At 68.2% G+C, this 40,595-nt stretch carries 38 protein-coding genes and 1 pseudogene; 20 read left to right on the forward strand and 19 right to left on the reverse strand.

Annotated elements, in window-relative coordinates; genetic code table 11:
- Positions 1–4: 4 nt before the first annotated feature.
- The 6 genes from rnd (at position 5) to Q8Q77_RS10795 (ending at position 7,375) form a co-directional block, all read left to right on the forward strand.
- Positions 5–1,177, forward strand: a complete 1,173-nt coding sequence (gene rnd, locus Q8Q77_RS10770; RefSeq protein ID WP_305583610.1) for a ribonuclease D — start codon at positions 5–7, stop codon at positions 1,175–1,177.
- A 118-nt stretch (positions 1,178–1,295) separates the two neighbouring features.
- Complete coding sequence (locus tag Q8Q77_RS10775; RefSeq protein ID WP_305583574.1) at positions 1,296–2,972, forward strand: bifunctional diguanylate cyclase/phosphodiesterase; 1,677 nt, start codon at positions 1,296–1,298, stop codon at positions 2,970–2,972.
- The gene (locus tag Q8Q77_RS10780) at positions 2,969–3,676 is read left to right on the forward strand and encodes a LysM domain-containing protein (RefSeq protein WP_305583575.1); all 708 of its coding nucleotides are present in this window, start codon (positions 2,969–2,971) and stop codon (positions 3,674–3,676) included. Before Q8Q77_RS10775 ends, Q8Q77_RS10780 begins: the two co-directional genes overlap by 4 nt.
- Before the next feature lie 101 nt (positions 3,677–3,777).
- Positions 3,778–5,559: a protein kinase gene (locus Q8Q77_RS10785; RefSeq protein WP_305583576.1), complete on the forward strand. Its 1,782-nt coding sequence runs from the start codon at positions 3,778–3,780 to the stop codon at positions 5,557–5,559.
- On the forward strand, positions 5,556–6,632 hold the full coding sequence (gene tagH, locus Q8Q77_RS10790; RefSeq protein ID WP_305583577.1) for a type VI secretion system-associated FHA domain protein TagH: 1,077 nt from the start codon (positions 5,556–5,558) through the stop codon (positions 6,630–6,632). The genes Q8Q77_RS10785 and tagH overlap by 4 nt, the downstream gene beginning before the upstream one ends.
- On the forward strand, positions 6,629–7,375 hold the full coding sequence (locus tag Q8Q77_RS10795; RefSeq protein WP_305583578.1) for a PP2C family serine/threonine-protein phosphatase: 747 nt from the start codon (positions 6,629–6,631) through the stop codon (positions 7,373–7,375). The genes tagH and Q8Q77_RS10795 overlap by 4 nt, the downstream gene beginning before the upstream one ends.
- A 387-nt stretch (positions 7,376–7,762) precedes the next feature.
- Here Q8Q77_RS10795 and Q8Q77_RS10800 read toward each other — a convergent pair whose 3' ends face one another.
- From Q8Q77_RS10800 to Q8Q77_RS10830, 8 genes and pseudogenes are all read right to left on the reverse strand, one after another.
- On the reverse strand, positions 7,763–8,416 hold the full coding sequence (locus Q8Q77_RS10800) for an MIP/aquaporin family protein (protein ID WP_305583579.1): 654 nt from the start codon (positions 8,414–8,416) through the stop codon (positions 7,763–7,765).
- Positions 8,413–8,916, reverse strand: coding sequence for an arsenate reductase ArsC (locus Q8Q77_RS10805; protein ID WP_305583580.1), 504 nt, complete (start codon positions 8,914–8,916; stop codon positions 8,413–8,415). Before Q8Q77_RS10805 ends, Q8Q77_RS10800 begins: the two co-directional genes overlap by 4 nt.
- Before the next feature lie 8 nt (positions 8,917–8,924).
- On the reverse strand, positions 8,925–9,272 hold the full coding sequence (locus tag Q8Q77_RS10810; RefSeq protein ID WP_305583581.1) for a helix-turn-helix transcriptional regulator: 348 nt from the start codon (positions 9,270–9,272) through the stop codon (positions 8,925–8,927).
- 53 nt (positions 9,273–9,325) lie between these two features.
- On the reverse strand, positions 9,326–9,790 hold the full coding sequence (locus Q8Q77_RS10815; RefSeq protein ID WP_305583582.1) for an ArsI/CadI family heavy metal resistance metalloenzyme: 465 nt from the start codon (positions 9,788–9,790) through the stop codon (positions 9,326–9,328).
- A gap of 81 nt (positions 9,791–9,871) precedes the next feature.
- Positions 9,872–11,533 (reverse strand): glycosyltransferase family 4 protein, encoded by a 1,662-nt coding sequence (locus Q8Q77_RS10820; protein WP_305583583.1) that lies wholly within the window; start codon positions 11,531–11,533, stop codon positions 9,872–9,874.
- 224 nt (positions 11,534–11,757) lie between these two features.
- Positions 11,758–12,000: an alkaline phosphatase gene (locus Q8Q77_RS20715; RefSeq protein WP_371130445.1), complete on the reverse strand. Its 243-nt coding sequence runs from the start codon at positions 11,998–12,000 to the stop codon at positions 11,758–11,760.
- A 70-nt stretch (positions 12,001–12,070) separates the two neighbouring features.
- A pseudogene (locus Q8Q77_RS10825) lies at positions 12,071–13,237 on the reverse strand (alkaline phosphatase); the annotation flags it as partial.
- A gap of 197 nt (positions 13,238–13,434) precedes the next feature.
- Positions 13,435–14,673, reverse strand: coding sequence for an LLM class flavin-dependent oxidoreductase (locus tag Q8Q77_RS10830; protein ID WP_305583585.1), 1,239 nt, complete (start codon positions 14,671–14,673; stop codon positions 13,435–13,437).
- A 206-nt stretch (positions 14,674–14,879) separates the two neighbouring features.
- Between Q8Q77_RS10830 and Q8Q77_RS10835 the strand changes: the two genes are divergently transcribed.
- Positions 14,880–15,917: a calcium-binding protein gene (locus Q8Q77_RS10835; RefSeq protein WP_305583586.1), complete on the forward strand. Its 1,038-nt coding sequence runs from the start codon at positions 14,880–14,882 to the stop codon at positions 15,915–15,917.
- A 113-nt stretch (positions 15,918–16,030) separates the two neighbouring features.
- On the opposite strand, the gene Q8Q77_RS10840 is transcribed toward Q8Q77_RS10835, so the two are convergent.
- The 6 genes from Q8Q77_RS10840 to Q8Q77_RS10865 all read right to left on the reverse strand — a co-directional run bounded on the left by Q8Q77_RS10840 (position 16,031) and on the right by Q8Q77_RS10865 (position 23,651).
- Positions 16,031–17,533 carry a Ppx/GppA phosphatase family protein gene (locus Q8Q77_RS10840; protein WP_305583587.1) on the reverse strand — a complete coding sequence of 501 codons (1,503 nt, stop codon included), beginning with the start codon at positions 17,531–17,533 and terminating at the stop codon, positions 16,031–16,033.
- Between the two features lie 19 nt (positions 17,534–17,552).
- Complete coding sequence (locus Q8Q77_RS10845) at positions 17,553–19,748, reverse strand: RNA degradosome polyphosphate kinase (protein ID WP_305583588.1); 2,196 nt, start codon at positions 19,746–19,748, stop codon at positions 17,553–17,555.
- Positions 19,749–19,805: 57 nt separating this feature from the next.
- Positions 19,806–20,480, reverse strand: a complete 675-nt coding sequence (locus Q8Q77_RS10850; protein WP_305583589.1) for a DnaA ATPase domain-containing protein — start codon at positions 20,478–20,480, stop codon at positions 19,806–19,808.
- Positions 20,481–20,605: 125 nt separating this feature from the next.
- Complete coding sequence (locus Q8Q77_RS10855; protein ID WP_305583590.1) at positions 20,606–21,802, reverse strand: acyl-CoA dehydrogenase family protein; 1,197 nt, start codon at positions 21,800–21,802, stop codon at positions 20,606–20,608.
- Positions 21,803–21,885: 83 nt separating this feature from the next.
- Entirely contained in the window at positions 21,886–22,650 is a 765-nt protein-coding gene (locus Q8Q77_RS10860) for an arginyltransferase (RefSeq protein ID WP_305583591.1), read from the reverse strand.
- A 95-nt stretch (positions 22,651–22,745) separates the two neighbouring features.
- Positions 22,746–23,651, reverse strand: coding sequence for a flagellar motor protein MotB (locus Q8Q77_RS10865; protein WP_305583592.1), 906 nt, complete (start codon positions 23,649–23,651; stop codon positions 22,746–22,748).
- Between the two features lie 85 nt (positions 23,652–23,736).
- Between Q8Q77_RS10865 and Q8Q77_RS10870 the strand changes: the two genes are divergently transcribed.
- Positions 23,737–24,594: an NAD(P)-dependent oxidoreductase gene (locus Q8Q77_RS10870; RefSeq protein ID WP_305583593.1), complete on the forward strand. Its 858-nt coding sequence runs from the start codon at positions 23,737–23,739 to the stop codon at positions 24,592–24,594.
- Here Q8Q77_RS10870 and Q8Q77_RS10875 read toward each other — a convergent pair.
- A complete protein-coding gene (locus Q8Q77_RS10875; protein ID WP_305583594.1) occupies positions 24,572–24,982 on the reverse strand; it encodes an NUDIX domain-containing protein in 411 nt (136 codons plus the stop codon). The two genes, Q8Q77_RS10870 and Q8Q77_RS10875, sit on opposite strands and share 23 nt — an antisense overlap.
- Positions 24,982–25,998 (reverse strand): porphobilinogen synthase, encoded by a 1,017-nt coding sequence (gene hemB, locus Q8Q77_RS10880; RefSeq protein WP_305583595.1) that lies wholly within the window; start codon positions 25,996–25,998, stop codon positions 24,982–24,984. The genes Q8Q77_RS10875 and hemB overlap by 1 nt, the downstream gene beginning before the upstream one ends.
- Positions 25,999–26,125: 127 nt before the next feature.
- Here hemB and Q8Q77_RS10885 point away from each other — a divergent pair, with 127 nt between their 5' ends.
- From Q8Q77_RS10885 to hemA, 3 genes are all read left to right on the forward strand, one after another.
- Complete coding sequence (locus tag Q8Q77_RS10885) at positions 26,126–27,172, forward strand: enoyl-CoA hydratase/isomerase family protein (RefSeq protein WP_305583596.1); 1,047 nt, start codon at positions 26,126–26,128, stop codon at positions 27,170–27,172.
- A gap of 41 nt (positions 27,173–27,213) precedes the next feature.
- Positions 27,214–27,933 carry a class I SAM-dependent methyltransferase gene (locus Q8Q77_RS10890; RefSeq protein ID WP_305583597.1) on the forward strand — a complete coding sequence of 240 codons (720 nt, stop codon included), beginning with the start codon at positions 27,214–27,216 and terminating at the stop codon, positions 27,931–27,933.
- 204 nt (positions 27,934–28,137) lie between these two features.
- On the forward strand, positions 28,138–29,367 hold the full coding sequence (gene hemA, locus Q8Q77_RS10895; RefSeq protein ID WP_305583598.1) for a 5-aminolevulinate synthase: 1,230 nt from the start codon (positions 28,138–28,140) through the stop codon (positions 29,365–29,367).
- A 244-nt stretch (positions 29,368–29,611) separates the two neighbouring features.
- Here hemA and Q8Q77_RS10900 read toward each other — a convergent pair whose 3' ends face one another.
- Positions 29,612–30,043: a MucR family transcriptional regulator gene (locus Q8Q77_RS10900; protein ID WP_305583599.1), complete on the reverse strand. Its 432-nt coding sequence runs from the start codon at positions 30,041–30,043 to the stop codon at positions 29,612–29,614.
- Positions 30,044–30,219: 176 nt separating this feature from the next.
- Between Q8Q77_RS10900 and glyA the strand changes: the two genes are divergently transcribed.
- The 7 genes from glyA to thiL are packed head-to-tail and all read left to right on the forward strand — an operon-like array spanning position 30,220 to position 35,141.
- Positions 30,220–31,509 carry a serine hydroxymethyltransferase gene (glyA, locus tag Q8Q77_RS10905; protein ID WP_305583600.1) on the forward strand — a complete coding sequence of 430 codons (1,290 nt, stop codon included), beginning with the start codon at positions 30,220–30,222 and terminating at the stop codon, positions 31,507–31,509.
- A 42-nt stretch (positions 31,510–31,551) separates the two neighbouring features.
- On the forward strand, positions 31,552–32,025 hold the full coding sequence (gene nrdR / locus Q8Q77_RS10910) for a transcriptional regulator NrdR (RefSeq protein ID WP_305583601.1): 474 nt from the start codon (positions 31,552–31,554) through the stop codon (positions 32,023–32,025).
- Positions 32,015–32,665, forward strand: coding sequence for a RibD family protein (locus Q8Q77_RS10915; protein ID WP_305583602.1), 651 nt, complete (start codon positions 32,015–32,017; stop codon positions 32,663–32,665). The genes nrdR and Q8Q77_RS10915 overlap by 11 nt, the downstream gene beginning before the upstream one ends.
- Positions 32,666–33,256, forward strand: coding sequence for a riboflavin synthase (locus Q8Q77_RS10920; RefSeq protein WP_305583603.1), 591 nt, complete (start codon positions 32,666–32,668; stop codon positions 33,254–33,256).
- Positions 33,257–33,281: 25 nt separating this feature from the next.
- Positions 33,282–33,749 carry a 6,7-dimethyl-8-ribityllumazine synthase gene (gene ribH, locus Q8Q77_RS10925; protein WP_305583604.1) on the forward strand — a complete coding sequence of 156 codons (468 nt, stop codon included), beginning with the start codon at positions 33,282–33,284 and terminating at the stop codon, positions 33,747–33,749.
- On the forward strand, positions 33,746–34,216 hold the full coding sequence (gene nusB, locus Q8Q77_RS10930) for a transcription antitermination factor NusB (protein WP_305583605.1): 471 nt from the start codon (positions 33,746–33,748) through the stop codon (positions 34,214–34,216). Before ribH ends, nusB begins: the two co-directional genes overlap by 4 nt.
- Positions 34,200–35,141 carry a thiamine-phosphate kinase gene (thiL, locus tag Q8Q77_RS10935; RefSeq protein WP_305583606.1) on the forward strand — a complete coding sequence of 314 codons (942 nt, stop codon included), beginning with the start codon at positions 34,200–34,202 and terminating at the stop codon, positions 35,139–35,141. The genes nusB and thiL overlap by 17 nt, the downstream gene beginning before the upstream one ends.
- Here thiL and Q8Q77_RS10940 read toward each other — a convergent pair.
- Complete coding sequence (locus tag Q8Q77_RS10940) at positions 35,138–35,647, reverse strand: GNAT family N-acetyltransferase (RefSeq protein WP_305583607.1); 510 nt, start codon at positions 35,645–35,647, stop codon at positions 35,138–35,140. The genes thiL and Q8Q77_RS10940 overlap by 4 nt on opposite strands.
- A 68-nt stretch (positions 35,648–35,715) precedes the next feature.
- A complete protein-coding gene (locus Q8Q77_RS10945; RefSeq protein ID WP_305583608.1) occupies positions 35,716–37,383 on the reverse strand; it encodes a serine hydrolase in 1,668 nt (555 codons plus the stop codon).
- A gap of 101 nt (positions 37,384–37,484) precedes the next feature.
- On the opposite strand from Q8Q77_RS10945, the gene Q8Q77_RS10950 reads away from it, so the two are divergent.
- Complete coding sequence (locus Q8Q77_RS10950; RefSeq protein ID WP_305583609.1) at positions 37,485–37,940, forward strand: hypothetical protein; 456 nt, start codon at positions 37,485–37,487, stop codon at positions 37,938–37,940.
- A gap of 213 nt (positions 37,941–38,153) precedes the next feature.
- Positions 38,154–40,268, forward strand: a complete 2,115-nt coding sequence (locus tag Q8Q77_RS10955) for a sodium-translocating pyrophosphatase (RefSeq protein ID WP_305583611.1) — start codon at positions 38,154–38,156, stop codon at positions 40,266–40,268.
- Positions 40,269–40,595: the final 327 nt, after the last annotated feature.

The raw sequence follows: 40,595 nt of genomic DNA on the forward strand, positions 1-40,595 counted from the left end.
GCCGATTACAACCACCGCCGAGCTCCAGGCGTTCTGCGACAAAATCAAAGGCCAGCCCTTCGTCGCAGTAGACACCGAGTTCATGCGCGAAACCACCTACTGGCCCAAGCTCTGCCTGATCCAGGCCGCCGCGCCCTCCGCTGAAGCGGTGATCGATCCGTTGGCCGACGGGATCGATCTCGAGCCGTTCCTGGAGATTCTGCGCGACGAGAGCATCGAGAAGGTGTTCCACGCCGCACGCCAGGACGTCGAGATCTTCAACAACCTGAACGCCATGCCTAGGCCGCTGTTCGATACGCAGGTGGCCGGTATGGCCGCCGGGTTCGGCGAGCAGATCGCCTATGACGCCCTGGTCCGCCAGATGCTGAAGCTGGAGATCGACAAATCGTCGCGCTTCACCGATTGGGCGCGGCGGCCTCTGACCGACGCCCAGTTGGTTTACGCGCTGGGCGACGTGACCCACCTGGCCGAGCTCTATCCCATGCTGCGCGCGCGGCTGGAGAAGGACGGCCGCCTGGGATGGGTGTTCGACGAGATGCAGGGCCTCTGCGATCCGGCCATGTACGACGTCGAGCCGGAAAACGCCTGGAAGCGGCTGAAGCCGCGCCGGCACACCGCCAAGTACCTGGCGATCTTCAAGTCCGTGGCCGCCTGGCGCGAACGCACCGCCCAGCAGCGCGACCAGCCCCGTGGCCGGATCCTGAAGGACGACGCCATCGATGAGGTGGCCACTCAGGCGCCGACCGACGCCGACGCCCTGGATCGCCTGCGCTCGGTGCCCAAGGGCTTCTCGGGCTCTCGGTTCGGACCCGACCTGCTGACCGCCGTCCGCGAGGCGCTGAAGGACCCCGAGGGCTACGCCCCGGTGATCGAACGCAACAAGGTCCAGCCGTCGCCGGCCGCCGGCGCGGTGGTCGAGCTGCTGAAGGTGCTGCTCAAGGCCCGAGCCGAGGACGCCGGCGTGGCCTCCAAGCTGATCGCCACGGTTTCGGACCTCGAGCAGATCGCCAACGACGACAACGCCAAGACCCAGGCGCTCACCGGCTGGCGCCGGGAGGCGTTCGGCGAGGACGCCCTGCGCCTGAAGCGTGGCGAACTGGCCCTGGTGCTGGACGGCACGCGGGTCCGCGTCGTCGAAGTGCGGCGTGCGCCCAAGGCCACCGCCGCGGCGGAATAGGCTCGGCGGGACCGCGTTTGGTCACCATCTGTAAAGGACAAGTTTTCACCAAGCGGTAGAAGACCCGGGCGCATACATCGGGCGAGGTCTTCGTGGGGATGACCGCCGTGGTGCGAATTTGAAGCTCTGGACCTATGGGACGCTCGGGCGGCTGCCGTTGATCGGCTTCCGCGGCAAGGTCTTGGCCCTCGCGGCCATCGCCGTGGCGTTTCCGTTGATCGGATGGCTGATTCCGGGCGAGGGCGCGGCCCGCACCGCGACCCTGGCCGTCGCCATCGCGGGCGCCGCCACGGCCCTGACCCTGCTGACCCTGATGCTGCGGCCGCTTGGCCTGTTGGGACGGGCCTTGGAGGCCTGCGCCAACGGCGAGGAGGCGCCAGCCCTGCCGCAGGGCTTCACCGACGGGGTCGGGCGCATGATGCGCGACGTGACCAAGATCGCCGGCCGGCTGGACAGCCAGCGCCATCGCCTGTCCAACCGCCATCCGATCACCGACCTTCCGACCCGCGAGCCGTTCCTGGCCTCGCTGGACGCCGACATTAAGGATCTGACCCATACGGTCGTGCTGGGCGTGGTGCGGTTCGCCGACTACGACCGGCTGGCGGCCTTCGATCAGGGCGCGGCCGAACGCGCGCTCGCCGCCTTCGCCCAACGCCTGTCCAGCGCCCTGCAGCCCAACCGCGTCGTGGCCCAGGTGGACCGCGACTGCTTCGCCATCTGGTTCGCCCAGGTCGAGGCGCCGCACGTGGCGGCCAACGAACTCCAGGCGCTCAGCTACGTCCTGGGTCAGGAACTGCCTGACATTCGGCTTTCCCCCGACGTCGATCTTGGCGCGGCGATCTTCCCGCACGACGGCGAGGATCCGGCCACCCTGCTGACGCGCGCCTTCGCGGCCCTGCCCAAGGCGGGCGAGACCTCCAACGGCAAGCTCGCCTTCTTCTCGGCCCAGTCGTCGGACACGGCCAAGGAGCGGTTCTCGCTGGAGCAGGACCTGCGCTACGCCATCGCGCGCGAGCAGTTCGCGCTGCACTTCCAGCCGGTGGTCAATCTCGAGACCGGCCGGGTGGTTGGGGCGGAGGCCCTGTTACGCTGGAAGCATCCCGACCTCGGCATGGTCTCACCGGCCGAGTTCATTCCGATCCTGGAGCAGTCGGGCCTGATCGACGAGGTCGGCCTGTGGGTGCTGAACGCCGCCTGCCGTGAGGCGCGCGCCTGGCAGGACCTCGGCCTCAACGGACTGAAGATGGCGGTCAACCTATCGGCGCGACAGTTCGCCGATCCGTCGCTCAACACCACCATCGTGCGCACCCTGGAACGACACCGCCTGTCGCCGTCGGCGCTGGAGGTCGAGCTCACCGAGACCGCGGCCATGGAAGACGCCGCGCGCACCCGCCGGTTGGTCGAGGAGTTGCGTGCGCTCGGCGTGAGCGTCGCCATCGACGACTTCGGGGCCGGCTATTCCAGCCTGTCCTATCTGAAGAACCTGCCGTTCTCGAAGCTGAAGATCGACCGCGAGTTCGTCACGAAGATCGACGAACGCCGCGACAGCCAGGCCATATGTCGGGCGCTGGTGGAGCTGTCGCGCGGTCTCGACATCCAGGTCCTGGCCGAGGGCGCCGAGACCCGCGAAGAGGTCGAGACCCTGCGCAGCCTGGGATGCTTCCTGATCCAGGGATTTTACTTCGCCAGGCCGATGAGCGGCGAGGACTTCGTGCGCACCGTGCGCGACCCCGCGTGGCTGGCTAGGCTGGCTCCGCCGCCGCGGCCGCCCGCCAAGCGGAGGGCCGTGGCTTGAAAGCGCCCATCGCCCTGGCTGTCCTGTTGACCTTGACCCTGGCCGCCTGCGCCCAGACACCCAAGGCCGGGCTGTCTCCAGGCGCCGCGCCGAGCGTCGGCGGCAAGGCCCCACCGCCAGCGCCCAGCGCGACGCCGGGACTGAGCCTCCGCGATCGACAGAATCGAGCCGTGGAGTTGCTGGGGACGGGGCAGGGCGTCCTGGCCCGCGCCGAACTTCTGGCCGTGCTGGCCGAGCAGCCGGCCAACGCCGTCGCCCGCAAGTTGCTGGACCAGATCGACCGCGACCCGCGCGAGCTGCTGGGCGAGAAACACTATGCCTACAAGGTGCGGCCGGGCGACACGATGTCGACCCTGGCCGATCGGCTGATGGGCGATGGCCTGCTATTCTATGGCCTGGCGCGATACAACAACATCACCGACCCCTCGCAGATGACCGTCGGCCGGACCCTGCAGATCCCCGGCGTCCCGCGGAAGGCCGCGGCGGCCAAGCCGGCCGCGCCCAGCCCCACGCCGGTCGCCCAGCGAAATCCCACCCGTGCGGTGCAGCTGCGCGGACAGGCCCTGGAGCAGATGAACCGCGGGGCGATCGACCGCGCCGTGGCTCTGTTGCGCCAGGCCCTGGCCCTCGATCCAGGCAGCGCGGCCATCCAGCGCGACCTCGACCGCGCGGCGCGAATACAGGCCAATGTGCGCAGCCGGTGAAGCCAGCCGCGAAATAATTCCCCAAAACACATTCGCCGCGAATTCTCCTTTAACCGTAGCCGGTTAGCCTTCCGAAAGGATCGCGGTCCGGGGATGTCTGCATGTTGAAACTGGTGGGGCGCTACGAGGTTCAGGCGCGTATCGGCGAAGGCGCGATGGCCGACGTCTACCGGGCCTATGATCCGGGCATCAATCGGGTGCTGGCGATCAAGGTCCTGAAGGCCGAGTTCCGTCAGAACCGGCACTATGTCGCCCGCTTCCTGCGCGAGGCGAAGGCCGCCGGCGCCCTGTCGCACCCCAATATCGTCACGATCTATGACGTTGGCGAGGTCGATGGTTATCCCTACATCGCCATGGAGCTGCTGGACGGCGAACCGCTGGACAAAGCCGCCGCGCGCATCGGCCGCCTGCCGGTCGACGACGTGCTGGCCATCGGCGCCCAGTTGGGCGAGGCCCTGCGCTACGCCCACGAGGTCGGCGTCGTCCACCGCGACATCAAGCCCAGCAACATCTTGCTCGCGCCCGACGGCCGCGGCGTGAAGATCCTCGACTTCGGCATCGCCCGCGTGGCCGAGGCCGACACCGAGGCCGAGATGCTGAAGACCCAGGTCGGCCAGGTTCTGGGCACCCCGCGCTATATGAGTCCCGAACAGGCCCTGGGCGGGCATATCGACGGGCGCTCCGACCTCTTTTCCGTCGGCGTGGTGCTCTACGAGCTCATCACCGGCCAGCGGGCCTTCGCCGGGACCAGCGCGGCGACCCTCGCCCTGCAGATCACCCAGCACGACCCGCGACCCATCGCCGAGCTCGCACCCGACTGCCCGCGCGGACTGCAGTTCATCGTCGGCAAGCTGTTGGCCAAAAAGCCCGAGCGCCGGTTCGCCGACGGCGGCCAGCTCGCTGAGGCCATGCGTCGCGAGCAGCGCGCCCTGGAGGCGCTTGCCGAGGAACAGGAGGGCGTGCGTCGCTACCTGCCGCTGCAGGCCCGCCTCACCCTGATCATGGCCGGGATCACCGCGGTGGTCCTGCTGGTCTGCGTCGGCCTGGTGCTGAACCGCCAGGACAAGGCCATGGAGCGCATGACGCTCTCGTCGGGCGCGGCCATCGCCTCGTTCGTGGCCTCCAACGCCGCGCTGACCGCCGCCGACAACGCCACCCTGCCGCAGGACCAGCGCGACTGGGCGCCCGTGTCGGCCTTCGTCCGCGCCGCCTCGGCCGATCCCAATATCCGTCAGATCACCGTGGTCGACGCCGACGGCCTGATCCGCGGCGCCACCGACGCCACTCAGGTGGGTCAGATCTACGAGACCCCGCGGGGCGAAACCCTGGTCCAAAAGGGTTCCAACGCCGTCGTCACCTCGATCAAGCCCGAGAAAGGCGTCGGCGGCTTCCGTTTCGTGCGCCCAATCCTCTATGCCGGCCGCTCCTTCGGCACGGTGGACGTGGCGGTGAGCACCGCCGACCTCGAGGCCGCCGCATCCCTGTCGCACTGGCTGCTGGCCGCGCTCAGCGCCGTGACGTTGGGCGTGGTGGTGGCGGTGAGCTACGCCGCGGCCCGGCAGGTGGCCGGACCCATCCGCCGGTTGCGCGCGGCCTTGGCCGACGCGGTGCGCGGCGACCTCGACTTCCGCATCTCCCACAATCGCAAGGACGAGTTCGGCGAGCTGTTCGACGGCTTCAACCGCTTCGCCGCCTCCGTTCAGGATCGGCTGGAGACCGAGGCCCTTGTCCACGAAGACCCGACGCCTGGCGAACCCTCGGCCATGACGGAACTGCGCATCGCTGCGGCGGCCGCAGAGCGCGCCGTGCAGGCGCTCGATCGCACGCGCCTGGTCATGGAAGAAGACGAGACCGACCGGACCATTATCGGAGGCCGCTCTTGAGCGTCCAGACCGCCACGATGACCGCCGCCCTGGCCCAGCCGAAGATCGCCAAGGCGGTCCTGCGCCTGTTCAGCCACAGCGACCCCTTCCAGCTCCTGGAGTCCCGCGAACTGACCGAGGGCGAGCTGGTGATCGGCCGCGATCCGGCCGCCGGCTGGACGATCGCCGACCCCGAACGCTCGATCTCCCGCAGCCATTGCGTGATCGCGCTGCAAGGCCGGCGTCTGACCCTGCGCGACACGAGCTCCAACGGCGTCTTCGTCGGCGCGCGCCGCGACCGCCTGCCGCCCGGTGATCCGGCCCCCATCGAGGCCGGCGACACCCTGCGTCTGGGCGGATACCTGATCGTCATCGAGGCGGCTGAGGCCGAGGGCGACGCCTTCGATGCGCCGTTCAGCGGCCCGATGCTAAAACCCGTGCCGATCACCGAGGCGACCCTGGCCGCGCCCAGCGCCTGGGCCGGGCCCGACGGCGACATCCCCAGCGACGGCTCGCTGCTCGACGCCTTCTGCGCCGGCGCGCGCCTTGACGCCTCAGCCTTTTCCGGCGAGGACCCGGTCGAGGTGATGCGCCGGTTGGGCGCGGTCTACCAGCAGATGGTGCTGGGTCTCGGCGACCTGATGAGCGAGCGGACCTCGGTCAAGACCGAGTACCGCATGACCCGCACCACGGTCCGCGCCGAGGGCAACAATCCCTTCAAATGGGCGCCCGCCCAACGGGTCGCCATCGACCTGCTAAGGCCGCGCGGGGAAGGGTTCCTGTCGGGGCCGGCCGCCGTGAAGGCCTCGTTCCAGGACATGAAGAAGCATCTGCTGTGCATGATGGCGGGCCTGCGCGCGGCTGTGGGCTCAACCCTGGACGCACTCTCGCCGGAAGAAGCCGAGGCGCGGCTGAAGGGCCAGTCGCTGATGCTGAAGAACCGCGACGCCGTGGCGTTCGCCGAATACGTCAAGCTTCACGCCGAATTCCGGCTGCGGGCCGACGGGGACCGTGACAGTCCGGTGAACCAGGCCTTCAAGGCCGCCTATGAGCGCCAACTCAACGAGCTCGATTCCATGAGCACCCAGGCATGAGCCGAGCCTCGGCCCCGCCCCGCGTCCGCGTTTTCCAGACCGCCAGCCGCACCCATGTCGGACTGTCCCGCAGCCTGAACGAGGACCGCTTCCTCGCGCGTCCGGAGATCGGGCTCTGGGCCGTGGCGGACGGCATGGGCGGCCACCAGGCCGGCGACCTGGCAAGTCTGCGGGTGGTCGAGGCCCTGGTGGGCCTGGGCCGCTTCGGTTCAGGTTACGCCTATCTGAACGCCGTCCGCGATCGCCTGGCCGACGCCAACGCCGACCTCATGGCCCATGCGGCCACGCTGTCGCCGGGCGCGGTGATCGGCTCCACAGTCGTCGTCCTGCTGGCTCACGAGGACCACTATGCCTGCGTCTGGGCCGGCGACAGCCGCGTCTATCTGCGGCGCGGCGGGGCTCTGATGCGGATCACTCATGACCACAGCCTGATGCAGGAGTTGATCGACTCCGGCGCCCTGGACGAACAGGAGGCGCGCAAGCGGCGGATCTCCAACGTCATCACGCGCGCGGTCGGGGCGACCGACACCCTGGAGCTGTCAGAGACCCACGGCGACATCAGGCCGGGCGATGTCTTCCTGCTGTGCTCCGATGGCCTGACCGGCCTGGTCGAGGATCACGAGTTGGGCGCGGTGCTGGCCCTGGACGACCTCGAGGCCGCGGCCGACCGGCTGCTGTCCCTGACGCTGAAACGGGGGGCCAAGGACAACGTCACCCTCATGCTGGTCCGCGCGGGCCGCTGACGCCCGAAACCGGTGGATAATCGCCAGGCCTTCCCACGCTCGGGTTCGCGCGCGGCTGACCGCGACTTATCCACCGTTCTTCAACCGGCCGCGACCGCTGAACGAATCACGCCGCTTGCCAGCCGGCCCGTTCGGCGCGAGCCTCAACTTGTCGAGAGGGACTGCGGCGCGGACGGACCGGGCAATCGGATCGTCAAGCGAACAGGAGGTCCTGCGGAGGAAGGCGAAGGGGTAACCTGGAGCCGGACAATGTGGGGCAACGGCGACGAACAAGGCTGGCAGGGGCGACCTTGCGAACCGGAAACGTCAACGACCTCAAGGCGCAGGCCCTCCACGGGGTCTGGATGAGAGGGCGATGCAGCGGGCGACCGCGGCGTCGCCCTCTTGCTATGCGCGTTTCGAAAACAGCCAGCCGCCCACCAGCCAGGCGGCCAGCGCCCCCGCCGCCTGCCCGAGCAGGAACCCGGGCGCCGAGGCCGGCGCTATCCCCGCGAAACTGTCCGACAGCGACCGGGCCAGCGTCACGGCGGGGTTGGCGAACGAGGTCGAGGCGGTGAACCAGTAGGCGGCGGTGATGTAGAGCCCGACCGCGGCCGGCGTCGCCTCCGGCCGGAAGCGCACCGCGCCCAGGATCGTGACGATCAGACCGAAGGTGGCGATCGCCTCCGAGAACACCTGGGCGGGGCCGTCGCGCAGCTTGGCGGAAACCTGCCAGATCGGTTCCTCGAACATGGCGTGCGCCGCCCAGACGCCGAGCACCGCGCCCAGGACCTGGACCGCCACGAACCCCGCGGCCTCGCCCCAGGCCAGCTCCCGGCGCAGGGCGAAGACGAGGGAGACAGCGGGATTGAAGTGCGCGCCCGAGATCGGGCCGAAGATGGTGATCAGTCCATAGAGCGCCGCCCCGGTGGCCAGGGTGTTTCCCAGCAGGGCGATGGCGACGTTTCCGCCGGCCAGACGCTCGGCCATGATCCCGGACCCGACCACCACGGCCAGCAGCCAGGCGGTCCCAAGTCCCTCGGCCGCGTGCCTGCGGATCATGCGCCCTGCAGGCTGTCGGCGGCGCCGATGTCGTCGATGTGACGCTGCAAGGCCACGCCGCCCAGCGAGGAAAGCGGCAGGTTCACGAAGGCTTCGATACGGTTCTTGAGCTGGCGATAGGCCTCGGCGAAGGCCACGGCGATCTCGGCGTCCGTTCCCTCGACCGCGGCGGGATCCGGGATCCCCCAGTGGGCGGTCATTGGCTGGCCCGGCCAGATCGGACAGACCTCGCCCGCGGCGTTGTCGCAGACGGTGAACACGAAGTTGAGTTCGGGTCCGCCGGGCGCCGCGAACTCTTCCCAGGCCTTCGAGCGGAACACCGAGGTGTCGTAGTTGAGCGAGGCCAGCAGATGCAGGGCGTGCGGATTTACCTCGCCCTTGGGCATGGAGCCGGCTGAGAGCGCCTTGAACTTGCCCGCGCCCAGGCGGTTCAGCAGGGCCTCGGCCATGATCGAACGGGCCGAATTGCCGGTGCAGAGGAAGAGCACGTTGAGCGTCATGGCGGGCCTCAGCAGGCGTTGCAGGCGGCCGCGCGGGTGGCGACCTGGGCTAGGGGCGCGCAGATGGCGGCGTTGCCGGCGCAACAGTCCTCGGTGAGGAAGACCAACAGCTCGGCCATGCGGTCATAGGCGGCGCGGTAAACGATCGAGCGGCCGTCGCGCTGGGACGTCACCAGCCCGGCGTGGCTCAGGATGTTGAGATTGGTCGAGAGGGTGTTGGGCAGGATCTCGGCGGCGCGAGCGATGTCACCGGCCGCCATGCCGCCTTCGCCCGCCCGTACGAGCAACCGGAACACCTGCAGCCGGCCGGGATGGGCGAGGGCGGAAAGGGCGTCGACGGCGCTATCTGTTTCCATAATTCGCGAATACCGGAATCAAAAGGCGCCGCCAAGCCACGGATTTGTGACGCTCAGCAACAGGACGCGGTGGCTGGAGCGGCTAGGGCGGGCGCGCCGCAGCAGGCCGAGGCCATGGCCGGCGCGGCCTCGGCAGGCGCATCTTCGCCATAGGTGGTCGCTTCGCCGAAGGTATGGAAGGTCTCCCAGCGCAGGCCTGAGGGATCGCTGACCCAGCTCTTGTCCGACTGGTGGTAGCAGCAGGTGGTGGCTTCCTGGTCGAAGGTCACCGCGCCCGCCGCCTTCAGCCGGCCCGAGAGCTCGGCGAGCTCTTCGGTGCTATCCACCTGCACCCCGACATGGTCGACGCCGACCGCCTGGTCACGCCGCGAGATGGCGAAGTTCACGCGTGGGTCCTCCAGCATCCATTTGGCGTAGTCGGACTTCACGACGCTGGGCGAGGCGTTGAACAGGGTCTGGTAGAAGACGATGGACTGATCGAGGTCAGCGACGCTGACGTGAAGGTGGAGGCGTTTCATGGAGGGCTCCTGATCTGGATATATAATTCGAATATTCCAGAATTATCGAGGAGTCAACGGAGGGCCGGATCGGGCGGGCCGCTAGGCCAGCCAGTCGATGACGCCCAACTTGGCCATCCAGACGATGGCGAGCTCCACGGGAGAACGGCGGGCCGGCGCGAAACGGGCCAGGACATCGCCGACATTCGCGGCCTGACCTGAGGCCAGCAGCTCGCACACGAGGGCGCACTCGGCCGGCGTCGCCCGCCAGCCCCGCGCCACGCGGTCGAGTTCGGTCCGGTCCAGTCTGGTCGGATCGGCGCCGGGCCGCAGGGCCAGGGGCGTGTCGGGTGACAACACCTCCGTCGCGAAGCCGGCGAAGTCGGCGAAGGGATCGCCCTTGGCGGGGTGGATCGTGTGGCTGGGCGCGGTGTCGGCCGCCGCGCCGCGGATCGCCGCCAGCTCGTCCAGCAGGGCGCGAATCTCGCTCACCACCACCGGCCAGTCGAAGGTGGTGCGGATGCGTTCGCGGCCCGCCGCGCCCATGGTCTTGCGCAGTTCGGGATCTGCGATCAAGGCGCTCAGGGCCCGGGCGGCGGCCCCCACATGCACGGCGGTGTGCTGGGCGACCGAGCCGACATAGCTCTGATAGGTATCCATTCCCATCGCGTGGCGCGCGGCCATGCCCAGGCCCTGGCCGCCTCCCGGCGCGCCGAGCGTCGGGATCAGGAAGCCCTCCTGGCCGTCTCGCACCGTATAGCGGTATCCGTCCCAGTCGCTGACCACCACCGGCAGGCCCGCGGCCATGGCCTCGATCGGGGTGATGCCAAAGGTCTCCTGGATGTTGTCCACCAGCGACAGGAAGATGTCGGCTCCCGCCCACGCGCCGCCCACGACCTCCGGATCGTTGCCGTCCAGCAGGTGGGTGATCACCGACGGCGCATAGGCCTGCGCCGCCTTCTCGTAGAGCGGCCGATGGCGCGGCTCGTCGGGGAACCAGCCGACCATGGCGAAGTGCACGCGCTTGCCGGTGGCCTGAGCGGCCTCTTCCACCGCGGCGAACATCGGCTGGGGGAAGGCCTTTTCGAAGAACGACAGCCGACCGACCCAGATGACCAGGATGTCGTCGTCGCTGAGGCCCAGTTCGCCGCGCACCCGGGCGCGGACGTCGGGGCGGTCGGCGAGCCCTGCGAACCTCGCCCCGTCCACGCCCAGCGGGACCAGGGGTAGCTTGGGGATCGCCAGGCGGCCGCTGTCGCCAAACCGATCGCCGAGATAGTCGCCCCAGGTCTCGAACATCTCGGTGAGCGCAGCCTGCACCGCCGGCGAGGTGCAGATGAGCGCGTCCCAGGGCTGGATCGGCGCCACCTGGTTCAGGGCCAGGTTCATGCGGCTGGCCGGCGGGGCGATGGTGTGGATCAGGCCGAGCAGGCTGAAGGCGCGGTCACCGGCCGTGCGGCGGCGCATCCAGGCCAGGTCGGCCAGGTCCGGTTGGCCACGCAGCAGCGCGCCGGCGGCGACCATGCGATCGGTGTTGAGCACACTGTCGACCGCCAGCCGGGTGGTCGTCGGCCGTCCCTGGGTGAGCGCGGGCGTCACCTGATCAAGTTCCACCTGCACCAGCGTCAGTATGTCGACCGCCTCGAAGCCGCCATGGGCGACCAGCGCCCGATAGAGGTCGAGATTGGCGACGTCCTTGCCGAAGAAGTTCTGGCCCAAGCCTAGCTGCCCCGCGGGATGGAAGATCGCCAGACGTGAGGGCATGGGTGGGCGGATCCTGGTGGCCGAGGGCCGTGCACATTAGGGACGCCACGCGCGGCGCCTAGCCCCCGGGGTGGCCGACATCACCGTGTCACGGGTCCCGTAGTAGCTACGTTTCCTCTGGACCCGGATCAGGACATGCGCCGCCGCCTGCCGCCGCTCGAATAGATCGAAGCCTTCTTTGAGGCCGCACGCACGCCGGACATGAGCCAGGCGCCGGTCGCCGCCTAGCTGGCCGGAAGACCCAGGGCTTCGCGCATCACCTGGAACACGCCCGGATGGTCCATCAGGCCGCGCAGGCGGGCGGAGCCGGGTCCGCGCGCGTAGGCGGCGATGTCCTCGCCGGTATGGGCGGCGCTGCTGAGCGGCGCCGCCGCCGGCATCCGCTGATCCGGGTCGGCGGTGTCGATCTTGGTCAGGTCGGGGCGGGCCTCGCCCATCGCCGGGGCTCCGGGACCGGTGGCGTACATCAGAATCGACACCGGCTTTCCGTCCAGGGCGATGGCCGGGTCGTCCTCGGTGCCCCGGCAGCAGGCCGAGGACGGAGGTGCCCCTGCCGCCCCCGCTGAGGGTCAGTCCATGGCTGTGGTCGGCGGTGACCAGGATCAGGGTGTCGGCGGCGTCGGTCCTGGCCGCGGCGGCGGCGACCGCTTCGGACAGCTCGGCCACCTCATTCAGCGCTTCGTAGGCCAGGCCCTGGTGGTGGGCCTTGTCGATCAGGCCGCCCTCGACCATCAGGAAATAGCCGTCTGGGTCATTCGATAGGATCTCGATGGCCTTGAGCGTCATGTCGACCAAGCGCGGCGCGTCGGCCTCCGAGACCCTGCGAGTGGTCTCGCGCATCATATTGCCGGGCGCAAACAGGCCGAGCAGGCGTCGGGTCGCCCTGGGGACCGCCGCCAGGGCCGATCCAGTCTCCACATAGACGCCACCGGCATTACGCCACTCGGCGGTCAGGTCGCGGCCGTCAAGCCGGCGCCCCGCGCCGTCCACCGGGGTGAAAGCGGCCAGACCGCCACCCAGCATGACGTCCAGCTGCATCGCCGCGGGGCCGTCCAGCATCTGGCGGGCGATGTCGACGCAGCCGGTCGCGACGGCCTCGGGGGGCAGGTCGGCGTCGGCCTGCCACTGGCGCGAAGGCGTGTGGGCGTAGAGCGAGGCGGGCGTGGCGTCGGTGATCGCGGCGGTGGAGACCACACCGGTGGCCCGTCCGCTCCGCTTGGCGAGCTCCGCCAGGGTCGGGACGCGGGCGGCCTTGGCGGAGGCGCAGTCGCCGCGCACCACCTTGTTGTCGACCCCCAACGCCCCGTTCAGGGTGCGCCGCCCCGTCAGAATCGCCGAGGCGCTGGCGGCCGATTCTGTGACCAGGCTGTCGGCCGAATAGGTCCTCACCAGCGCCAGGTCGGGGAAGGCCTCGAAGGACAGGCGGTTGGAAGCGCCGTCGACACCGCGCCGTTGGCCCTCGAAGATCCGAGCAGCCGTGAGGGTCGAGACCCCCATGCCGTCGCCGATGAACAGGATGACGTTCTTCGCCCGTTCCGCGGCCTGCGCCGACGCCGCGGCCCCGCAGAGGGTGACGCCTAGGGCCAACGCCCTATAAGCGCGCCGAATGCCTGATGAAATATTCCCGTCCATCCACGCCAAGTCCGCCTGCCTCCGTGTAGGGGCGCCCGTCGTTCGAGCCGACCACCTCGTCGGGATACTCATCGGTTGCGTTGATCACACCCGCATGAAGGCTTGAGCGTTTTTGTTGATCTCGTAGGCTGCGGACAGGTCGAGGGTGACCTCGTCCCCGAACATCTGGACAGGGCCGAGCGGGCTCGCCCGACACTTCCCGAAGCGAACCACGTCGGCGAACAGCTTCCAGCGGCCAGACGCACGCCGATCGCGCCGCGCGCGACGGCCTATCTCACCGCATTGATCTGCGCCCTGACCACCGAGGCCGGCACCACCGGGATCTCGTGGTCCGCCAGCGGCGTCATCCAGGCCTTGCGGTTCATGGCCGCGGCGATGTGGGGCGCGAGGTCGGCGGCCTTCTTCGCCTCGCGCTCGGCGACCTCTGCCTTGAACCCGCCCATCACCTCGGTGGCGAACAGCTCCAGGGACTCGCAGATATGCTCATGCTTGTTGCGGCCGGCCTGCTGAAGGAAGATCACTTGGTCGACGCCCGCCGCCTGGAAGGCGCGGATATGGTCGCGGATGTCGTCGGGCGTGCCGATGCCGTTGGCGTTTCGCGTGGCCATGCTGCGGGCCGAGATGATCTCTTCATCGCTCTTGGCGCGTGAGGCCTGGAAATCGGCGAACAGGGTCGAGCGTCCGGGGACGGCGTCATGGGCGACCAAGGCGTTGACCGCGTAGCCGAAGAACTCGAACCCCTCCTGGCCGCGCCGGATCGCCTCGTCGCGGTCGCGGTGCACTGAGAAGTTGGAAACCATGGCGATGTTGGCGTTCACGCTGTGGCCGATGGGCACGCACTGATCGGACTTGATGATGCCGTAGTAGATGTCGGCCCAGTTGCGCGCCTCCTCCGGGTCCACGAAGGAGAAGGCCAGGGCCCCGACCCCGATGGAGGCGGCGATCTTGATGGTGTCGCGGTTGGTGCAGGCCATCCACATCGGCGGATGTGGCTTCTGCATCGGTTTCGGAACCACGTTGCGGCAGGGGAAGGAGAACCCCCGCCCTTCGAATCCGGGGTAGGGGTCCATCACCATCATGTTGGCGATCTGTTCGGCCGCCTCCAGGGCCAGCGCCCGCTTCTCCTTGGCCGGAATGCCGAAACCGCCCAGTTCCAGCCGCGTCGCGCCTTCGCCGATCCCGAAGTCGAGCCGGCCATTGGAGATGATGTCCAGCGTCGCCAACCCTTCAGCCGTGCGGGCCGGATGGTTGTAGTTGGGGATCACCTGGCGGATGCCGTGACCGACCCGGATGGTCTTGGTGAGCGCCGCGCAGGCCGCCAGGAACACCTCGGGCGCGGAGGAGTGGGAATACTCCTCCAGGAAGTGATGCTCGACCTCCCAGGCGTAGTCGAAGCCTAATTTGTCGGCCAGGACCACCTGTTCCAGCGCCTGGTGGAACAGCCGCGCCTCGTCGCCCTCGTTCCACGGCTTGGGCAGCTGATGTTCATAGAAGATCCCGAACCGCATCGCGTCCCTCCCGTGGGCGCCGATGCGCCTCTTCGTCAGGCGCTAGTTCCTGCCTGCCCGACGGCTTTGGCAAGAGGTGGGGCCGCCCCCTGAGGAAATCGGACTGGGCCGAGGGGCGTTTGGAGAGGGTTGGTAATCCTAATCTTCCTTAATATTGGTGACCGTTGCGGGGTGCGGCATTGACCTCGGCGACCAACCCGCCTCCCATGGTTGAGCAGAAGGGTGGGTGTACGATGGCTCTATTCAAAGTTGGCGCTGAGTTCGGCGTGGACATGGACGGCCCTCTCTTTTTGCCGTTCTTGCAGGGAACCGGTTACATCGGCTTCACCGAGTTCGCTTACTTCGACCTTCCTGGTGGCCACCGCGACGCCTTCTTCGGCAATTTCTCGTATGATCCGTTGGGAGGCTTGGCCGGCGGCGTGCTCAACCACGTGCAGGAAAATCTGGGTGGGTTCCTTCACTTCGACATCTCCGGTTTCTCGGTATCGGCGCAACAGTTCGTCGCCCTGGTTCGCGATGGCGATGTGTTGTCGGCCTTCAGTCTCGCCCTGGCTGGCTCCGATACGCTCCTCGGGGCCTCGGGCGACGATGCGCTCTACGGGTTCGCGGGCAATGACGTCATGGACGGAGGCGGCGGCTACGACGCGCTCCTGGGCGGCGACGGCGATGATACCATCACAAGCGGGGCGGCCATCGGCACGGGCGAGAGCTTCCTGCGCGGCGGACTGGGTCAGGACTATCTGGTCGGCGGGATAAACTTCGACGACATCCACGGAAACGAGGGCAACGACACAGCCCGCGGCGGCGACGGCGACGACTGGGTGGTGGGCGGCAAGGATCGCGACCTGCTCATCGGCGAGCGGGGCGACGATCTCATCTACGGCAACATGGGCAACGACACCCTCGACGGCGGCGCCGGGCGCGACACCCTGCGCGGCGGCCAAGCCGAAGATATCCTGACCGGCGGCGACGGCGACGACTGGCTGTTCGGAGATCGCGGAAACGACAGCCTGGGCGGCGGCGCCGGCGCCGACATCTTCTTCACCTTCGGCCTGGCGGGCCTGGACTACGTCACCGACTTCAGGCGCGCCGAGGGCGACCGGGTGATCGTCGAAGAGGGCTCGAGCTACACTGTGGCCCAGTCCGGCGCCGACGTGGTCATCAGCATGTCCGGCGGAGGCCAGATGATCCTGGTCGGCGTCTCGCTGGCCAGCCTGACGGGGGACTGGATCACCGGCGGCTGACGGTCGGCCGCGGGACCCTTTTCCCTTCGAATGGAGGTATTCGAAGGGATCAAATAGGCACTAATTCGAAGTGTTAGAGTGTGACGGGCGCCTGCACCGGTATCTATCACGCTCTAACCCAACTGCAGCTTGAGCCGCAGGGCCTGGGCCAGGGTCTGGGCGCGCTTGGCCGTCTGTTCGCCCAGCAGCATGTCCGACCAGCCATGTTCGGCGCTCAAGCTCAGCACCTCGCCCTGGATGCGTAGGGCCGACCGCTCCAGGAGGGCGGCGTTGCGGGCCGAGAGGTCGCAGCCAAGGCGGATGGCCGATCCCAGCGCGCGCGCCCTCTGGCGACGTTCCACGGTCAGCACCCGGGCGATGGTGCCCGGCTCCGGGGTAACGGGCGTGGGGTTGTGGCGGGCGAAGGCGGCGCAGGCCAGATAGGCGCGCTCGGGGTGGGTCATGCCGGCGATCGGCGCGCGCAGCACCTGCTCGAAGGCCAGTTCACCACGATGGTCGGGGTGCAGTCGTGCGCCCAGGTCGGCCAGGCGGCAGGCCGCGGCGGTGAGTGTCGCCTCGCGATGTCCGAATTCCGGCCGCAACACTCCGAAGGCCGGGGCGAGCCAGCGTTCCAGGCCCGGCGCCAGGGTGTTCGAGAGGCCGTGGACCGTGGTCAGAGCCTCGCAACCCTCGATCAGCGGATCGCGCCCTTGGTCCTCGGGGGCCATGGCCTCCAGCAGCAGGCCCTCGCGCAGGCCATAAGCCGAGATCACCACCCGCTCGACGCCCAGACGCTCGATCAGGGTCTCCAGCACCAGGGCCGAGTAGGGCAGGGTGTCGAAGCGCTTCTTGGACAGGCCCTGCATTCGCTCCAGGGAGGCCTTGGACTGGCGAGCCACGAAGCGGGCGACATCGACAGCGTCCGAGCGGCTCATCTCGTACTGGTGAGCCACCCGCAGGGGGTAGTCGGCCATCTCCATGTGCAGCAGGGCGAGGTTGCGCCACGCGCCGCCCACGGCGTGGAACTCCCGGGTCCGGAAGGCGAGCGCGGCTTGGTCCAGGTGGCCGACGATGCGCTTGCGCACGCGCTCGACGTCCAGCGGCCTGGGCGCCCCAAGCGCAAAGGGGCCGAGCGGCAAGGTCACGCCGTCACGGGGAGCGGCGGGGTCCAGATGCACCAACTCCAGGCTGGCTCCGCCCAGATCGCCCACCACGCCCGCGGCGTCGGGCTGGCCGGCCAGGACCCCAAGGGCCGCGTAGCGGGCTTCCTCGGCGCCGGAGAGGATCCGCGGGGTGAGTCCGGCTTCGGCCTGGATGCGGGCGATGAAGGCGGCTCCATCGGCGGCCTCGCGCACGGCGGCGGTGGCGACCACGAAGAGCTCGGAGGCCGCCCAGCCGCTGAGGGCCGCGCGGAACCGGCGCAGGGCTGTCAGGGCGGTCTCGATGCCCTCCGGCGACAGGCGTCCGGTGACCGTAAGGTCGCGGCCCAGGCCCGCCAGGGCCTTCTCGTTGAACACGGTCCAGATCGCCCGGCCTTCCAGCCGGTAGATCACCAGGCGCACGGAATTGGAGCCGATGTCGATGACCGCGGCCTGGCGAACGCCAGCCGCGCCGGGAAGCGGCGATTCGGACTTCATCAGGCCTAGATGCGCTCGATTATCCGCGCGAGGCCACATGATCGATCGCGCGCGGCATGTCCTTCACCTTTTGCCCCCGGCCGGAGAGGCTCGGGTTGGTCATGAAGTACTCGTGCGCGGAGAAGGCGCCCGGGTGGTCCCATGACGGGTCCCGGGTATAGCGGCCGTCCGCGTCGAGCGTCCAGCTTTGCGCTTCGTCCTTGAGATTGGCCACCATGATCTGTTGCAGAACCTGCTGGTGGACGGTGGGGTTCTCGACCGGCGTCAGGCACTCGACCCGGCGGTCGAGGTTGCGCGGCATCCAGTCGGCCGAGGAGATGAACACGCGGGTCTCGGCCGAGGGCATGACGCCGCCATTGGCGAAAGCCACGATCCGTGAGTGCTCCAGGAAGCGCCCGACGATCGACTTGACCCGGATGTTCTCCGACAGGCCGGGCACGCCGGGCCGCAGGCAGCAGATGCCGCGGATCACCAGGTCGATTGAGACCCCTGACTGGCTGGCCTCGTAGAGCGCGTCGATGATCACCGGATCGACGATCGAGTTCATCTTCGCCCAGATGGCCGCGGGCTTGCCGGCGCGCGCGTTCTGCACCTCGCGCATGATGAAGGTGAGCAGGTCGGCCTTCATGGTCAGCGGCGAGGGCGACAGCTTCTCCAGCCCGTCGGGACGGGCGTAGCCGGTGATGAAGTTGAACAGCCGCGCCGAGTCTCGGCCCATGGCTGGATCGCAGGTGAACAGCGACAGGTCGGTATAGATCCGCGCGGTGACCGGATGGTAGTTGCCGGTCCCGAAGTGACAGTAGGTGCGAAGGGTGTCGCCCTCCTTGCGGACCACCATCGAGAGCTTGGCGTGGGTCTTGTACTCCACGAAGCCGAACACGACGTGGACGCCGGCCCGCTCCAGGTCGCGGGCCCATTTCAGGTTAGCCTCTTCGTCGAACCGGGCCTTGATCTCGATCAGGGCGGTGACGTTCTTGCCGTTCTCGGCCGCCTCGATCAACGCGGCGATGATCGGGCTGTCCTGCGAGGTGCGGTAGAGGGTCTGCTTGATCGCCAGGACATTGGGATCGCGCGCCGCCTGGCGGATGAACTGCACCACCACGTCGAAGCTCTCGAACGGGTGGTGGACCAGGATGTCCTTGTCGCGGATGGCCGCGAAGCAGTCACCGGCATGATCGCGGATCCGCTCGGGGAAACGCGCCTCGAACGGCTTGAACTTCAGGTCGGGACGGTCCGACGGGATCAGCTGTGAGAGTTCGTCCAGCCCCAGCAGCCCGTCGATGAGGATGATGTCCTCGTTCTGGGCGTGAAGGTTGCCGACGATGAAGGCGCGCAGCTCCTCGGGCATGGCCGCCTCGAGCTCGACCCGCACCACCGAACCTAGCCGGCGCTGCTTCAGCCGCACCTCGAATTCGCGCACCAGATCCTCGGCCTCTTCCTCGATCTCCACGTCGCTGTCGCGGATCAGCCGGAACACGCCCACGGCCTCCACGTCGGAGTCGGGGAACAGATGGTCGAGGAACAGGGCGACCATGCTTTCAAGGCTGATGAACCGGCGATGCGGCCGCTTGCGCCGGGTGGGGGCCGGCGGCAGCTCCCAGAACCGCGCCACCTGGGCCGGGATCGGCACCAGGGCGTACATCAGCCGGCCGTCCGAGATCCGCTTCAGCTTCATGACCAGCGAGAAGGCGAGGTTCGGGATGAACGGGAACGGGTGGGCCGGATCGATGGCCAGCGGCGTCAGCACCGGGAAGATGCGCGAGATGAAGGTCGGCTCCAGCGCCAGCTTGTCGGCGGCGCTGACCTCGTCGGACTGGACGACGGTCAGGCCCTCGGCGGTGAGCTCCTCGCGCAGCTGCAGCCAGCGGGTCTGCTGATCCAGCATCAGATCGGCGGCCTCGGCGTTGACGCGCAGAAGCTGTTCGACCGGCGTCAGGCCGTCCTGCGACACGACGCGGACGCCCTCGCGGGCCTGAGCCTTCAGGCCGGCGACGCGGACCATGTAGAATTCGTCGAGGTTGTTGGCCGAGATCGACAGGAACCGCAGGCGTTCCAGCAGCGGGTGGCGCGTGTTCTTGCTCTCGCCCAGCACCCGCTCGTTGAAGGCCAGCCACGACAGTTCGCGGTTGATGAAACGTTCGGGCGACTCGGCCAGCTCCGTGTCGACCGCGAGCGGCTTCGCATCGGCGGTCGTTGTCGGCGCGGCATAGGTCATGGATACAGTGTCCGTCGGCATAACTTGGTTCTGAACGAACCGTGTGACAGCAACAAGTCATCCGTCAAAAAGGTCAAGATTCTCCGTATCGTCCTCAAGAATCTCCCGAGCAAGCGCCCGGGAAATGGGCCGCCCCGCCTCGTCGGCGGCTTCGTCCAGGCGCTTGACGATCTCGCGCGCCGCCGGGATCGACCTTTCAATGCGCCGCAACAGGTAGGTGAACACCTCACGCGGGGGGCGAATGCTCCGCTCCCGGAAGAATTTTCTCAGGACGCCTTCAAGCACCTCGTCGTCCGGCGCCTCGATCTCGGCCGCCGGCAGGGCGTTGAGTCGCGAGCGCAGGTCTGGCAGGGCCGCGTCCCAGGTGGCCGGGGCCTTGCGCGCGGTCAGCAGCAGGCCGCCCCCGTCGCGCGCGGCCATGTTGATCAGGTGGAACAGGGCCTCGCCGTCGATCCCCTGGTCGACGTCCTCCACCAGCGCCGGCCGGCCTGAGACCTCGGCCAGCTTGGGATCGACGCGGTCCAGGATCACCGCGCCGGCCCGTTCCGCCCAATGCCGCGCCAAGTGGGTCTTCCCGGCGCCCGTGGGTCCGAACAGGGCCAGGGCCCCTCCATGCCAGGCGGGCCAAGCGTCCAGCATCGCGATGGCCTGGGCGTTCGACGGCCCCGGCACGAAGTGCTCGCGGGCGTAGGACACCGGCCGCCGCAGCTCCAGGCGCAATTGGCGCGTCATGCGACTGATCTGGACCGATACGAGTACACGCCGCAGGTTTACCAAGCCGCGGGCCGGCGGTCGACGCGCCTTCGCGCCTCGCCTGGGGACGGGGCGAGCTCTGCTGTTGACGAAGCCTGTGGCGCTCAGCGGTTCTGGGTGGTGTCGGGCAGGCCCAGGATGCGCTTGGCGATGATGTTGTTCTGGATCTCCTGCGATCCGCCCGCGATGGTCGAGGACTTCACCCGCAGATAAGCCCGGCCCGCGGCGCGCTCCTCGGGCGTGAATTCCTCGCCGTCCCAGCCGAGGCCATTCAGCCCCATGGCCTCCACGATCATCTCGGCCTGGTCGGTGGCCGCCCGCGAATAGGCGTTCTTCATGACCGAGGTGGCGGCGCTGGGGCCGTTCTGATTGCGCGCCTCGGCCGCCACCCGGGCGATGGTCAGGGCGTAGGCCTTCTGGTCCATGTCCAGTATGGCGGCGCGGGTGCGCATGTCGCTGTCGGCCAGGGCGCCGTCCTCGTCGACCCCCTTGTAGCGTTTGGCCGCCTCGCGCAGCGGCTTGGACGTGGGCTGGGCCCGGCCGCCGTCGGCGCCGCTGATCCCGCTGCGCTCGTGCTGCAGCAGGCGCTTGCCGACCGTCCAGCCGCCGTTCAGCGGCCCGACCAGATTGCCCTTGGGCACCTTCACGTCGGTGAAGAAGGTTTCGCAGAACGGCGAGGACCCCGAGATCAGCAGGATCGGCCGCGTCTCCACCCCCGGCGTACGCATGTCGATCAGCAGGAAGCTGATCCCCTCATGCTTCTTGGTCGGATCCGTGCGGGTCAGGCAGAAGCACCAGTCGGCATAGTTCGCGCCAGAAGTCCATAGTTTTGAGCCATTTACGAGGAAATGGTCACCCGAATCTTCAGCTTTCGTTTGCAGCGAGGCGAGATCCGAACCCGATCCCGGTTCGGAATAGCCCTGGCACCAGCGCAGCTCGCCCTTGGCGATGGGCGGAATATGCCGCTGCTTCTGCTCCTCGGTCCCGTATTCCAGCAGGGTGGGGCCGAACATCATCACGCCCATGCCGCCGATGGGGTTCCACGCGCCGGCCTTGGCCATCTCCTCACGCAGGATACGGGCCTCCATGGCCGAGAGGCCGCCGCCGCCATAGGCCGCTGGCCAGGTGGGCACGCCCCAGCCGCGTTCCCCCATCCGCCGTTTCCAGAGGTTGAAATCGGCGTCCTCGGGGGCCTGACCCTCGGCGGTCATCATCCCGACCTGGCCCTTCAGGGGTGGCGGGAAGTTCTCGGCCAGCCAGTCGCGGGCCTCTTGACGGAACGCTTCGAGCGCAGGGTCCATGACACTCTCCCAGGGAAGCCCTCGGGGCTTCGTTGGGGGCCATGTGAGAACCGCCGGGCGCGGCTGTCAACGATGCGGGATGGTCAGGGGTCTTGAATCCGCAACCGGTCGCGGGCCGACATCAACGACCAGCCCTCCGGGCGCAGCAGTTCGATGGGCGAGAAGCGGACCTTGTAGTCCATCTTCTCGGACCCCCGCACCCAGTAGCCCAGATAAACATAGGGCAGGCTGGTCAGGCAGGCCTGGACCACGTGATCCAAGATCACGAAGGAGCCCAGGCTGCGGCGGGTGAGGCTGGGGTCGTAGTACGAGTAGACCAGGGAGAGCCCGTCGCTCATCAGGTCCACGAGCACGCAGGCGATCAGGTCGCCGGGCCCGCCGTCCTGCGAGCGCAGGCGGTACTCGATGATGTGGGTGCGGACCGCGGTGTCCTCGACCATGGCGACGTAGTCGGGCCAGGTCATCTCGGCCATGCCGCCATTGGCGTGGCGGCTGACCAGGTAGCGGCGGAGCAGGTCGAACTGCTCCATGGTGGCCTCGGCCTCGACCAGATGGCGTTCCAGGTCCTCGTTGCGGGCGAGCGCGCGGCGCTCCGAGCGCGAGAAGATGTAGTCCTTGGCCGGGATTCGCGCCGAGACGCAGGCGGCGCAGGCCTCGCAGGCCGGGCGGTAGGCGATGTTCTGCGACCGGCGGAAGCCGACCTGGGTCAGGCTGTCATTGACGCTGGCGCCGTCCGACAGCGGCAGATGGGCGAAAACCTTCCGTTCGTGGCGCTCGGGCAGGTACGGACAGGGCGAGGGCGCTGTCAGGAAGAACCTGAGTTGTCGCGTCGGAAAGTGCTGCGTCACGGACTTGCGATCGCTTTCGAACCACTACGCCTGGAGGGATTAGGCGTCATGGGAAGCTCAGGCGCAAGGTCCCAAACGTCACGGCGCGAACCCCCTCATTGCAAGCCGCTGTCCGGCGGCAGGACCGGGGCCTCGCGCAGCAGCACGATGGCGATCCGGCGGTTGCCGGGCAAGGTCGGGTCGTCGGTGTACAGCGGCTCGGAGTTTGCCTTGCCCGAGACCTGGTAGACCCGGTCGGGATCGACGCCGGCGCCCTGCAGGACCCGGCGCGAGGCGTCGGCGCGGCCGCTGGACAGGGACCAGTCGGAGTCGGGTTTGGCGCCCGAGGTGCTGACGCTGGTGTGGCCGGAGATGGTGATGCGGTTCGGCAGCCTGTTGATGATCTTGGCCACGGCGCGCAGCAGCAGCTTGGCGCGGTCATTGGGCTGGGTCTGGCCCGTATTGAACATCGAGCGGCCTTCCTGGTCGACCAACTGGATGCGCATGCCCTCGGGGGTCTGGTCGATCAGGATGTTCTTGGAGAGCTCGGCCAGCTCCGGCATGTCCTGCAGCGCTTGGCGCAGGGACTGGGCAGCTGAGGCGAAGGCGGCCTCCTCGCGCTTGGCCATGGCCTCCCGCACGGCCTCTTCGGACGCCTGCGGCGAGGTGTCCTTGCCGGCGTCCGTCGACTGCCCGTGGTCCTGGACCTTCGATTCCGGGGTCTTGTCCTCGATGATCGCCATCGAGCCCGCGCCCTTGGCGCCGTCGTCGCCCAGCGCCGTGCCGCCCAGGATGCCGCCCGAACCCGAAGTAGTCTCCGAGACGCTGGCGGGCGCGAAATAGTCGGCGATGCCGCGCTTCTGCTCCGGGCTTGTCGTGTTGATCAGCCACATCAGGAGGAAGAAGGCCATCATCGCGGTCACGAAGTCGGCATAGGCGACCTTCCAGGCGCCGCCGTGGTGGCCGTGCCCGGAGACCTTCTTCACCTTCTTGATGAGGATAGGCGCTTCGCCCACCGCCATGGTTCAAACCCCGTGACCCTGATTCCCTCGCAAGGTGGACGGGGCGCGTTAAGATGGCGTTGAGCCTAGTGAACAGGGGAACTGCATGAAGGTCGCTTTCGTCGGGCTGGGGGTGATGGGCTTCCCGATGGCGGGCCATCTGGCCAAGGTCGGACACGGGGTCATGGTGTTCAACCGGTCCCCTGAGAAGGCGGAGCGCTGGGTCGCGACCCATGGCGGACGCCTTGGGGCGAGCCCCGCCGAGGCGGCGGCCGGCGCGGAGATCGTCTTCCTGTGCGTGGGCAATGACGACGACGTCCGTGGTGTCGTCGCCCAGGTCCTGCCGGCGATGGCGCCGGGCGGGATCGTCGTCGACCACACCACCACCTCGGCCACGGTGGCCCGCGAAATGTCCAACCTGGCGGGGGAGGGCGGGCGCTTCTTCGTCGACGCCCCGGTCTCAGGCGGCCAGGCCGGCGCGGAGAACGGCCAACTCACCGTCATGTGCGGCGGCGAGCCGCAGGCCTACGCCCGCGCCGAGCCGGTGATCGCCGCCTTCGCCAAGGCCGTGCGGCGCATGGGCGGGCCCGGGGCGGGCCAGCTCACCAAGATGGTCAACCAGATCTGCATCGCCGGCGTCGTCCAGGGCCTGGCCGAGGGCCTGCATTTCGCCAGGCGCGCCGGTCTCGACCCCGCCGATGTCTATGAGGCGATCTCCAAGGGCGCGGCCCAGTCCTGGCAGCTCGACAACCGCTGGAAGACGATGAGCGAGGGTAGGTTCGACTTCGGCTTCGCCGTCGACTGGATGCGCAAGGACCTGGGTCTCGTGCTGGGCGAGGCCGGCGCCAATGGGGCGACCCTGGACATGACGGCGATGGTCGACAGATTCTACGCCGAGGTGCAGGCCGCTGGCGGCGCCCGCTGGGACACGTCCAGCCTGGTCACCCGGCTGGAGAAGCCGTAGCTAGCAGGTGCGGCAACACGTGGCGCTCCAGCAACGGCGCAAGTCGGACGGCTGCTGGGGCGGTTGGATCGATCCAGAGCAGGTCCTCGATCTCCGCCAGAGCTGTGACCGGGCCCTCGATGTGGGCCAGATAGATCGCGCCATGGACCTGCGTGTCCGGCTCGTTGGCGGCCTCGGCGTCAAATGTTCCCAGATGGTCGACCCCGACGAGGACGCAGCCCAATTCCTCGCCAAGTTCGCGCGACAGGGCCGCGAGGTCGCTCTCGCCCGGCTCTCGCTTGCCCCCCGGCAGCATGAAGGCCGAAGTCCCGCGCTTACGAACGGTGAGCACGCGGCCGTCGGCGTCGCGGATGACCCCGGCGACGATCTCCACGACCCTGGTCGTCATCACGCCCCGAGCATCTTCGCCGCCCGCGGGGCGAAATAGGTGATCACCCCGGCCGCTCCGGCGCGCTTGAAGCCGCCCAGGCTCTCCAGGATGGCGCGTTCCTCGTCGATCCAGCCGTTCTGGGCCGCGGCCATGATCATCGCGTACTCGCCCGACACCTGGAAGGCGAAGGTCGGCATGGCGAAGGCCTCGACCACGCGGCTGACGATGTCGAGATAGGGCATGCCGGGTTTGACCATGACCATGTCGGCGCCCTCGGCGATGTCCAGCGCGACCTCGCGCAGGGCCTCCTCGGTGTTGGCCGAGTCCATCTGGTAGGTCTTCTTGTCCCCGGGATTGTCGACCGAGCCTGTCCCGAGCTTGCCCGAGCCGATGGCGTCGCGATACGGGCCGTAGAAGGCCGAGGCGTACTTGGCGGCGTAGGACATGATCATCACGTCCTGCAGGCCCGCGACCTCCAGCGCTTGGCGCAGCGCCCCGCAGCGGCCGTCCATCATGTCGGACGGGGCTAGGATGTCGCAGCCGGCCTGGGCCTGCATCAGCCCCTGCTGCACCAGGCGCTCGATGGTCGGGTCGTTGAGGATCTTGCCGTTCTCGATCAGGCCGTCATGGCCGTGGTCGGTGAAGGGGTCCAGGGCCACGTCGCACATGATCCCGACCTCGGGCGCGGCGTCCTTCATGGCCTTGATGGCGTTGGCGATCAGCCCGTTCGGATCGTGGGCCAGGGCGCCCGAGGCGTCCTTCTTGGCCCCGTCGATGTGGGGGAAGATGGCGATCGCGGGGATACCCAATCGCCTGGCTTCCACGGCGGCCTTGGCGGCATCCTTGACCGACAGGCGCGATACGCCCGGCATCGAAGCCACGGGGACCTCGCCCTCGCCCTCGTGCACCACCATGGACCAGATCAGGTCGGCCGGGGTCAGTACGCTTTCGCGCACTAGGCGGCGGACCCAGTCGGCCTGGCGCAGGCGGCGAAGGCGCAGGGCGGGATAGGCGGCGAGGGGGGCTTTGGTCATGATCCCGCGCTGTGACCGATCCCTTGGCGTCACGCAAGTCTTCAGGCGTTGCTGACGTGTTTGCGATGGAGGTCGCGATCGGGTGTGATAACGCCGGATCGACGACCCCGACGCGAGGCTGGCGACCATGACTGAAGACGTTCTCACCCGTATCGAAGGCGCGGTCGGGCGGATCACGCTCAACCGGCCCCAGGCGCTGCACGCGCTCACCACCGCCATGTGCCAGGCGATGACCCAGGCCCTGCTGGCATGGCGTGACGATCCGGCGGTGGCCCTGGTGATGATCGACCACGCCGGGGATCGGGGCTTCTGCGCCGGCGGCGACATCCGGATGCTCGCCGAGAGCGGGGCCTCCGACGGCAAGGCCGCGTGCGAGTTCTTCTTCGTCGAGTACCGGCTGAACCATCTGCTCTTTGAGTATCCCAAACCGGTCGTGACGGTGATGGACGGGATCACCATGGGCGGCGGGGTCGGTCTCGCCATGCCCTCGCGCTACCGGGTTGCGACCGAGAAGACCACCTACGCCATGCCCGAGACCGGAATCGGTCTCTTCCCCGACGTGGGCGGCGGTTGGTTCCTGCCGCGGATGCCGGGCCATATCGGCCTGTGGCTGGCCCTCACCGGTGCGCGGATCAAGGCCGCCGACTGCGAACTGGTCGGCGTGGCCACCGACTATGTGGAAAGCGCCAAGGTCGCCGACCTGAAGGCCGCCATCCTCGCCGACCCCGAGGCGGTCGAGACCATCTTGACCGAGTTCGAGGCCGACGCCGGACGACCGCCCCTGGCCCAGCACCAGGACGAGATCGACCGCATCTTCGGCAAGGACAGCGTCGAGGCGATCCTCGCGGCCCTCCAGGCCGCCGACACCGACTGGGCCCGCGATCAGCTCAAGGTGCTGGCCACCAAGTCGCCCCAGACCCTGAAGGTCGCCCTCCGCCAACTGAGGCTGGGCGGCGCGGCGCAAAGCTTCGCCGAAAACATGGCCATGGAGTACGCTGTCGGCGCCCGGGTCGTGCGGCGCCACGACTTCCTCGAGGGGGTGCGCGCGGTGATCGTCGAGAAGGACAACGCCCCGCGCTGGAACCCGGCGACGCCGGAGGGCGTCGACGACGCCATGCTGGACGCCATTTTTGCGCCGCTTCCTTCCGGTGAGGCTTGGTCGCCACTACCTTGACCAAGACGGCCGCCGGACGTGCGCGCCGCAGGGAGAGAAACATGAACCGCAATCTGTTGCTGGCCGCTTGCGCGGCCCTTGCCCTATCGGTTTCCGCGGCCCAGGCCGCACCCCCGGCCCACATCGCAGCGGCGGTCGCCAACGCCGATCGTCCCGCCGCCGACAAGGAGCGCGACGCCGCGCGCAAGCCCGCGGAAATGCTGGAGTTCGCCGGCGTGAAGCAGGGCGACGTCGTGGTCGAACTGCTGCCCGGCGGCGGCTATTTCACCCGTGTCCTGAGCGCCGCGGTCGGCCCCAATGGCAAGGTGTTCGCGGCGGTGACGCCCGCCGACCTGGAGAAGGCCAAGGCCGCGGCCAAGGGCAATGTCATCCCGGTTCCGCTGGCCGCCGGCGCCTTCAAGACGCCTGAGCCGGTGGACGTGATGTTCACGGCCCAGAACTATCACGACTTCCATCTGAAGCGCCTGAACCTGGACGTCGCTGCGGTGAACAAGGCGCTGTTCGACACCATCAAGCCGGGCGGGACCCTGCTGATTATCGACCACACCGCCGTCGCCGGCGCCCCGGTCGAGGTCGCCGACACCCTCCACCGGATCGATCCGGCCATCGTCAAGCGTGAGGTCGAGGCTGCTGGCTTCCAGTTCGTCGGCGAGAACAACGCCTTGCGCAACCCGGCCGACGCCAAGACCATCGGCGTCTTCGACCCCGCGATCCGGGGCAAGACCGACCAGTTCGTCTACAAGTTCAAGAAGCCCGGCTAGGCGCGCCGCGCCGCGCCAAAGCGTCGTGGTCGCCGGGCGAATGTTACCGGCGATCACGAAGCCTGTACGTTCGATCATGAAAACTGATCTGTTCCGACATGACAGAATGTGGACAATGGGGCTTGGTGGCGCGATAAGCGCGGCCGAATAAGGGGACCGCTCGCGGCGAGAGATCGTCGAACGCCAAGGGCGGAGTTCAAGTCGATGGATTACAAGGACGCCTTCCGCTCCGCCCTCGAACGCGTGCGTTCGGAAGGTCGATATCGGGTGTTCGCCGACCTGAAGCGCCATCGGGGCCAGTTCCCGCGCGCCACCTGGACCCAGACTGACGGGACCCAGGGCGATGTCACGGTCTGGTGCTCGAACGACTATCTGGGCCAGGGCCAGAACCCGCTGGTGCTCGACGCCATGCACAAGGCGATCAACGAGGCCGGCGCCGGCTCGGGCGGCACCCGCAACATCTCGGGCACGACCCACTACCATGTGGAGCTGGAGCTGGAGCTCGCCGACCTGCACGGCAAGGAAGCCGCCCTGCTGTTCACCTCGGGCTACGTCTCTAACGAGGCCTCGCTCTCGACGCTCTACAAGATCCTGCCCGGCCTGATCATCTTTTCGGACGAGCTGAACCACAACTCGATGATCTCCGGCATCCGGGCCGGCGGTCGCGACAGCCGCCGGGTGTTCCGCCACAACGACCTGGAGCACCTCGAGCAACTCCTGATCGAAGCGCCGGCCGACGCCCCCAAGGTCATCGCCTTTGAGAGCGTCTATTCCATGGACGGCGACATCGCCGACCTGCCGGGCACAGTGGCGCTCGCCAAGAAGTACGGCGCCATGACCTATCTGGACGAGGTCCATGCGGTCGGCATGTACGGTCCCCGCGGCGCGGGCGTGGCCGAACGTGACGGCGTGATGGACCAGATCGACATCGTCGAGGGCACGCTGGGCAAGGCGTTCGGCGTCATGGGCGGCTATATCGCCGCCGACGCCGTGATCGTCGACGCGATCCGCTCCTATGCCGACGGCTTCATCTTCACCACCTCGATCCCGCCGGCCCTCGCCGCCGGGGCGGTGGCCTCGATCCGCTACCTCAAGGACCACAACGAGGTCCGCGAAGCCCACCAGGAGCGCGCCGCGACCCTGAAGGCGCGCCTGAAGAAGGCCGGCCTGCCGGTCATGCCCTCGGTCAGCCACATCGTCCCCGTGCTGGTGGGCGACGCAGTCCACTGCAAGATGATCTCCGACATCCTTCTGGCCGACTACGGCATCTATGTTCAGCCGATCAACTACCCGACGGTGCCGCGCGGCACCGAGCGCCTGCGCTTCACCCCGTCGCCGGCCCACACGGACGACATGATGGAGCACCTGGCCGAGGCGCTGGAGAAGCTCTGGGTCCACTGCAACATCGCCCGGGTGGGCGGGGTCGCCGCCTAGTCCATTTTCCGCCGAAGTGGGCACCGGTTCGGCGAAGAAAATGGTCTAGACTCAAAGAATCTTGAGCAAAATCCGGACCGGATTTTGCTCTGGTCTTGCGATTTCGACCGCGCGGGCGCATACCCGCGCGGCGTTCGGCTCATTCAGGAGACCCTCAGGGTTCGCTGATCAAACGACTGCGGCAAGGCCGCTCATTCACCTTCTGGATCCCCGCCCGCGCGGGGATGACCCGGTTCCCACCGGGTCACTTCCCGCGACGAACGCCTCGGCCCAGGCCGATCTTCTTGGCGAAGTCGCTGCGACGCGCGGCGTAGGCCGGCGCCACCATCGGATAATCGGGCGGCAGGCCCCAGCGGCGGCGATAGTCGTCCGGGCTCATGTCGAATCGCGATCGCAGATAGCGCTTCAGCATCTTCAGCTTCTTGCCGTCTTCCAGGCAGACGATGAAGTCGTTCTGGATCGAGCGATTGATCGGGACGGCCGGCTTGGCCCGCTCTTCCGGTTGGGCGGCGGCCTCGCGTCCCAGGGTCTGCAAGGCGCCATGAACGGACCGGATGATGTCGGGGACCGCGTCCACCGAGACCGCGTTGCGGCTCACATAGGCCGAGACGATATCGGCTCCAAGCCGCAGCAATTCCTCACCCGAACGAGCCTCGGGTTCGACATCGATACTCATACAGAGCCCCCTCACAACGCCATGACGATGGCCACGAGACCACGCCAGCGCGCGCCTCCGGTCAGGTTGCAACGCTCGGATGTCGAGATTGTTCCCAGCATTTGGTTCGCCCGGCCGAAGGCGCTAAAGAGCGCCCCTGGCCTCCGCCCCTCCCGAGATTCCCGAAAGCCACGCCCATGACCGTCCACACCCAGAGCCTTTCCGACGCGTTCTTTTCCGCCGGTGTCGCCGACAGCGACCCCGATATCGCCGCCGTCCTCTCCGGCGAACTGAAGCGCCAGCAGGACCAGATCGAGCTGATCGCCTCCGAGAACATCGTCTCCAAGGCCGTGATCGAGGCCCAGGGTTCCGTCCTGACCAACAAGTACGCCGAGGGCTATCCCGGCAAACGCTACTATGGCGGCTGCGAAGTGGTGGACATCGCCGAGGAGATCGCCATTTCCCGCGCCAAGCAGATCTTCGGCTGCGAATACGCCAACGTGCAGCCCCACTCGGGCAGCCAGGCCAACCAGGCGGTGTTCATGGCCACCATGAGCCCCGGCGACACGTTCATGGGCATGGACCTGGCGGCCGGCGGCCACCTGACCCACGGCAAAAGCGTGAATCAGTCGGGCAAGTGGTTCCGGCCGGTGGCCTATGGCGTTCGCCAGCAGGACCACCTGATCGACTACGACATGGCCGCCGAGGTGGCCCTGGCCGAAAAGCCCAAGGTGATCATCGCCGGGGGCTCGGCCTATAGCCGCGAGATCGACTTCGCCCGCTTCCGCGAGATCGCCGACAGCGTCGACGCCATCCTGATGGTCGACATCGCCCACTATGCTGGCCTGGTGGCCGGCGGGGTCTATCCGAACCCGTTCCCCCACGCCCACGTGGTCACCACCACCACCCACAAGACCCTGCGCGGTCCCCGCGGCGGCATGATCCTGACCAACTCCAAGAAGCTGGCCAAGAAGATCGACAGCGCCGTCTTCCCCGGTCTCCAGGGCGGCCCGCTGATGCACGTGATCGCCGCCAAGGCCGTGGCCTTCGGCGAGGCCCTGAAGCCTGAGTTCAAGCTCTACGCCCGCCAGGTGGTCGACAACGCCCGCGCCCTGTCCGACAGCCTTCAGGCCGCCGGCTTCAAGATCGTCTCCAACGGTACCGACAGCCACCTGATGCTGGTCGACCTGACGCCCAAGGGCGTGTCGGGCGCCGACGCCGAGGTGGCCCTGGAGCGGGCCCACATCACCACCAACAAGAACGGCATCCCCTTCGACCCGCTCCCCCCGATGCAGAGCTCGGGCCTGCGGGTCGGCACTCCGGCCGGCACCACCCGCGGCTTCGGCCCCGGCGAATTCCGCCAGGTCGGGACCTGGATGGGTGAGGTCCTGGACGGCCTGGCCAAGGGCGGCGACAACTCGGCGGTGGAAGCCAAGGTGCGCGATGAGGTGTTGGCGCTCACGAAACGCTTCCCCATCTACGGCTAGACCCTGTATCTGGGGGTAAGGTAGGCCGGGAGGGGCTACATCATGCGCTGCCCATTCTGCGGTCACGCCGAGAGTCAGGTTAAGGACAGCCGCCCGTCGGAAGACGGCGCGGCGATCCGGCGCCGGCGGCTCTGCCCCGAGTGCAACGGTCGCTTCACCACCTTTGAGCGGGTGCAGCTTCGCGAGCTGACCATCCTGAAGCGTTCGGGTCGGCGCACGCCGTTCGAGCGTGACAAGCTGGCCCGCTCCATCTCCATCGCCACTCGCAAGCGTCCCATCGAGCCCGAGCGGATCGAACGGATGATTTCGCTGATCGCCCGCCAACTCGAGAGCATGGGCGAGACAGAGCTCGCCTCGTCCGTGGTGGGCGAGATGGTCATGAAGCAGCTCAAGAGCCTCGATGACGTGGCCTATGTCCGCTACGCCTCGGTCTATCGCGACTTCCGTGAGGCCGGTGAGTTCGCGACCTTCCTCGGCGAGGAGGGCTTGAGCGAAGCGTCCGAGGATGAGCGCTAGGGTCACCCTCAAGCTCGCCACCTCGCTGGATGGCCGCATCGCCACGGCCACGGGCGAGAGCCGCTGGATCACGGGGCCGGAGGCCCGCGAGGCGACGCACCGGCTGCGTTCGGAACACGACGCGGTCGTCGTTGGCGTCGAGACAGCCTTGGCCGACGATCCCGCACTGACCGTCCGCCTGCCGGGCTGGACGGGCTCCCAGCCCGCCCGCGTTGTGTTGGATAGCCGACAGCGGCTGGCCGATGGCTGCAAGCTGGTCGTCACAGCGCGCGATATCCCGACCTATTTGATATCCACGACGCCGCCCGAGCCGCGACTCACCGACGCCGGCGTGCGCGTCCTGCAGGTCCACGCCGTCGGCGACAAGCGTCCGGAGTTGCGTGACGTGGTGGAAACCCTGGCAAGGCAAGGGTTGACCCGGCTGTTCGTCGAGGGCGGCGGCCAGGTGGCGGCGAGCTTCCTGCGCTGCAGCCTGGTGGATCGCCTGGAGTGGTTCCGGGCGCCCATCGTGATCGGCGGGGAGGGCCGGCCGGGGATCGGCGCCCTGGCCGTGGCGGCCCTGGCCGAGGCGCCGAAGCTGCGCCGTCTTGAAGTCCTGGAGGTCGGCGCCGACCTTTGGGAGCGATACGAGAGGATCTGAATGTTCACCGGCATCGTCACCGATGTGGGCCGCGTCCGCGCCGTCCGCGACACCAACCGCGATCGCAGGCTCGAGGTCGAGACCGCCTTCGACCTCACCACCGTCGATATCGGCGCCTCGATCAGCCACGCCGGCTGTTGCTTGACCGTGGTGGAGAAAGGCGAGGGCTGGTTCGCCGTGGAGGTCTCCGGCGAGACCCTGTCGATGACCACCCTGGACGAGTGGAAGGCCGGCGACCCAGTCAATCTGGAACGCGCGGCTAGGCTCGGCGACGAACTGGGTGGCCACATCGTCTCGGGCCATGTGGACGGGGTGGGGGAGGTGATCTCCATCGAAAGCGAGGGCGGCTCGCACCGGATCCAGGTCCGCGTGCCGCGCCCGCTGCACCGCCTAATCGCCGCCAAGGGCTCGATCACCATGCAGGGCGTTTCTCTAACCGTGAACGAGGTCGAGGACGACGTCTTCGGCGTGAACCTGATCCCTCACACCTGGGATGTGACCACCCTGGGCCGGCTCACGGTGGGCAGCCGGGTGAACCTCGAGATCGATATGCTGGCGCGCTATCTCGCCCGCTGGCGCGAAACGGCCTAAAGGGTCGCTTCGAAAAGGACGTCACATGCTCGAAGAGAAAATCCGCATCCTCGTGGTCGAGGCGCGCTTCTACGATGATCTGGCCGACGAGCTGCTGAAGGCGGCGGCCGACGTGATCACCGCCCATGACGCGGAATACGACGTGATCAGCGTGCCCGGCGCGCTGGAGATCCCCGGCGCCATCGCCATCGCCGAGGAGGGAGGTCATCGCCCGGCCGGCAAGCGCTATGACGGCTATGTGGCGCTGGGCACGGTGATCCGTGGCGAGACCTACCACTTCGAGATCGTCTCCAACGAGTCCGCGCGCGGCATCATGGACCTGGCCATCGGCAAGCGCCTGGCCATCGGCAACGGCATCCTGACGGTTGAGGACGGCGATCAGGCCTGGGCCCGGGCGCGCGCCAGCGAAGGCGACAAGGGCGGCGGTGCGGCCCGCGCGGCGCTCGAGATGATCGCGCTCAAGCGCCAACTTCTGGGTCAGGTCGCCCGATGAGCGGGACGGCCCACAACAAGCGTTCGGTCGCCCGCCTGGCGGCGATCCAGGCGCTTTATCAGATGGAAGTCTCCGGCGCAGGCGTCGAGGCCGTGATCCGCGAGTTCGCCGACCACCGGTTCGACCGGGGCATGGAAGGCGACGCGCCCACCGAGGGCGACACCCTGGCCAGCGCCGACGAGGAGTTCTTCGCCGAACTGGTGCGCGGCGTGGTGGCCGCCCAGCGCGAGATCGATCAGGCCGTGGTCAAGCGCCTGGCCTCCGGTTGGCGGCTGGAGCGGCTGGACGCCACGGTCCGCGCCATACTGCGCGCCGGCGCCTTCGAGCTGGCCCATCGCGCCGACGTCCCCACCGAGGTGGTGATCGACGAATATGTTGAGCTCGCCAAGTCGTTCTTCGAAGGCCCGGAGCCGGGATTCGTGAACGGCGCCCTGGACGCGGTGGCTCAGGATGTCCGGCCCAGATGAGTTCGAGCAGATCGCCCGCCTCTACCGCCCGCTGACCAAGGGGGCGGCGGAGGCCTTCGAGCTGTTGGACGACGCCGCGGCCATTCCCTCGCGGCCAGGCTTCGACCTGGTGGTCACCAAGGACGCCATGGTCGAGGGCGTGCATTTCCTCAGCGGCGAAGCGCCCAGCCTGATCGCGCGCAAGCTGTTGCGGGTGAACCTCTCCGACCTGGCCGCCAAGGGCGCCGAGCCCTACGGCTACTTCCTGGCGGTCGCCTGGCCGCCCAATTTCGGATGGCCCGAACGCCAGGCCTTCGCCGCGGGCCTGGCGCAGGACGGGGCCAACCTGGTCCTGCTGGGCGGCGACACCGTCTCGACGCCCGGGCCCCTGACGCTCTCGCTCACCATGATGGGCTGGGTTTCGGCGGGGAAGATGATCCGGCGGGGCGGCGCCAGGGCCGGCGACCTGGTCATGGTCAGCGGGACCATCGGCGACGGCTGGCTGGGCCTGGCCGCGGCGCGGGGCGAGCTGGACGATCCGGACGGATATCTGGCGGGCCGTTACCGTCTGCCCACGCCGCGCCTCGACCTGCGCGCGGCGCTGCGGGACCACGCGAACGCCGCCGCCGATGTGTCCGATGGTCTGATCGCCGACGCCGGCCATATCGCCAAGGCCAGCGGCGCCGGCCTGAGGTTGAGCCTCGAACGCCTGCCCCTGTCGCCCGCCGCCCACCGCTGGCTAGGCGGCCAGGACGATCGCGCCACGGCGCTGCGCGCCCTGGCCTCGGGCGGCGACGACTATGAGATCGTCTGCGCCGTCGCCCCGGACGCCGTCCGCATTCCCGGCATGACCCTCATCGGGGAGATCGTCGAGGGGGCGGGTGTCGACGTCCTGGTCGACGGCGTCCCGATCGATCCCGGCCCCGGCGGCTGGCGGCACGGCTAGCCGCCGCGCACCCGGGCGTAGAGGTAGCAGTCCTCAGGATCCTCAGTACTGAACCCGGCCTTCCGCAGCAGGGCCTCGCGGGCGTATCCGCAGCGTTCGGCGATCCGCCACGACGCCTCGTTCCAGGTCTCGATGATCAACTGCAGCCGGAAGCAACCCGGCCGCTGCGCGAACAGCAGGTCGCTCAGCAGGGCTGTGGCTTCCGAGGCGTAGCCCTTCCCGCGATCGGCCGGGTCATGGACGATATAGCCCAGCTCATAGCCGTGGATGACCGGGCTGGAGCGGTAGAACTGCATGGTGCCGACCATCCGCCCGCCAGCGTTCTCGACAATGGCCACCGCGCCGGAGTCGTCCAGCCACAGACCGGTCGCGGTGTGCACGGACTGGAGGCGGGAGAGCTCCGTCAGCGGTTCGGTGATCGAGACCGTGAAGAGGTGTGGGGCGATCTGGGCGAGGTCGCCCGCCTCGATGCGTCGGAGGCTGACCGACCTGCCGTCTGCGACCATGATTCTGGGATTTCCTCGTCTGGATAGGGCGGTGAGCATGCCGGTGGCGGCGACGTCCGAATAGTCGCCTATTCGATCCGCGGGCCGGCGATGTCGGCGCCGTTCTGACGAACCACCATCTCCACCGCCTTGCCGCCTGCCGGGCCGTTGAAGGTGACTTGGACGTCCACGACCTTGATGAAGAAGGCGTTGGGCGCCGACGCGAACAGCTCGACCTTGGGCTGGCCGGTCGCCTGCAGGAACAGCTGGTCGGCCTCGCGGCTGACCACGGCGGTCAGGGCGGGCGTCAAGCGGTAACTTCCGACATAGCGGTCGAGCAGGGACGTATCGATCGCCACCTCCGTGAGCGTGGGCTTGGGCTGGCTCTCGATCCGGTCGGCCTCCGCCGCCTCGATCCGCTTGCCCTTCAACTCGACTCCACCTTGGAGAGTGGTCATTCCCGGCGAGCGCCCCTCCACGGGCCCGTCGAAGGTCGCGACGGACTCCACGATCCGGGCGGCGAAAGCCCGTTCCGACGTCGGATAGAATGGTGTTGGCGGCTGGCCGGTCGGCTGCAGGCTGAGACGATCCCCGTCGCGCCGAACGCGGAGCACCAGTCGAGGCCCAAGCTGGTAGAGGCCGACATATTGGTCGAGCATGGCGGGTTTGAGTTTCACTGTCGGGGTAAGCTTCGCCTCGCCGAAGTGGAGCGCCGCCAGTTCGCGGGCGATCTTCCCGGACGGTCCCTGGGTCATGTTGGAAAGCACCACCACGGTTAGCCCGTCGTCCGGATAGCGGGCGAGAACTGTCGAGAAGCCATTGATGCCGCCGCCATGGCTCCAGACACGGTGTCCGTTCTCCACGCCGATGAACTGGCCAAAGCCGTACTGGTGGCCCTGGGCGGTGAACATGGCGGTGACCGACGCGGGCTTCAGGACCTTGCCTGCGTGCAGGGCCTGGTCCCAGGCCAGCAAGTCATCGACGGTCGAGTAGAGCGAGCCCGCCGCATGGGGCAGGGTCATGGACAGATAAGCGGCGTTGCGGACTTCCGCGCCCGAGAGAGCGTAGCCCGCCGCCCGGCGGGGGAGGATCTCCTCGCTCACGTCGTAGCCGGAGGCCTTCAGCCCGGCGGGACCCAGGATGTGGTCCCGCAGATAGGCCTGGTAGGTCTGCCCGCTGACTTTCTCGATGACGTAGCCCAACAGGACATAGCCGGTGTTGTCGTAGGTGAACTTGGATCCCGGGACGAACTCCAGCGGCTTGTCGCGGGTCAGCGCGATGATCTCCTCCGGCGTGCGGTCGTTTCGGGAGGGGTTTCCGAAGAAGCCGGGAATGGCGGTGTAGCTGGGGATACCCGACGTGTGGACCAGGAGGTGGCGCAGGGTGATCGGCGCCCAGGCGGCCGGAGCGGACGGATAGTGTTTCGAGATCGGGTCGTCGAGCCCGAGCTTGCCCTGCTCAGCGAGTTGCAGGATCGCAGCGGCGGTGAACTGCTTGGTCACCGACCCCAGGCGAAACACCGTCTCCGGCGTTACGGCGACGCCCCATTCGCGATTGGCGAGGCCGAAGCCTTTTCGGAAGATCGGCTTGCCGTCCTTGGCCACCAGGACCGCGCCGCTGAACCGGCCAGCGTCGGAATAGGCCTCGACCAGGTCCTGCGCCTTGTCGCCATAGGCTGCGGGCGGCTTTGCGCCGGCGGCATGGGCCGGGAAGGCTGTCATCAGCCCGATTGTGAGTGCAAGCAGCAGCGATCGCATTCGACCCTCCCTGGTTGCGGCCAGCTTAAGCACGACCGCAAGCGCCGGTAACCCTGGATTGCGAAAGGTTACGGCAACCATATTCCGTCAGGGTGGCCCCCATGCCTCGCCGAGCCGCTCTCGCCGCCGCCATCGTCCTGCTCGCCGCCGGCCCCGCCCTGGCCGAGGAGAAGGCCGGGGCCAAGGACGTGGGCCAGTATGTCGACCTGTCGCCCGTGGCGCTGCCCATCGTGGTGGACGGCAAGCTGGTGAACTACGTCTTCGTCTCGCTGCGCGTCGTGCTGACCACCTCGGCCAACACCGCCAAGGTGCGGGGCAAGGAACCCTACTTCCGCGACGCGCTGGTGAGGGTTGGGCACCGCACCCCCTTCACCAACCCCAAGGACTACATGACCATCGACGCCCCTCGGTTGCAGGCGACCATGATGCGCGAGGCCGTGGCCATCGCGGGCGCGAAGGATGTGAAATCGATCACCATCCTGTCGCAGGCGCCCAAGCGGCGGATGGCGCCGCCCAAGTCGGCCGGGCCGCGCGGCGGTTCGGAAATCCGCCCCTAGCGCCCATACCGGCTCCGGCTGCTTGGTGAACGGGGCGTTGCACGCGCCCGTTACAACTGGCAACGTCCCGCGACGAATAAGGGGCGGCGGATACACGACGTCCCAATACTGGGGAAACCATCAGGGCCTGGAACGCCGTCGGCCGCCTCTCGGGGCGGGGTCGGTCATCTCCGTGCAATCCATAGGGGCGCTTAAACTATGAGTTCTGAGACTATGCTTTGGCTGGTGATCGCCGCCGGCTTCCTGGCCGTACTCTACGGAGTGCTCCAGACACTGTCCCTGTTGCGGGCCTCGCCTGGCAACGCGCGGATGCAGGAGATCGCCGCGGCGATCCAGGAAGGCGCGCAGGCCTATCTGAACAAACAATACACGGCCATCGCCATCGTCGGCGTCGTGGTCCTCATCGCGCTCGGGCTGCTGATCGGCTGGCTGGCGGCGGCGGGCTTCCTGGTTGGCGCGACCCTGTCGGGCCTCGCCGGCTTCGTCGGGATGCTGATCTCCGTGCGCGCCAATGTGCGCACGGCCCAGGCCTCCTCCGAGAGCCTCGCCAAGGGCCTGTCCCTGGCGTTCCGCTCGGGCGCGATCACCGGCATGCTGGTGGCGGGCTTCGCCCTGATCGGCGTGGCGGGCTACTACGCTTTCCTCACCCTGATCCTGGGTCTTGAGAACACCAGCCGCGACGTGGTCGACTCCATGGTCGCGCTCGGCTTCGGCGCCTCGCTGATCTCGATCTTCGCCCGTCTGGGCGGCGGCATCTTCACCAAGGGCGCCGACGTCGGCGGCGACATGGTGGGCAAGGTCGAGGCCGGCATCCCGGAAGATGACCCGCGCAACGCCGCGACCATCGCCGACAACGTGGGCGACAATGTCGGCGACTGCGCCGGCATGGCCGCCGACCTGTTCGAGACCTACGCGGTGACCACGGTCGCCACCATGCTGCTGGCGGCGATCTTCTTCCGCGGCACGGACATCGTCACCAACATGATGCTGCTGCCGCTGGCCATCTGCGGCGTCTGCATCGACACCTCGCTCATCGGCACGTTCGCGGTGCGCCTGGGCAAGAGCAACAACATCATGGGGGCCCTCTATCAGGGCCTGATCGTCACCGGCGTGCTGTCGGTGGGCGCGATCTACTGGGTCGTCACCTCGCTGGTTCCCGGCGCTGTCACGGTCGGTGACAAGACCTTCGACGCCATGAGCCTGTTCGGCTGCGGCATCGCCGGCCTGGTGGTCACCGCCCTGATCGTGGTGATCACCGAGTACTACACCGGCACGGGCTTCCGCCCGGTGAAGTCGGTGGCCAAGGCCTCGGTTTCCGGACACGGCACCAACGTGATCCAGGGCCTGGCCATGTCGCTTGAATCCACCGCGGCCCCGGCCCTGGTGATCATCGTCGGCATCATCGTCACCTACGGCCTTGCGGGCCTGTTCGGCATCGCCATCGCCACCACGGCCATGCTTTCCCTGGCGGGCTTCGTCGTCGCCCTGGACGCCTTCGGTCCGGTCACCGACAACGCCGGCGGCATCGCCGAAATGGCGGGCCTGCCTCCGGAAGTGCGCGTCACCACCGACGCGCTCGACGCCGTGGGCAACACCACCAAGGCCGTCACCAAGGGCTATGCGATCGGTTCGGCCGGCCTCGGCGCCCTGGTGCTGTTCGCCGCCTATACCGAAGACCTGAAGTACTTCGCGGCCAACGCCACGCCGGGTTCGTTCTTCGACGGCCTTGGCGTGGTCGCCTTCGACCTCTCCAACCCCTACGTGGTGGTCGGCCTGCTGTTCGGCGGCCTGCTGCCCTTCCTGTTCGGCGGCATGGCCATGACCGCCGTGGGCCGCGCGGCCGAGGCGGTGGTCGAGGAAGTCCGCCGTCAGTTCCGCGAGAACCCGGGCATCATGACCGGTGAGGTCAAGCCGGAGTACGGCCGGGCCGTGAGCATCCTGACCAGCGCGGCGATCCGGGAAATGATCGTTCCCAGCCTGCTGCCGGTGCTCTCGCCGATCGTGCTGTTCTTCGCCATCCAGGCCATCGCGGGCAAGGTCAACGCCTTCGCCTCCCTGGGCGCCATGCTGATGGGCGTGATCGTCACGGGCCTGTTCGTCGCCATCTCGATGACCTCGGGCGGCGGCGCGTGGGACAACGCCAAGAAGCTGATCGAGGAAGGCCACTACGGCGGCAAGGGCTCCGAGGCCCACAAGGCCGCGGTGACCGGCGACACCGTCGGCGACCCCTACAAGGACACCGCGGGTCCCGCGGTGAACCCGATGATCAAGATCACCAACATCGTGGCTCTGCTGCTGCTGGCGGTCCTGGCCCACTCGGGCGGCTAGTCCGACCGATCAACGACCAAGGAAAACGCCCCGGAGAGCAATCTCCGGGGCGTTTTTCATTTTCCCTCCTCCTTGTGGGGAGGGACGGCGGCGCCAGCCGTCAGGGTGGGGAACTTCGGCATTGGGCGAGGAAGCGTCAGGCTTCCCCACCCACGACCGCTGCGCGGTCTGCCCTCCCCATAAAGAGCAGGGCTATCGCATATGCGGCGGAGCTTAGATGCTCCCCCTCTGGGGGAGCTGGCCCGAAGGGCCTGAGGGGGACTTTGACTCCTGCTCAGACCGGTCGAACCTCCGTTGAAGGGCATTTTAGTCCCCCTCACCCGGCCA

This window comes from Phenylobacterium sp., from assembly GCF_030698145.1.
Taxonomy (GTDB): domain Bacteria; phylum Pseudomonadota; class Alphaproteobacteria; order Caulobacterales; family Caulobacteraceae; genus Phenylobacterium.

Coding starts and splice junctions, on each gene's coding strand:
- Q8Q77_RS10875 (WP_305583594.1), bottom strand. CDS start 24,982: ATGACGACCAGGGTCGTGGAGATCGTCGCCGGGGTCATCCGCGACGCC.
- Q8Q77_RS10785 (WP_305583576.1), top strand. CDS start 3,778: ATGTTGAAACTGGTGGGGCGCTACGAGGTTCAGGCGCGTATCGGCGAA.
- Q8Q77_RS10915 (WP_305583602.1), top strand. CDS start 32,015: ATGAGCGCTAGGGTCACCCTCAAGCTCGCCACCTCGCTGGATGGCCGC.
- Q8Q77_RS10800 (WP_305583579.1), bottom strand. CDS start 8,416: ATGATCCGCAGGCACGCGGCCGAGGGACTTGGGACCGCCTGGCTGCTG.
- glyA (WP_305583600.1), top strand. CDS start 30,220: ATGACCGTCCACACCCAGAGCCTTTCCGACGCGTTCTTTTCCGCCGGT.
- Q8Q77_RS10835 (WP_305583586.1), top strand. CDS start 14,880: ATGGTTGAGCAGAAGGGTGGGTGTACGATGGCTCTATTCAAAGTTGGC.
- Q8Q77_RS10815 (WP_305583582.1), bottom strand. CDS start 9,790: ATGAAACGCCTCCACCTTCACGTCAGCGTCGCTGACCTCGATCAGTCC.
- hemB (WP_305583595.1), bottom strand. CDS start 25,998: ATGACCAAAGCCCCCCTCGCCGCCTATCCCGCCCTGCGCCTTCGCCGC.
- Q8Q77_RS10900 (WP_305583599.1), bottom strand. CDS start 30,043: ATGAGTATCGATGTCGAACCCGAGGCTCGTTCGGGTGAGGAATTGCTG.
- Q8Q77_RS10795 (WP_305583578.1), top strand. CDS start 6,629: ATGAGCCGAGCCTCGGCCCCGCCCCGCGTCCGCGTTTTCCAGACCGCC.
- nrdR (WP_305583601.1), top strand. CDS start 31,552: ATGCGCTGCCCATTCTGCGGTCACGCCGAGAGTCAGGTTAAGGACAGC.
- Q8Q77_RS10850 (WP_305583589.1), bottom strand. CDS start 20,480: ATGACGCGCCAATTGCGCCTGGAGCTGCGGCGGCCGGTGTCCTACGCC.
- nusB (WP_305583605.1), top strand. CDS start 33,746: ATGAGCGGGACGGCCCACAACAAGCGTTCGGTCGCCCGCCTGGCGGCG.
- Q8Q77_RS10920 (WP_305583603.1), top strand. CDS start 32,666: ATGTTCACCGGCATCGTCACCGATGTGGGCCGCGTCCGCGCCGTCCGC.
- Q8Q77_RS10870 (WP_305583593.1), top strand. CDS start 23,737: ATGAAGGTCGCTTTCGTCGGGCTGGGGGTGATGGGCTTCCCGATGGCG.
- Q8Q77_RS10955 (WP_305583611.1), top strand. CDS start 38,154: ATGCTTTGGCTGGTGATCGCCGCCGGCTTCCTGGCCGTACTCTACGGA.
- Q8Q77_RS10830 (WP_305583585.1), bottom strand. CDS start 14,673: ATGCGGTTCGGGATCTTCTATGAACATCAGCTGCCCAAGCCGTGGAAC.
- Q8Q77_RS10865 (WP_305583592.1), bottom strand. CDS start 23,651: ATGGCGGTGGGCGAAGCGCCTATCCTCATCAAGAAGGTGAAGAAGGTC.
- Q8Q77_RS10810 (WP_305583581.1), bottom strand. CDS start 9,272: ATGGAAACAGATAGCGCCGTCGACGCCCTTTCCGCCCTCGCCCATCCC.
- Q8Q77_RS10805 (WP_305583580.1), bottom strand. CDS start 8,916: ATGACGCTCAACGTGCTCTTCCTCTGCACCGGCAATTCGGCCCGTTCG.
- Q8Q77_RS10855 (WP_305583590.1), bottom strand. CDS start 21,802: ATGGACCCTGCGCTCGAAGCGTTCCGTCAAGAGGCCCGCGACTGGCTG.
- Q8Q77_RS10940 (WP_305583607.1), bottom strand. CDS start 35,647: ATGGTCGCAGACGGCAGGTCGGTCAGCCTCCGACGCATCGAGGCGGGC.
- Q8Q77_RS10840 (WP_305583587.1), bottom strand. CDS start 17,533: ATGAAGTCCGAATCGCCGCTTCCCGGCGCGGCTGGCGTTCGCCAGGCC.
- Q8Q77_RS10820 (WP_305583583.1), bottom strand. CDS start 11,533: ATGCCCTCACGTCTGGCGATCTTCCATCCCGCGGGGCAGCTAGGCTTG.
- Q8Q77_RS20715 (WP_371130445.1), bottom strand. CDS start 12,000: ATGTACGCCACCGGTCCCGGAGCCCCGGCGATGGGCGAGGCCCGCCCC.
- Q8Q77_RS10845 (WP_305583588.1), bottom strand. CDS start 19,748: ATGACCTATGCCGCGCCGACAACGACCGCCGATGCGAAGCCGCTCGCG.
- hemA (WP_305583598.1), top strand. CDS start 28,138: ATGGATTACAAGGACGCCTTCCGCTCCGCCCTCGAACGCGTGCGTTCG.
- thiL (WP_305583606.1), top strand. CDS start 34,200: ATGTCCGGCCCAGATGAGTTCGAGCAGATCGCCCGCCTCTACCGCCCG.
- Q8Q77_RS10950 (WP_305583609.1), top strand. CDS start 37,485: ATGCCTCGCCGAGCCGCTCTCGCCGCCGCCATCGTCCTGCTCGCCGCC.
- Q8Q77_RS10890 (WP_305583597.1), top strand. CDS start 27,214: ATGAACCGCAATCTGTTGCTGGCCGCTTGCGCGGCCCTTGCCCTATCG.
- Q8Q77_RS10885 (WP_305583596.1), top strand. CDS start 26,126: ATGACTGAAGACGTTCTCACCCGTATCGAAGGCGCGGTCGGGCGGATC.
- Q8Q77_RS10945 (WP_305583608.1), bottom strand. CDS start 37,383: ATGCGATCGCTGCTGCTTGCACTCACAATCGGGCTGATGACAGCCTTC.
- ribH (WP_305583604.1), top strand. CDS start 33,282: ATGCTCGAAGAGAAAATCCGCATCCTCGTGGTCGAGGCGCGCTTCTAC.